The sequence below is a fragment of the Pseudarthrobacter naphthalenicus genome (genome assembly GCF_029076445.1).
GTDB classification, from domain to species: Bacteria; Actinomycetota; Actinomycetes; order Actinomycetales; family Micrococcaceae; genus Arthrobacter; species Arthrobacter naphthalenicus.
Genome location: NZ_JARESG010000006.1, coordinates 1 through 57671, shown reverse-complemented (window position 1 = coordinate 57671; position 57671 = coordinate 1). Strand labels below are relative to the sequence as shown.

50 protein-coding genes (1 of these 50 running past the window's edge) are annotated in these 57671 nt (G+C 66.6%); 35 read left to right on the top strand and 15 right to left on the bottom strand.

Annotation, left to right across the window (positions count from 1 at the left end; translation table 11 throughout):
• The 9 genes from PY310_RS07755 to PY310_RS07715 all read left to right on the top strand — a co-directional run.
• Positions 1-1480 carry the 3' portion of an ABC transporter substrate-binding protein gene (locus tag PY310_RS07755; RefSeq protein WP_275213799.1) on the top strand. The gene continues 143 nt to the left of window position 1, outside the view, so 1480 of the gene's 1623 nt are visible here — the last part of the coding sequence; its start codon lies off the left edge, out of view; it ends in the stop codon at positions 1478-1480.
• Positions 1481-1587: 107 nt separating this feature from the next.
• Entirely contained in the window at positions 1588-2544 is a 957-nt protein-coding gene (locus PY310_RS07750; protein WP_275213798.1) for an ABC transporter permease, read from the top strand.
• A gap of 3 nt (positions 2545-2547) precedes the next feature.
• Positions 2548-4689, top strand: a complete 2142-nt coding sequence (locus PY310_RS07745) for a dipeptide/oligopeptide/nickel ABC transporter permease/ATP-binding protein (RefSeq protein ID WP_275213797.1) — start codon at positions 2548-2550, stop codon at positions 4687-4689.
• The gene (locus PY310_RS07740; protein WP_275213796.1) at positions 4686-5492 is read left to right on the top strand and encodes an ATP-binding cassette domain-containing protein; all 807 of its coding nucleotides are present in this window, start codon (positions 4686-4688) and stop codon (positions 5490-5492) included. The genes PY310_RS07745 and PY310_RS07740 overlap by 4 nt, the downstream gene beginning before the upstream one ends.
• A 38-nt stretch (positions 5493-5530) precedes the next feature.
• Complete coding sequence (locus tag PY310_RS07735) at positions 5531-6448, top strand: dihydrodipicolinate synthase family protein (RefSeq protein ID WP_275213795.1); 918 nt, start codon at positions 5531-5533, stop codon at positions 6446-6448.
• 148 nt (positions 6449-6596) lie between these two features.
• Complete coding sequence (locus PY310_RS07730; RefSeq protein ID WP_275213794.1) at positions 6597-7544, top strand: ROK family protein; 948 nt, start codon at positions 6597-6599, stop codon at positions 7542-7544.
• A gap of 76 nt (positions 7545-7620) precedes the next feature.
• On the top strand, positions 7621-8304 hold the full coding sequence (locus PY310_RS07725; RefSeq protein ID WP_275213793.1) for an N-acetylmannosamine-6-phosphate 2-epimerase: 684 nt from the start codon (positions 7621-7623) through the stop codon (positions 8302-8304).
• Positions 8301-9587 (top strand): N-acetylglucosamine-6-phosphate deacetylase, encoded by a 1287-nt coding sequence (gene nagA / locus PY310_RS07720; protein ID WP_275213791.1) that lies wholly within the window; start codon positions 8301-8303, stop codon positions 9585-9587. The genes PY310_RS07725 and nagA overlap by 4 nt, the downstream gene beginning before the upstream one ends.
• Positions 9588-9709: 122 nt before the next feature.
• A complete protein-coding gene (locus PY310_RS07715) occupies positions 9710-10438 on the top strand; it encodes an IclR family transcriptional regulator (protein WP_275213790.1) in 729 nt (242 codons plus the stop codon).
• On the opposite strand, the gene PY310_RS07710 is transcribed toward PY310_RS07715, so the two are convergent.
• On the bottom strand, positions 10419-12350 hold the full coding sequence (locus PY310_RS07710; RefSeq protein ID WP_275213789.1) for an FAD-binding monooxygenase: 1932 nt from the start codon (positions 12348-12350) through the stop codon (positions 10419-10421). The genes PY310_RS07715 and PY310_RS07710 overlap by 20 nt on opposite strands.
• Positions 12351-12636: 286 nt before the next feature.
• On the opposite strand from PY310_RS07710, the gene PY310_RS07705 reads away from it, so the two are divergent.
• From PY310_RS07705 to PY310_RS07645, 13 genes are all read left to right on the top strand, one after another.
• Positions 12637-13872: a CaiB/BaiF CoA transferase family protein gene (locus PY310_RS07705; protein WP_275213788.1), complete on the top strand. Its 1236-nt coding sequence runs from the start codon at positions 12637-12639 to the stop codon at positions 13870-13872.
• On the top strand, positions 13873-14748 hold the full coding sequence (locus PY310_RS07700; protein ID WP_275213787.1) for a hydroxymethylglutaryl-CoA lyase: 876 nt from the start codon (positions 13873-13875) through the stop codon (positions 14746-14748).
• Positions 14749-14863: 115 nt separating this feature from the next.
• Positions 14864-16243 carry a 2-hydroxycarboxylate transporter family protein gene (locus tag PY310_RS07695; protein ID WP_275213786.1) on the top strand — a complete coding sequence of 460 codons (1380 nt, stop codon included), beginning with the start codon at positions 14864-14866 and terminating at the stop codon, positions 16241-16243.
• A 107-nt stretch (positions 16244-16350) separates the two neighbouring features.
• On the top strand, positions 16351-16887 hold the full coding sequence (locus tag PY310_RS07690; RefSeq protein WP_275213785.1) for a gamma carbonic anhydrase family protein: 537 nt from the start codon (positions 16351-16353) through the stop codon (positions 16885-16887).
• Positions 16888-16923: 36 nt separating this feature from the next.
• Positions 16924-18612: a thiamine pyrophosphate-binding protein gene (locus PY310_RS07685; protein WP_275213784.1), complete on the top strand. Its 1689-nt coding sequence runs from the start codon at positions 16924-16926 to the stop codon at positions 18610-18612.
• A 22-nt stretch (positions 18613-18634) separates the two neighbouring features.
• A complete protein-coding gene (locus PY310_RS07680; protein ID WP_275213782.1) occupies positions 18635-19288 on the top strand; it encodes an IclR family transcriptional regulator in 654 nt (217 codons plus the stop codon).
• 155 nt (positions 19289-19443) lie between these two features.
• The gene (locus tag PY310_RS07675; RefSeq protein WP_275213781.1) at positions 19444-20934 is read left to right on the top strand and encodes a fumarylacetoacetate hydrolase family protein; all 1491 of its coding nucleotides are present in this window, start codon (positions 19444-19446) and stop codon (positions 20932-20934) included.
• Positions 20927-21598 (top strand): GntR family transcriptional regulator, encoded by a 672-nt coding sequence (locus tag PY310_RS07670; RefSeq protein WP_275213780.1) that lies wholly within the window; start codon positions 20927-20929, stop codon positions 21596-21598. Before PY310_RS07675 ends, PY310_RS07670 begins: the two co-directional genes overlap by 8 nt.
• An 88-nt stretch (positions 21599-21686) precedes the next feature.
• Positions 21687-23201, top strand: a complete 1515-nt coding sequence (hpaE, locus tag PY310_RS07665) for a 5-carboxymethyl-2-hydroxymuconate semialdehyde dehydrogenase (protein WP_275213778.1) — start codon at positions 21687-21689, stop codon at positions 23199-23201.
• A gap of 112 nt (positions 23202-23313) precedes the next feature.
• Positions 23314-24399, top strand: coding sequence for a 3,4-dihydroxyphenylacetate 2,3-dioxygenase (gene hpaD / locus PY310_RS07660; RefSeq protein WP_275213776.1), 1086 nt, complete (start codon positions 23314-23316; stop codon positions 24397-24399).
• Between the two features lie 2 nt (positions 24400-24401).
• Positions 24402-25187, top strand: a complete 786-nt coding sequence (gene hpaH, locus PY310_RS07655; protein WP_275213775.1) for a 2-oxo-hept-4-ene-1,7-dioate hydratase — start codon at positions 24402-24404, stop codon at positions 25185-25187.
• Positions 25172-25990 carry an HpcH/HpaI aldolase family protein gene (locus PY310_RS07650; RefSeq protein ID WP_275213774.1) on the top strand — a complete coding sequence of 273 codons (819 nt, stop codon included), beginning with the start codon at positions 25172-25174 and terminating at the stop codon, positions 25988-25990. The genes hpaH and PY310_RS07650 overlap by 16 nt, the downstream gene beginning before the upstream one ends.
• Positions 25991-26012: 22 nt before the next feature.
• Positions 26013-27518, top strand: coding sequence for an NAD-dependent succinate-semialdehyde dehydrogenase (locus PY310_RS07645; protein ID WP_275213772.1), 1506 nt, complete (start codon positions 26013-26015; stop codon positions 27516-27518).
• 21 nt (positions 27519-27539) lie between these two features.
• Here PY310_RS07645 and PY310_RS07640 read toward each other — a convergent pair whose 3' ends face one another.
• The 3 genes from PY310_RS07640 to PY310_RS07630 all read right to left on the bottom strand — a co-directional run bounded on the left by PY310_RS07640 (position 27540) and on the right by PY310_RS07630 (position 30041).
• Positions 27540-28307 carry a glucosamine-6-phosphate deaminase gene (locus PY310_RS07640; protein ID WP_275213770.1) on the bottom strand — a complete coding sequence of 256 codons (768 nt, stop codon included), beginning with the start codon at positions 28305-28307 and terminating at the stop codon, positions 27540-27542.
• 86 nt (positions 28308-28393) lie between these two features.
• Complete coding sequence (locus PY310_RS07635; protein WP_275213769.1) at positions 28394-29125, bottom strand: FadR/GntR family transcriptional regulator; 732 nt, start codon at positions 29123-29125, stop codon at positions 28394-28396.
• A gap of 118 nt (positions 29126-29243) precedes the next feature.
• Positions 29244-30041 (bottom strand): alpha/beta hydrolase, encoded by a 798-nt coding sequence (locus tag PY310_RS07630; protein WP_275213768.1) that lies wholly within the window; start codon positions 30039-30041, stop codon positions 29244-29246.
• Between the two features lie 198 nt (positions 30042-30239).
• On the opposite strand from PY310_RS07630, the gene PY310_RS07625 reads away from it, so the two are divergent.
• The 4 genes from PY310_RS07625 to PY310_RS07610 all read left to right on the top strand — a co-directional run bounded on the left by PY310_RS07625 (position 30240) and on the right by PY310_RS07610 (position 33152).
• The gene (locus PY310_RS07625) at positions 30240-30974 is read left to right on the top strand and encodes a GAF and ANTAR domain-containing protein (RefSeq protein WP_275213767.1); all 735 of its coding nucleotides are present in this window, start codon (positions 30240-30242) and stop codon (positions 30972-30974) included.
• 245 nt (positions 30975-31219) lie between these two features.
• Positions 31220-31996 carry a GAF and ANTAR domain-containing protein gene (locus PY310_RS07620; protein WP_275213766.1) on the top strand — a complete coding sequence of 259 codons (777 nt, stop codon included), beginning with the start codon at positions 31220-31222 and terminating at the stop codon, positions 31994-31996.
• 141 nt (positions 31997-32137) lie between these two features.
• A complete protein-coding gene (locus tag PY310_RS07615; protein ID WP_275213765.1) occupies positions 32138-32878 on the top strand; it encodes a GAF and ANTAR domain-containing protein in 741 nt (246 codons plus the stop codon).
• A complete protein-coding gene (locus tag PY310_RS07610) occupies positions 32865-33152 on the top strand; it encodes a hypothetical protein (RefSeq protein ID WP_275213764.1) in 288 nt (95 codons plus the stop codon). Before PY310_RS07615 ends, PY310_RS07610 begins: the two co-directional genes overlap by 14 nt.
• Before the next feature lie 171 nt (positions 33153-33323).
• Here PY310_RS07610 and PY310_RS07605 read toward each other — a convergent pair whose 3' ends face one another.
• The 5 genes from PY310_RS07605 to PY310_RS07585 all read right to left on the bottom strand — a co-directional run bounded on the left by PY310_RS07605 (position 33324) and on the right by PY310_RS07585 (position 38938).
• Entirely contained in the window at positions 33324-34181 is an 858-nt protein-coding gene (locus PY310_RS07605; RefSeq protein WP_275213763.1) for an IclR family transcriptional regulator, read from the bottom strand.
• Positions 34182-34192: 11 nt separating this feature from the next.
• A complete protein-coding gene (locus tag PY310_RS07600; RefSeq protein ID WP_275213762.1) occupies positions 34193-35017 on the bottom strand; it encodes a creatininase in 825 nt (274 codons plus the stop codon).
• A gap of 149 nt (positions 35018-35166) precedes the next feature.
• The gene (locus PY310_RS07595) at positions 35167-36420 is read right to left on the bottom strand and encodes an aminopeptidase P family protein (protein ID WP_275213761.1); all 1254 of its coding nucleotides are present in this window, start codon (positions 36418-36420) and stop codon (positions 35167-35169) included.
• A gap of 52 nt (positions 36421-36472) precedes the next feature.
• Positions 36473-37876, bottom strand: a complete 1404-nt coding sequence (locus PY310_RS07590; RefSeq protein ID WP_275213760.1) for an MFS transporter — start codon at positions 37874-37876, stop codon at positions 36473-36475.
• A 390-nt stretch (positions 37877-38266) separates the two neighbouring features.
• Complete coding sequence (locus PY310_RS07585; protein ID WP_275213759.1) at positions 38267-38938, bottom strand: GntR family transcriptional regulator; 672 nt, start codon at positions 38936-38938, stop codon at positions 38267-38269.
• Positions 38939-39093: 155 nt separating this feature from the next.
• Between PY310_RS07585 and glyA the strand changes: the two genes are divergently transcribed.
• Genes glyA through purU form a run of 7 tightly spaced genes read left to right on the top strand, consistent with a single transcriptional unit; the run spans position 39094 to position 47948 of the window.
• Positions 39094-40449 (top strand): serine hydroxymethyltransferase, encoded by a 1356-nt coding sequence (gene glyA, locus PY310_RS07580; protein WP_275213758.1) that lies wholly within the window; start codon positions 39094-39096, stop codon positions 40447-40449.
• On the top strand, positions 40446-41666 hold the full coding sequence (locus PY310_RS07575; protein WP_275213757.1) for a sarcosine oxidase subunit beta family protein: 1221 nt from the start codon (positions 40446-40448) through the stop codon (positions 41664-41666). Before glyA ends, PY310_RS07575 begins: the two co-directional genes overlap by 4 nt.
• Before the next feature lie 30 nt (positions 41667-41696).
• Positions 41697-42104, top strand: a complete 408-nt coding sequence (locus PY310_RS07570; RefSeq protein WP_275213755.1) for a sarcosine oxidase subunit delta — start codon at positions 41697-41699, stop codon at positions 42102-42104.
• Positions 42101-45046 (top strand): 2Fe-2S iron-sulfur cluster-binding protein, encoded by a 2946-nt coding sequence (locus PY310_RS07565; protein ID WP_275213753.1) that lies wholly within the window; start codon positions 42101-42103, stop codon positions 45044-45046. Before PY310_RS07570 ends, PY310_RS07565 begins: the two co-directional genes overlap by 4 nt.
• Entirely contained in the window at positions 45039-45674 is a 636-nt protein-coding gene (locus PY310_RS07560; RefSeq protein WP_275213751.1) for a sarcosine oxidase subunit gamma, read from the top strand. The genes PY310_RS07565 and PY310_RS07560 overlap by 8 nt, the downstream gene beginning before the upstream one ends.
• Positions 45675-47048, top strand: coding sequence for an L-serine ammonia-lyase (locus tag PY310_RS07555; RefSeq protein ID WP_275213750.1), 1374 nt, complete (start codon positions 45675-45677; stop codon positions 47046-47048).
• Positions 47049-47051: 3 nt separating this feature from the next.
• Positions 47052-47948, top strand: a complete 897-nt coding sequence (purU, locus tag PY310_RS07550; RefSeq protein ID WP_275213749.1) for a formyltetrahydrofolate deformylase — start codon at positions 47052-47054, stop codon at positions 47946-47948.
• A 139-nt stretch (positions 47949-48087) separates the two neighbouring features.
• On the opposite strand, the gene PY310_RS07545 is transcribed toward purU, so the two are convergent.
• On the bottom strand, positions 48088-49044 hold the full coding sequence (locus tag PY310_RS07545) for a DUF559 domain-containing protein (protein WP_275213747.1): 957 nt from the start codon (positions 49042-49044) through the stop codon (positions 48088-48090).
• 186 nt (positions 49045-49230) lie between these two features.
• Positions 49231-50772, bottom strand: a complete 1542-nt coding sequence (locus PY310_RS07540; RefSeq protein WP_275213746.1) for a helix-turn-helix domain-containing protein — start codon at positions 50770-50772, stop codon at positions 49231-49233.
• Between the two features lie 107 nt (positions 50773-50879).
• Between PY310_RS07540 and PY310_RS07535 the strand changes: the two genes are divergently transcribed.
• Positions 50880-52409, top strand: coding sequence for a purine-cytosine permease family protein (locus tag PY310_RS07535; RefSeq protein WP_275213745.1), 1530 nt, complete (start codon positions 50880-50882; stop codon positions 52407-52409).
• A gap of 127 nt (positions 52410-52536) precedes the next feature.
• Here PY310_RS07535 and PY310_RS07530 read toward each other — a convergent pair whose 3' ends face one another.
• From PY310_RS07530 to PY310_RS07515, 4 genes are all read right to left on the bottom strand, one after another.
• Positions 52537-53511 carry a ribokinase gene (locus tag PY310_RS07530; protein ID WP_275213744.1) on the bottom strand — a complete coding sequence of 325 codons (975 nt, stop codon included), beginning with the start codon at positions 53509-53511 and terminating at the stop codon, positions 52537-52539.
• A complete protein-coding gene (gene uriT / locus PY310_RS07525; RefSeq protein ID WP_275213742.1) occupies positions 53508-54929 on the bottom strand; it encodes a uridine transporter UriT in 1422 nt (473 codons plus the stop codon). Before uriT ends, PY310_RS07530 begins: the two co-directional genes overlap by 4 nt.
• Positions 54930-55934, bottom strand: a complete 1005-nt coding sequence (gene uriH, locus PY310_RS07520) for a uridine-preferring nucleoside hydrolase UriH (protein ID WP_275213741.1) — start codon at positions 55932-55934, stop codon at positions 54930-54932.
• Between the two features lie 214 nt (positions 55935-56148).
• Positions 56149-56301 carry an LPXTG cell wall anchor domain-containing protein gene (locus PY310_RS07515; RefSeq protein WP_275213740.1) on the bottom strand — a complete coding sequence of 51 codons (153 nt, stop codon included), beginning with the start codon at positions 56299-56301 and terminating at the stop codon, positions 56149-56151.
• Between the two features lie 150 nt (positions 56302-56451).
• Between PY310_RS07515 and PY310_RS07510 the strand changes: the two genes are divergently transcribed.
• A complete protein-coding gene (locus PY310_RS07510; protein ID WP_414004312.1) occupies positions 56452-57435 on the top strand; it encodes a LacI family DNA-binding transcriptional regulator in 984 nt (327 codons plus the stop codon).
• Positions 57436-57671 lie beyond the last annotated feature (236 nt).

Genomic DNA, 57671 nt, shown 5'->3' with positions numbered 1-57671 from the left:
CAGCTCTGCGAGCGCCGGCACGGTCAACAAAGACCTCACCATCGAAGCCGGCATCTCCTACGCCCTCTCCACCGGCTTCGACCCGCTGAGCTCCTCCGGCGCCACGCCGATGGCCGCCAACCTGCACATCTTCGAAGGCCTCATCGAACTTCACCCGGCCACCCGCGAACCCTACAACGCCCTCGCCGCAGCCGACCCCAAGAAGGTCAACGACACCACCTACCAGGTGACCCTCCGCGACGGCGCCAAGTTCCACAACGGCGCCCCCGTCACCACCGAAGACGTGGCCTACTCCTTCACCCGCGTCATGGACCCGGCCAACAAGTCCCTGTTCTCCCAGTTCATTCCGTTCATCCACGACGTCAAGCCCGTCGACGCCAAGACGGTCGAGTTCACCCTCAAGTACGCGTTCCCCGGCTTCGGCCCCCGCATCTCCGTGGTCAAGGTCGTCCCCAAGGCCTTGGCCACGGACCTCAAAGCCTTCGACGCCGCCCCCGTGGGCACCGGCCCCTACAAGCTGGTCTCCGCCGTCAAGGACGACAAGATCGTCTTCGAAGCATTCGCCGACTACAACGGCCCCAAGCCGGCACTGGCCAAGGGCATGACCTGGCTCCTGCTCTCGGACGCCGCAGCCCGCGTCACCGCCGTCCAGTCCGGCCGTGTCCAGGCCATCGAGGACGTCCCCTACCTGGACATCGACGGCCTGAAGTCCAAGGTCAAGGTTGAGTCCGTGCAGTCCTTCGGCCTCATGTTCCTGATGTTCAACTGCAACAAGGCCCCGTTCAATAACAAGCTGGTCCGCCAGGCCCTGCATTACGGCCTGGACAGGGACGCCATCATCAAGAAGGCCCTGTTCGGCAACGCCAAGCCGGCCAGCTCCTACTTCCAGGAAGGCCACCCGGACTACGTCAAGGCCAAGAACGTCTACGGTTATGACGCCAAGAAGGCCGAGGACCTGCTCAAGGAAGCCGGCGTCAGCAGCCTCGAGTTCGAGCTGCTCACCACGGACACCGCCTGGGTCAAGGACGTTGCTCCGCTGATCCTCGAATCCTGGAACAAGATTCCGGGCGTGAAGGTCACCGTGAAGAGCATCCAGTCCGGCGCCCTCTACACCGACCGTGTCGGTGCCGGCGACTACTCCGTGGTTGCTGCCCCGGGCGACCCGTCAGTCTTCGGCAACGATGCGGACCTGCTCCTGAGCTGGTTCTACTCAGGCGCCACCTGGATGGAAAAGCGTGCCTACTGGACCGCCCCGGAGCGGGCAAAGCTGCAGGAACTCATGAACAAGGGCTCCCAGGCAGCCGGGGCGGATGCCAAGAAGATCACCGGCGAAATCGTGGACCTCGTCTCCGAGGAACTTCCGCTGTATCCGATCTTCCACCGCCAGCTGCCCTCCGCCTGGGACGATAAGAAGCTCAACGGCTTCAAGCCGCTGCCCACCACCGGAATGTCGTTCATCGACGTCGGACGCACCGCCTAAGCAGCCCTGCGTCGCGAGGCCTGTTCTGCGCCCCCATCCCCCGGAAACACGCAGAGCAGGCCTCGCACCATTGGATCTGCAGCAACTCAAACAAACCGGAGAACAAATTGGTCACGATATTGCGTCTGCTTGGCCGCAGACTCGCAGCACTGCCATTGATGATCCTGGGCATCACCCTGCTCGTCTTCCTTGTCCTGCAGGCCGCTCCCGGCGACCAGGCCAGCTCGGCCCTCGGCGACGGCGCCTCTGAAGAGGCGAAGGAGCAGTACCGCCAGGAAAACGGCCTGAACGATCCGCTGGTCATCCAGTACTTCGGCTTCCTCGGCAAGCTGCTGCGGTTCGACCTCGGCGTCACCACCCCGCCGGCCAAGTCGGTGGCCTCCATGATCGGCTCCGCGTTCCCCCTGACGCTGCAGCTGACCTTCCTCGGCGTCCTCATCGCCATTGTGGTGTCCCTGGCCTTCGGCATCCTCGGCGCCCTCTACCGCGACAAGTGGCAGGACCAGGTGGTCCGCGTCTTCTCGATCGCCGCGATCGCCACGCCGTCGTTCTGGCTGGGCATCCTGCTGATCCAGTGGTTCGCCCTGGGCGCCAACCCGATGTTCCCCTCGGGCGGCATCGCAACGCCCGAATCCGGCTTCGGCGGCTGGCTGAACTCCATGGCACTGCCGGCCCTCGCACTCGGCATCCCCGTTTCGGCCTCGCTGATCCGAGTGGTCCGCACCTCGATGGTGGAGGAACTGGACCGCGACTACGTCCGCACCGCCATCGGCAACGGCGTTCCCTACCGCGAGGTGGTCTCCAAGAACGTCCTGCGGAACGCCCTGGTCACGCCGGTGACCGTGCTGGGCCTGCGCGTGGGCTACCTGCTGGGCGGCGCCGTCGTCATTGAAATGATCTTCGCCCTGCCCGGCATGGGCCAGCTGATCCTCAACGGCATCACCAACCTGGACATCAACCTGGTCCAGGGCGTGGTGCTGACCATCTCGGTCACCTTCGTTCTGGTGAACATCGTGGTGGACCTCCTGTACTTGCTCATCAACCCCCGAATCAGGACGGTATAGCTCATGCGCAGCAAGCTCGCTGAACGGCTGAGTGCCCCGGGCGTCCGCTTCAAGGCCCTGCCCTGGGGCTCCCGCATCGCCCTCCTCTTCCTCATCATGATCGTCCTCGCAGCCGTCTTCGCGCCGGTCATCGCCCCGCACGATCCGCTGGAAACCTTCATCCCGGCCACCCCGCCCGGCGCCGAGCACTTCTTCGGCACCGACCGGCTGGGCCGCGACATCTTCTCCCGCCTGCTTTACGGTTCACAGTCCTCGCTGATGATCGGCCTCGGCGCCGTCATCCTGGCCATTCTGGCGGGTGCGCTGCTGGGCTCCTTTGCCGCCACCTCCAGCAAGGCCGTGAACGAACTGATCATGCGCCTGATGGACATCCTGATGGCGTTCCCGGGCATCGCCCTGGCCGCAGTGCTGCTGGCCGCGTTCGGCAACTCGGTTCCCACCATCATCATCGCGATCGCCATCATCTATACCCCGCAGCTGGCCCGCGTGGTCCGCGCCAACGTGCTCTCCCAGTACGGCGAGGACTACGTCCGTGCCGAGCGGGTGATCGGTGCCGGCCGCTTCTACATCCTGCTCAAGCACATCGTCCGCAACACCGCGGCGCCCGTGCTGGTGTTCGCCACCGTCATGGTGGCCGACGCCATCATCCTCGAAGCCTCGCTGTCCTTCCTCGGCGCCGGCGTCCAGGACCCCGCCCCCTCCTGGGGCAACGTGATCTCCTACGGCCGCAACCTGATCCTGTCCGGCGGCTGGTGGGCCACCACCTTCGCCGGTGTGACCATCCTGCTCACGGTGCTGTCCCTGAATATCCTCGCCGAGGGCCTCACCGACGCCATGGTGAACCCGAAGCTGCGCAAGGCACCTGCGGTAAGGGACGACGACGGCACGGCAGCCGCCGTTGCCGGCGCGGCGGTGGGTGCCGCCGTCGTCGTTGACACTGAGGTGGCGACGTCCGTGGCCCAGCCGTCCGTGGTGGAGCAGCATGAGCTCGACGGCGTCCGCGCCGCCCACGGCGACGTCCTCACCGAGGAGCACTACACCGAGGCCGGCATCCTCTCCGATCCGAAGCTGGCCGCGGCAAACCCGCACCTGCTGCTGGACAGGGAACTGGAACTCCTCGCAGCCATTGAGGGCCGCCGTACGGACCGCCTTCCGCAGGTCCCCGCGGATGCCCGCAACGTCCTGGAGGTCAGGAACCTGTCCATCCGGTTCCCTGGCCGGTTCGGCGAGACGGCGATCGTGGACAACGTCTCCTTCACCGTCCGCGAAGGCGAAACGATGGGCCTAGTGGGCGAATCCGGCTGCGGCAAGTCCATCACCTCCCTCGCGGTCATGGGCCTGCTGCCGAAGAGTGCGGTAGTTACCGGGTCCATTAAGTTCGACGGCAAGGAACTGCTGGACCCTGCCACCAAGCACAGCAGCGTCAAGGCCTACGAGGGCCTGCGCGGCGAGCAGATCGCCATGGTCTACCAGGACGCCCTGAGCTCCCTGAACCCGTCCATGAAGATCAAGGACCAGATGCTGCAGCTGACCCGGCGCGGCGGCCGCAAGACCCCCGCAGAGCTGCTGGAACTGGTCAAGCTCGATCCCGTCCGGACGCTCGCCAGCTACCCGCACGAGCTCTCCGGCGGCCAGCGCCAGCGCGTCCTGATCGCCATGGCACTGTCCCGCTCGCCCAAGATCGTGGTGGCTGATGAGCCCACCACCGCCCTGGACGTCACGGTCCAGAAGCAGGTGGTGGATCTGCTCAACGAACTGCGCGAACAGCTCGGCTTCGCCATGGTGTTCGTCAGCCACGACCTCGCCCTGGTGGCCTCCCTGGCGCACCGCATCACGGTGATGTACGCCGGCCAGGTGGTGGAATCCGCGCAGGCTTCGGAGCTGCTGCAGAACCCCAAGCACGAATACACGCGCGGCCTGCTGGGCGCTGTCCTCTCCATCGAGGCCGACGCCGTCCGGCTGCACCAGATTCCCGGCACCGTCCCGTCCCCGCGGGACTTCGCCCCGGGCGACCGTTTCGCGGCACGTTCGCTGCGGGCCGACGCCGACCCCAACCAGCAGCTGGTCCTCACCGCGGTGTCATCCGCCGGCGGCGGCGATGCCGACCACTACTGGGCAAGCCACCTGAAGGAGGACGCGAAGTGAGTGAATCCACCGGCAAGCCGGTCATCGAACTCAAGGACGTCAAGGTCTACCACCACGCCCGTGGCGGCAAGCTCTTCCGCCCCAACATCGTCAAAGCGGTGGACGGGGTGGACTTCACCATCAGCCGCGGCGAAACAGTGGGCATCGTGGGTGAGTCCGGCTGCGGCAAGTCCACCCTGGCCTCAGTGCTGGTGGGACTGCAGACGCCGACGTCGGGCGAGGTCCTGTTCCACGGCAAGCCCGCCATCAAGCGGAACGCCCACATGCGCAAGGAATTCGGCCGCTCCGTGTCCGTGGTCTTCCAGGACCCGGCCACGGCACTGAACCCGCGCATGACCGTCCAGGACATCCTCACGGACCCGCTGCAGATCCATGGCATCGGCACCGCGGCCACCCGCGCGGCCAAGGTCAAGGACCTGCTGGCGCTCGTCGGCCTGCCGCAGTCCGCGGCTGAGGTCACGCCGTCGCAGGTTTCCGGCGGCCAGCGCCAGCGTGTGGCGATCGCCCGCGCCCTGGCGCTGGATCCGGACATCATCGTGGCGGACGAGCCCACCTCGGCCCTGGACGTTTCCGTCCGCGCCCAGGTGCTGAACCTGCTCTCCGACCTGAAGACGCAGCTGAACCTCGGCATGGTGTTCATCTCGCACGATATCCAGACCGTCCGCTACGTCTCGGACCGGATCTGCGTCATGTACTTCGGCAAGATCGTCGAACAGGGCAGCGCTGCACAGGTCTTTGACAGCCCCACCAACGACTACACCAAGAAGCTGCTGGGCGCCGCGCCGAGCCTGCTCCACATCTGACTCTTCCCATTTATCAGTTCCAACCAACGGAGAATTCTGTGTCTACCCAGTTCCAGGGCGTCATCCCGCCCGTCGTCACCCCACGCCACGCTGACGGCAGCATCGACACCGCGTCGCTGAAGAACGTCACCAAGCACCTGCTCGACGGCGGGGTGTCCGGCCTGTTTGTGCTGGGTTCCTCTGGCGAGGTGCCGTACCTGACCAACGTCGAGCGTGAACTGGTGGTCAGCACCATCGCCGACGCGAACGCGGGCGCCGTGCCGCTGATCGTGGGCGCCAACGAACAGACCACCAACCGAGTGATCGAAGAGGCCAAGAAGGTCATTGACCTCGGCGCCGACGCCATCGTGGTCACCTCCATGTACTACGCCATCGGCAACGCCGCGGAAACCGAAACCCACTTCCGGGACATCCACGCCGCCGTCGAAACGCCGATCTTCGCGTACGACGTCCCCGTCCGCACCCACTTCAAGCTCCCCACCGACCTGCTGGTCCGCCTGGGCCGTGACGGCGTCATTGCCGGCGTCAAGGACTCCTCAGGCGACGACGTCTCCTTCCGCCAGCTGCTCCTGGCAGCCAAGGACGTCCCCAACTTCGACATTTTCACCGGCCACGAAGTTGTAGTGGACGGCGCCCTGCTCGGCGGCGCCCAGGGCGTTGTGCCGGGCCTCGGCAACGTGGACCCCGCCGGCTACCGCCGCCTGTTCGACGCCGCCGCCGCCGGGGACTGGGCCGGTGCCGCCCGCGAACAGGACCGCCTTGCCGACGTCTTCGAAATCGTCTACGCCCCCAACGGCCGCGTCTCCGGCGGCGCAGCGGGCCTCGGCGCGTTCAAGACCGCCCTCCAGGTCATGGGCATCATCGAATCCAACACCATGAGCGTGCCGATGCTGTCCCTGAACGACGCCGAAACTTCTGCGATCCGCGGCATCCTGGAACGCAACGGGCTCGTTTAGTTAGTCGTGGTTGGGTTGGGTGCGCTGGGCATGCTCCTTTTGCCGGTTGCTGCGCTCGTTCCTCGCGCTCTGACGCAACCTACACAAAAGAACCATGTCCAGCGCTGCCTCCCCACTTGGCTTATCGAAGTCCCCGGTTAGGAAGAACATGACGTACGCGGTTGGTGTTGATCTTGGTGGTACTAAGACTGCTGCCGGGGTTGTCTCGTCGGATGGGTCGGTCTTGTTTTCGGCGACTGTTCCGACGCTGAACCGTAGCGGTGGGGACGCGATCCTGGATGCGACTGCGGCGCTGGTTTCCTCACTGATTGGCCGGGCTCAAGCAGAGGGCCTGGCCGTCAGTGGGGTTGGCGTTGGGTCTGCCGGTGTCATTGATGCCGGGCGCGGGGTGGTGGTTTCGGCTACCGACGCGATCCTCGGGTGGGCCGGGACGGAGCTGACCGCCGGGCTGGCTCACCGGCTGGGGCTGGCTCCGGAGGCTGTGCGCGCCGTGAACGATGTCCATGCGCACGCTCTCGGTGAGGCTTGGGCGGGTGCCGCTGCCGGGACGGCCAGTTCGCTCCTGGTGGCCTTCGGCACCGGCGTCGGGGGCAGTTTTGTCCTCGGCGGACAGCCGGTCCTGGGGCACCGGTACGCCGGCGGGCACGTGGGGCATTTCGCCTCGCCGTATGCATTCCACGAGGGCACGGCCGTGCCGTGCGTCTGCGGCGGTGCCGGGCACGTTGAGGCGATCGCCTCCGGGCCCGCCATCCGCGAGACGTATCTGAGGTTGGGCGGCACAGCGCAGGCCGCCGACGCCCGGGCCGTCTTTGCCCTCGCCGGGACCAGCGACCCGGCCGCCATCAAAGCAGTGGGCATCGGGGCCGGCGCGGCCGGGCAGGCCGTGGGCGGGCTCGCCAACATCCTGGACCCTGAAGTGGTAGTGGTTTCGGGAGGCCTGTCCGACGCCGGCGCACCGTGGTGGCGCCCCATGGAACGTGCCCTCCGCCCTGAGCTCCTGCCCGCGCTGGCCGGGCTCCCTGTCCTCCCGGCTAAACTCGGCAACGCAGCCGCCATGGTGGGCGCAGCGCGGCTGGTCCTCGCTTCCCCCTCCTGACACCATCGCCCTCAGTACCCCGTCCGCCCACCCGCCAGCTCAGCCCGTTCCGCCGCCACTTCAAAGGAAACTGACCGTGATCCTGACCCCCGAAGCCCTTGAAGCCCTCCGCGGCCAGCTGATTGTGTCCTGCCAGGCGTACCCCGGCGAGCCCCTGCGTGATCCCCGCACCACAGCCCAGTTTGCCGCCTCGGCGGTGATCGGCGGTGCCGCCGCCGTCCGGGTCCAGGGCCTGGCCGACGTGCAGTTCACGCGGGCGGCGGTGGAGGTTCCGGTGATCGGGCTCTGGAAGGACGGGCACGACGGCGTCTTCATCACTCCCACGCTCCGCCACGCTTTGGCGGTGGCCGGCGGAGGCGCGCACGTTGTGGCGATCGACGGCACCCGCCGCCGGCGTCCCGACGGCCTGACGCTGACGCAGACCGTGGCCGGGATCCATCGCGAATCGCATGCGCTGGTCATGGCGGACTGCGGCTCGTTCGACGACGCCGCTGCCGCCGTCGAAGCAGGGGCGGACCTGATCGGCACCACGCTGTCCGGCTACACCGGCGAGCGGCCCAAAACGCACGGCCCTGACGTGGAGCTGATCGAACAGATCGCCGCCGCCGGCTTCGGCGTTCCCCTCATCGCCGAAGGCCGTCTGCATACCCCGGAGCAGGCCCGGCAGTGCCTCGACGCCGGTGCGTTCGCCGTGGTGGTCGGGACCGCGATCACCCACCCGGCCACCATTACCGGCTGGTTCGCCGAGGCCCTGAAATGAACCCGTTGCCGGAACAAAAACAGCCGGACCAGACACCGAGGGAAGCCACCCAGCCGAGTCCCGCCGGGTCCGGGAGCTACCTCCTGTCCGGGACCGTCCTGACCGACGGAAGGTCCCTGGACAACGCCGTCGTCGCCGTGACCGGGGGGCGCATCGCCTATGTGGGCCCCCGTGCCGGCCTGGACCAATCTTCGCTGCCGGGCCTGGAAGAACTGGACCTGCCGGCGGGCAGCACGATCCTGCCCGGCCTGATTGACCTGCACTGCCACGGCGGCGCCGGGGGCGACTTTCCCGGCGGCAGCGGCCAGGCCGCACGCGCCGCCGTCGAGTTCCTGCACCGCAGCGGCACCACCACGCTGCTGGCCAGCCTGGTGACCGCTTCCCGCGACAACCTGCTGCGGGGCATGGAAACACTGCGGCAGTTGGCCGATGAGGGGCTGATCGCCGGCATCCACTCAGAGGGCCCGTTCCTGTCCAGTGCGCGCTGCGGCGCGCAGGACCCGCGGTTCCTGCGCGAGCCGGACCTCCCACTGCTCGGCGAACTGATCGGGGCCGCCGGCGGCCACCTGCGGACCATGACCTACGCACCCGAGCTCCCCGGCGCAGATGCAATGGTGCGGCTGCTCGCCGAAAACGGTGTGACGCCGTCGCTGGGGCACACCGATGCGGATGCGCGCACGACGGCGGCCTCCCTCACCGCGGCTGCCGAACTGCTGCAGGCAGCCGGGCGGGGACCGGCGTCGCGCCCCACCGTCACGCACCTCTTCAACGGCATGCCGCCGCTGCATCACCGCAGCCCGGGTCCTGTGGCCGCGTGCCTTCGGCTGGCCGCGGCCGGCTCGGTGGCCGTGGAACTCATCGCGGACGGCGTTCACCTGGATCCTGAAACCGTGCGGATGGTGTTCGACCTGGTCGGTGCGGAAAACGTGGTCCTGGTGACCGATTCCATGGCGGCCACCGGGCTGCCCGACGGGCACTACGAGCTCGGTCCGGCATCTGTTTCGGTCAGCGGTGCCGTGGCCAGGCTCGGCGACGGCACTCTCGCCGGCGGGACGGCAACGCTGCTGGACGTGGTGCGCCGGACCATCGGCGCCGGGGTGGAAGCTGCCGCTGCGGTCCTGTCCGCGACTGCCGTTCCGGCGGCCATCATCGGCGAGCAGGAGCGTGTGGGGAGCCTCCGCGCGGGCCTGCGCGCCGACGTCGTGGTGGTGGACGGCAACTTTGAACGCGTCCTGGTCATGCGCGCGGGGCGGTTACTGGACAAGGGAGAGGCTCGCCGCTAACGCGCCGAACGGTGGCCGGTCCGCGGTCAGGCGTTCGATAATCGCAACCTGTGTTCTACTATGGGGCTGCCGGCTTTGAGGCCTGGGGCATCACCGGACAGAAACGACAGGGGTACGGCGGCATGGCAGACGCAGCACTTCCGGACGGCAAGGCCGCACCGGCCCATTCGCAGACCCTCTCCCGCGGGATCAGGATGCTCGAAATCCTCAGCGAGGAATCGGCGCCGCTCAGCATCGCGGAGATTGCTGCCCGCATGGGGGTCCACCGTTCCATCGCCTACAGAATCCTTCGCACCCTCGAAGACCACGGGCTCGTGGCCCGTGACGCCGCCGGCGGCGTTGTCCTGGGCACCGGCCTGGCCGCACTGGCCCGCGGCGTGGCCCGCGACCTGCAGACAGCGGCGCTGCCGGAACTGACAGCCCTCGCAAATGAACTGGGCACCACCGCTTTCCTGGTGGTGCTGGACCGCGGGGACTGCACCACCCTGACCAGCGTGGAACCGCGGCACAGCCGTGCCGCGGTGGTCCAGCGGCCCGGCACCCGCCACGCGCTGAACCTGGGGGCGCCGGGGCTGGCTATCCAGGCGATCCTGGACGACGCTCAGTGGGAGGCGGTTTCGCCGGATCAGCCCCGGCGTCCGGAAGTGGCGTCCGTCCGCGAGTCGGGATTTGCCGTCAGCCACCACGAAGTCCTGCCGGGGGTTACGTCCGTGGCCGTCCCGCTCAGCCCGGCCCAGGGGCTCCAGCCGGCCGCCATCGCCGTGGTTTATCCCAGCGCCCAGCTCCCTCCTGAGCAGGTGGGCAGCTCGGTCAAGGATGCCGCCCGGCGGATCAGCGAACAGCTCCGCTAGCCGCCGATGCCTCCAACCGGGGCGCCAGAAGGGGAGCGAAGAACGCCCCGAGCTCAGCCGTCGCGGTCAGGGGCAGGACATTTGCCACGTACTGGTCCGGCCGCACCACCACCACCACACCGCCGCGGTCCACGCCGCGCAGCTCGAAAATATCCGCCTGGGGATCGGTGGCGTACACCTTTTCGTAGTCAGTGAGCTTGAACGGTCCCACCAGGGGTTTGAACACGGCCGGCACCGCCCCGATGTCCAGGCTGGCATGCGCCTGCTGGTAGATCACCTTCACGTCGAACCAGGCGTCGGGATCCGCGTCCGACGGCGTCGCGGCCAGGGGTGATTCCGGCGAGTTCGCGATCCATTCGGCAAACCGGTCCGTGGCAGACGCTGGCTGCGTCCCTCCTGACGGAAGTGCCTGGTCCGCGAAGACGTAGATGCGCCAGCGGCCGTCAGCCGTGGCATGGTGGCCCAGGTGGACGGGGTTGGTGTCGCCAACCCGCACCACGGGAGCTGACTTGAAGCGCTTTCCCACGGGGAAGCCCGTTGCGAGGTGCTGGTGATCCGCGGGTGCAACCAGCATGGACGGCGCGTACTCGGTCATGAACCCGGCCGGAAACTCGGCCGTGCTGACATAGAAATTCTCGAGCTCCGTGGGGTCCGCGAACTCTTCGGGCTTCTTGGCCATCATGGTGGACCACTCTTTATCGAAGTCGATGAGGTTTTTCGCCACCACCTGGCGCTCTTCCGAATAGGTGGCGAGCAGGGACTCCGGGCTGCGGCCCTCGAGCACGTGGCCGAGTTTCCACGCAATGTTGAAGCCGTCCTGCATGGACACGTTCATGCCCTGGCCGGCCTTTGCGCTGTGTGTGTGGCAGGCATCCCCGGTGATGAACACCCGCGGGGTCCGCGTGCCGCGGTCCTCCGGAAGGACGTCGTCGAACCGGTCCGTGAGGCGGTGCCCCACCTCGTACACGCTGTGCCAGGCCACGTTCCGCACATCCAAGGTGTAGGGGTGCAGGATTTCGTTGGCCTTGGCGATGATTTCCCCGATGGTGGTGTTGCGCACCGCACCGTTGTTGTCCGGGTCCACTTCGCCCAGGTCAACGTACATGCGGAAGAGGTGACCGCCTTCGCGCGGAATATGCAGGATGCTGCCGCCCGAGCCGGACTGGATGGCGCACTTCGTGCGAATGTCCGGGAAGTCCGTGACGGCGAGGACATCCATCACGCCCCACGCGTGGTTGGCGGCGTCCCCGGCGAGGGTGCAGCCGATCGCCTGGCGCACTTTGCTGCGGGCGCCGTCGGCGCCGACCACGTACTTTGCCCGGACGGTGCGCTCTTTGCCTTCGTTCGGGCCGGAGGTGTGCAGCAGTGTGACGGTGACCGGGTATTCCCCCTCATCGGAGACCTCAAGATCCACGAACTCAAAACCATAATCCGGCTTCATGCGGGCGGGGGAATTGGCCATGAACTCGGCGAAGTAGTCCAGCACGCGGGCCTGGTTGACGATGAGGTGCGGAAATTCGCTGATCCCGGCAGGGTCATCCGGCGTGCGCGCTGCCCGGACGATCCGCGAGGGGTCCGTGGCGTCGGGCTTCCAGAATGCCATCTCGGTGATGCGGTAGGCCTCGGCGATGATCCGCTCCGCGAAGCCAAAGGCCTGGAACGTCTCCACACTGCGGGCCTGGATGCCATCGGCCTGGCCGATGGCCAGCCGTCCCGGGCGGCGCTCCACCATCCTGGTGGTGACGTTCGGAAACTGGGACAGCTGCGCGGCGGCGAGCATGCCCGCGGGCCCGGAGCCGACAATCAACACATCAACGTGGTCCGGAAGCTCCTCCGGACGGTCGATGCCGACCCCTGCTGCGGGCTTGACCCGCGGATCTCCGGATACGTAACCGTGGTGGTGGAACTGCATGGGCTTTCCTCACTTCACTGTGGGATTGTTGATCACCTAGCGGTGTTCTATATGAGAATTTGCATTTCTATATTAGAAAGCAGCGGCTTGGTCCACGACTGTACGGCATGTGTGACGCTGCATACAAGTGGCAGGCGCGGGAGTGCCGCTCGCACAGCCGGTCGCAAAAAAGACAAGCCCGACCCTGTTGCGCGCGTCACATGGCGGTGCTACTGTCTATCCGCCCAATGACAAGCATCTCCCACTAGATGGGAATTTGCGCACTCGAGACGCAGGCAGGAACCTCATGACGCAGGAACTTCAACTGGAGGGCAATTCCCTCCCCCTTCAAGGCATCCGGGTGCTGGAACTCGGCAGCTTCATCGCCGCCCCGTTCGCCGCGCGCCTCTTCGGCGACTTCGGTGCCGAGGTCATCAAGATCGAAAAGCCGCAAGGAGGCGACGAGCTGCGGGACTGGCGCAAAACCCGCGGCACCACCTCCATGCTGTTCCGCACCATCGGCCGTAACAAAAAATCGGTGGCGCTGGACCTCCGCTCCGACGCCGGGCGTGAAGCGGTCAAGAAGATCGCCGCACAGTGCGATGTGGTGATTGAAAACTTCCGGCCGGGCACCCTGGAGAAGTGGGGCCTGGGCCCGGATGTGCTGCAGGAACTCAACCCCGACGTGGTCATGGTGCGCATCTCCGGCTACGGGCAGACCGGTCCGTACAAAAACCGTGCCGGCTTTGGCAGCTCCGCGGAGTCCTTCGCCGGGCTGCGCTACATCACGGGTGAACCGGACCGTCCGGCCGGCCGCGCGGCTGCCAGCATGGGCGACACCGTCGCAGGCCTCTACGGGGTCATCGGCGCACTGATCCTGATGCTGCAGAAAGCCCGCGGGCTGCCGGCGGGCCCGTCGCAAGTGGTGGATGTGGCGCTCTACGAAGGCGTCTTCAGCCTCCTCGAATCCCTGGTCCCGGACTACGACGCGTACGGCATGGTCCGCAAGCGCACCGGCGGTGCCCTTCCCGGCGTTGTGCCCACCGGCTCGTATCTTTGCGGGGACGACCTTGAGGTGGTCATCGGCGGAAACTCCAACTCGGTGTTCGTGCGGCTCATGCGCGCCATCGGCCGCGAAGACCTCGCCGAGGACCAGACCCTGCTCGCCACCGAAGCGCGCGGCGCCAGGGAGGAAGAGCTCAACGGCGCCATTTCCGCCTGGACGGGAAGCATGCCGCTCACCGAGGTCCTGGACAAGCTGGACGACGCCGGCGTGCCAGCCGGCCCCGTCTATGACGCACCCAGCATCGCAGTGGACAAACACTACCTGGCACGGGACATGATCCAGACCCATGAGGTGGTCATCGAAAACGAGCCCGAGCTGATCCGCTTCCCGGGCGTTGTGCCCAAAATCCCCGGTCACGAAGGCCGCGTCAAATGGGTGGGCCCCGAGCTGGGCCAGCACACAGCGGAAGTACTCCAGGAGCTCGCCGGCATGACCGCGGACGAGGTCGCCGGGCTCGGACTGCAGGAGGTGCGGTAGATGAAAGTGGAAATCACCGACGTTTTCCTGCGCGACGGGCTGCAGGACGAACCGGTCATCGTGTCAACAGCACACAAACTTGAAATCGCGGAGGCCCTGGTCGCGGCGGGGCTTAATCGCATTGAAGCGGCGTCCTTCGTGAATCCAAAGCGCGTGCCGCAGATGGCCGACGCAGCCGAAGTCATTTCCTCACTCCCGGCGAGCGCCGGGGTCACGTACACGAGCCTGGCCCTGAACGGAAAAGGTATTGAACGGGCCGTGGAGTCCGGCGCCACCGACATTCAGGTGGTCACGTCCGCAAGCCAGGCCCACAGCAACGCGAACGCCGGCCAGGCCGTCGAGGATGCCCTCGCCAGCCTCGCCTCGACGGTGTCGAAGCACCCGGAGACGCGGTTTTTCGCCGGCATCTCCACCGCCTTCACGTGCCCGTTCGAAGGGAGCATCGACCCCGGTTACCTGCTGCGCGTAGTCCGCGCCTTCAAGGACATGGGCATCACGGACATCGGGCTCGCTGACACCCTGGGTACCACGCCAACGGAGCAGGTAATGGCAAGCATGCACCACGTGCGCAGCGCCGAACCGGACCTTGTGTACTACCTTCACCTGCACAACGCCCACGGCCAGGCCCTGGCAACCGCCAGCGCCGCCGTGGACACCGGCATCATCCGTTTCGACGCCGCACTCGGCGGATTCGGCGGCTGCCCGTTCGCGCCCGGCGCGCACGGCAACATCGCCACCGAAGAGCTCGTCCGGCACCTGCATCACACCGGGCACGAAACCGGCATCGACGAGAGCCGCCTTGCCGAGGCCGTCCGGCTGGCCCGGGACGTCATGGCGCACTCCCCCGCAGCCGGCCTGCTGGACCCTGCCCGCTAAAAGCCCTCCCCCAAAAAACAGAAGCACATCAAACAATTCCTACACACTTTCGGAGACGATGATGTCTACAAGTCCACGCACCACGGAATCCTCAACCCAACCAACGGATCCAGCCATGAACGAGACCTCCCCCGGCCCCGCCGGCGGAATCGAGCATCCGGTAACGCGCACTGCGGGACCACGGCCCGGGACGCACTACCCCGGCCGGCTGGGCTTCCGCATCGCCAGCGTCCCCGCTCCCCTCTATCTCGTCCTCGCCGGCCTGGTGGTCATCGCTGCCCTCACGGGCCACCTTCCGGACACCATGGTGGTGGGCTTTGCCACCACCATCCTGCTGGGCGGCCTGTTTATCTGGCTCGGCAACCTGTTCCCGGTTGTCCGCGACTTCGGCCTCCCCACCATCCTGTGCACCTTCGTCCCGGCCACCCTGGTGTTCCTTGGCGTGATGCCCGAAAACATGGTCACAGTGGTCAAGAACTTCGTCGACGGCCACGGCTTCCTGGACTTCTTCGTGGTGGGCATCATTGCCGGCTCCATCCTCGGCATGCCCCGGGCCCTGCTGCTGAAGGCAGGCCCGCGCTTCGCGGTCCCCGTCGTCGGCTGCCTCATCGCCACGTTTGTCCTGGTGGGGCTGCTCGCCTCGGTGACCGGGTTCGGCTTCATCGAGGGGATCCTCTTTATCGCCGCCCCCATCATGGCCGGCGGCCTGGGCGTCGGCGCCCTTCCCATGTCCAAGATGTACGCCTCGGCGACCGGCGGCGATTCCGCAGCCTTTATGGGCGACCTGATGTCCGCCGTCGTGATGGCCAACGTGGTGTGCATCCTCATCGCCGGCATCTACAACGGGCTCGGCAAGCGTAAAAAGCAACTCTTCGTCGGCTTCAACGGTCATGGCCAGTTGCTGCGGATCAGCGGCCGGTCCGACGAGCTCACCCTCCCTCCCAAGCGCGACACTTCCTCGTTCATCGCCCTCGGCAAGGGCCTGCTCATTGCCGGCAGCCTGTTCATTTTCGGCAACCTGGTGGCCGCCTTCATTCCCGGCCTGCACCCCTACGCCTGGACTATCCTCGCCGCGGCCGCCGTGAAAATCTTCAAACTGCTCCCGCAGGACGTGGAGGACTCCACAGCCGATTGGGGCGACCTGATCGGCGCCATCCTGGTGCCCGCCCTGCTGGTCGGCGTCAGCATCACCTACATCGACATGACCCAGGTCTTCGCCGCGCTCAGCAATCCGCTGTTCATCCTGCTCACCGTCTGCACCGTGGTGATTGCCACGCTTTCCTCGGGCGTCCTGGGCTGGCTGGTGAAGTTCAACTTCGTTGAGGCCTCCATCACGCCGGGCCTGGTCATGGCCGACACCGGCGGCAGCGGTGACGTGTCCGTCCTGAGCGCCGCGAACCGCATGCACCTCATGCCCTTCGCGGCGCTGACCAACCGCCTCGGCGGTGCGCTGGTCCTCTTCGTCACGTCGCTGATCGTCCCGTTCCTCGTCTAGCGGCCTGTCAGCCAGCAACGTCTTCTCACACAGCAACACGGAATCACGACGGCGGTGCCCCGCACGTTCTGCGGGGCACCGCCCTTCCACCTCATCTAAGGGAACCCATGACTGCACACATCCTGGCCGTCGACGGCCGCAACCCCGCACTCTCCGAAGACGCCTGGATAGCTCCCACCGCCGTCGTCGTCGGATCTGCGGCCATTGGTGCCGGTACCGGAATCTTTTACGGCGCCGTTGTCCGGGCGGATATGGAGGACATCAGCATCGGTGCGGGCAGCAACATCCAGGACGGCGCTGTTGTTCACGCCGACCCCGGCTACCCGGCCCGGATCGGCAGCAACGTCAGCGTGGGACACGGCGCCGTCCTGCACGGCTGCACCGTTGGTGACGGGTCGCTGATCGGCATGAATGCCACAGTTCTCAACGGAGCCGTAATCGGGGCCGGTTCCCTGATCGCCGCCAACGCGCTGGTCCTTGAGGGCACCGAGGTTCCGCCGGGATCCCTGGTGGCAGGCGTCCCCGGAAAGGTGCGCCGCCCGCTCACAGCCGAGGAAATTGACCACTGCCGCCGGAACGCGGCCACCTACACCGAGCTCACGCGGAAGCACCGGCACGCAGAGCCCCTCGTCCCGTCCGTCTGAGACGCCGGGCCCGAATTCAGCAGGATGAGAGAAACCATGACCAGCACCAGCACCGAAGTTCCAGCCACCGGCAACGCCACCAAACTCCCGGACGAGGGCAATGTGGCGGCGATCGTCGCCGACGTGGTGGCCGAGCGCGCAGGCCATCTGTTCGGGCTGATGGGCAACGGCAATGTCCACCTCATCAGCAGGCTCACGCGCCGCGGTTTTCCGTTCACCTCGGCCCGGCACGAAGCCGCCACCGTGTCCATGGCGGACGCCTACCACCGGGCAACAGGAGGCGTTGCCGCCGCCACCACCACCTACGGCGCCGGCTTCGCCAACGCCTATACAACCCTCGCCGAGGCCCGGATGGCCCGCATCCCGCTGGTTTTGGTGGCGGGTGATGCACCCACCACCGGGCTCCGTCCTTTCGACATCGACCAGGCCAAGGCTGCTAAGGCGGCGGGTGTGGTTACCCTGGTGGCCCGCCCGGGCAACGCCGCCGCCATTACGCACCGCGCATTCGATCTCGCACTGCAGACCGTCCAGCCCGTGGTCCTGGCCATTCCCTACGACCTTGCCACTGCGCCGCCTTCGGTTCCCGAGCCGCTCGAACCGCTGCCTGCCAAACCGGCGTGGCCTGCCGATCCGGACGATCTGGACCGGGTCGCGGGCCTGCTCGCCGGCGCGGAACGGCCGCTGATTCTGGCGGGGCGCGGTGCCCTGTTGGCCCGGGCCACTGAACCGCTGCGCGGTGTGGGGGACCGGCTCGGCGCACTGTTCATGACCTCAGTCATGGCAGCAAACGCCTTTGACAGCCCCTGGGACCTGGGCATCGCCGGTGGCTTCACCCGCAGCCACCGCCTCGACGTTGCCCGCCAGGCCGATGTGGTGCTGGTGGTGGGAGCCAGCCTGAACACCTTCCAGACACGCTACGGAACCCTGTTCCCGCCAAGCACCAGGATCATCCGGGTGGACAACGAGCCGGACCCGGGTCTGGGCGCAGCGGAGTACATCCGGGCCGACATCCGCCCCTTTATCGAGGGGCTGTTGAAACGCATCCCCGCGGCCGCCCCCACCTGGCGGGACCGGGTCCCGGAGGTGTCCCAGGCGGAGTTCCGCTCCTCGCACCCCAGCGAAGACGCGGCAGAGTTCGGTCCGGACGGCCGCCTGAATCCCCGGGCCGTCGTCGCCGCCCTGGACCGGATCCTCCCGGCAGAACGCTCGGTGGTGATGGACGGCGGGCATTTCATCGGCTGGGCGCCGATGTACCTTTCGGTGCCGGACCCGCACGCCATGATCTTTGTGGGTACGGCGTTCCAGTCCATTGGCATGGGCTTTGGCTCCGCCGCCGGCGTCTCGGTGGCTCGCCCGGAACGCACCACCGTCCTGGTCAGCGGTGACGGCGGCGGCCTGATGGGCCTGGCCGATTTGGAAACCTTCCTCCGGGCCACGCGCAGGGGCGTCGTGGTGGTCCTCAACGACTCCGCCTACGGGGCCGAACTTCACCAGTACGCTGCCAAGGGGCTCCATGACCAGGCCATGCTGATTGACGAAGTGGACTTTGCCGCCGTCGGGCGCGCCTTGGGGGCGGAAGGCTCCAAAGCTCACACCCTGGCCGACCTGGGCCGGTTGCAGGAGTGGCTCGCCACTCACGAGGAAGGCGTTTATGTCCTGGACGTTGCCATATCCCAAAAAGTGGTGGCCGAATACATGGCTGAGTCCGTGGCCGCCAAGGGCTGAGCGGACGCCATAAGCTGGCCATATGCCCTCTCCTGAGACCAACGGAAGCAACCGCACGCTCGAACGTGCCGCCGCCATCCTTGATGCCGTGGGCCGGTCCGCCTTGTCAGCCAGTGAGCTGTCGCGGCGGACCGGCCTGTCGCTGTCGACGGCGCACCGGCTTGCACTGCAGCTCGCGGACTATGACTTCCTGCGCCGCACGGACAGCGGAGCGTTTCGGATGGGTGACCGGTTCGTCCGGTCAGCCCTCGAGAATGCCGGCATATCTGTCCTCAATGACCTCCGGGACCAAACCGGCGAGACAGCGCAGCTGTGGGTGCGGCGGGGGGATGAACGCGTCTGCCTCTACAGCGCCGACAGCCGGCACGAGCTCCGCGCCACCCTGCCCGCAGGCTCCAGGCTGCTCCTGCCGCAAGGCTCCAGCGGCCGCCTCCTCGCCGCGGAAGAGGACACCCTTGCCGAGTTGTCCCTGACCGGCTGGATTGAATCGGTTGGTTCCCGCACTCCCGGCCTTGGCTCTGTCAGCGCTCCCGTGCGCACCGGGGAAGGAATGGTCGCCGCGGTCTGCCTGGCAATGCCCCTCGCCCGGGTATCGGAATCGCCGGGAAAAGATCACGGGGACCTGGTGGTCACGGCTGCGCGGCGAATCGCCGAGGCAGTGGAACTGCGCATCTAGGCGTTACACCCTTAGGCAGTGTGCATCCAGGCCTCTCAGGCCGGTTCTGCCGGATGAAACTCACCCTCAAACTACTTCCCATTTGGGGGTTGACAGGCCTCACTCGTTGGGGAATAGTCATCGTATACGATTTCGTACTTGATGAGGAGACGGTTTTGGAGCAGGTCAACGGGGACATCCTCGCAGCGGCACGCAAGGTGATCGCAGTGCACATCAACTACCCCAGCCGGGCCGCCCAGCGGGGCCGCACGCCGGCCCAGCCGTCCTACTTCCTCAAGCCCTCGTCATCGCTGTCCCTCAGCGGCAGCGCGGTGGAACGCCCCGCAGGGTGCGAACTGCTCGGCTACGAGGGCGAGATTGCCCTGGTCATCGGCAAGGCCGCACGGCGGGTCAGCATCGAGGACGCCTGGAGCCACGTTGCCGCCGTGACCGCCAGCAACGATCTGGGCGTCTACGACTTGCGCTACGCGGACAAGGGCTCCAACCTCCGGTCCAAGGGCGGCGACGGCTTCACCCCGGTAGGCCCCGCCCTCATCCCCGCAGACGCCGTGGACCCCGCCACCCTGCGCATCCGCACCTGGCACAACGGGGAGCTCGTCCAGGATGACACCACGGGGGACCTGCTTTTCCCGTTCCCCCGGCTGGTGGCGGACCTGTCCCAGCTGCTCACGCTCGAGGAGGGGGACATCATCCTCACCGGCACGCCGGCCGGCGCTTCTGTGGCTAAGCCCGGCGACGTCCTCGAAGTCGAGGTCGGCACCGCGGACGGGCGCCTCACCACCGGCCGGCTGGTCACCTCCGTGGCGGAAGGCACGACGCCGTTCGCTGAGTTTGGTGCCGCACCCATGGTTGATGACCTGCAGCGCGAGGAGGCGTACGGTTCCCGCGAGGCGGCGGGTTTGGCACCCTCCGAAGCGGCCGCCGTCGTGCCTGCCCTCTCCCCCGAACTGAAGGCCAAGCTGGAGAGCGTGGCCACCGCCACCCTGTCCTCCCAGCTGCGCAAACGCGGCCTCAACAACGTCAGCATCGACGGGCTGCAGGCCACCCGCCCCGACCGGCGCGTGGTGGGCCTGGCCCGGACCCTCCGGTACGTCCCCAACCGCGAGGACCTCTTCAAGACCCACGGCGGCGGCTTCAACGCCCAGAAGCGCGCCATCGATTCCGTCAACGAAGGCGAAATCCTGGTGATGGAGGCCCGCGGTGAGAAGGGCACCGGGACAGTGGGCGACATCCTCGCTCTCCGGGCCCAGGTCCGCGGCGCCGCGGCGATCATCACCGACGGCGGCGTCCGCGACTACACCGCGGTGGCCGGCCTGGAGATGCCCACGTACTTTGCCAACCCGCACCCTGCCGTGCTGGGCCGCCGCCACATTCCGTGGGACACGGACATCACCATCGCGTGCGGCGGCGCCACGGTCCAGCCGGGTGACATCATCGTGGCCGATTCCGACGGCATCCTGGTGATCCCGCCGGCCCTCGCCGAGGAACTGGTGGAGGACTGCATCCAGCAGGAAAAGGAGGAAGCGTTCATCTTCCAGATGGTCCAGGAAGGCAACAGCGTTGACGGCCTCTACCCCATGAACGCCGAGTGGCAGAACCGGTACGCGGAGTGGGAACGAACGGGAAGAGGGCCAGCCAATGACTGAGACCGCACTAACCGCCGCCGGCAGCAAGTCCCAGCAGGCCTACGAAGCGGTCAAGGCACGCATTGTGGGAGGCACCTACACTCCCGGTTACCGGCTGGTCCTGGCGGTCATCGCCAAAGACCTGGGCGTGAGTGTGGTGCCGGTCCGCGAGGCCATCCGCCGGCTCGAGGCCGAGGGGCTGGTGAAGTTCGAGCGGAACGTTGGCGCCACGGTGGCGGGGATCGACCCCACCGAGTACCTCTACACCATGCAGACGCTGAGCATCGTCGAAGGCGCCGCCACCGCGCTGTCAGCTCCGCTGATCGGCCCGGCCGATGTGGCCCGTGCCCGTGCGGTGAACGCGGAGATGCGCGAATGCCTGGAACACTTCGATCCGGTTCGCTTCACACAGCTCAACCAGGACTTCCACAGCGTCCTGTTCGAGCACTGCCCCAACCCGCACATCCTGGGCCTCGTCCACAGCGGCTGGAACCGGCTCGCCTCCCTGCGGTCCTCAACCTTCCGCTTCGTCCCGGGCAGGGCCCACAATTCCGTGGATGAGCACGAGTCGCTGCTCCGACTCATCGAATCCGGCGCCGACGCGGACGCCATTGAAAAAGCAGCACGGCTCCACCGCAGCGCCACCCTCGATGCCTACCTCGCGCAGGCCCAACCCCTCCAATAAAGCAACGCGGGGTCACTTAACGCCCGATAAACGGCCCCCATTGGGCGAGAAGTGACCCCGCGTTGGACTAGTAGCTAAGGAAACAACAATGACGTTCACTGCCGCAGAAGCCAGCACGCATTACGTGCCGCAGGACCTGCCCTCCCATATCCAGCACTACATCAACGGCCAGTTCGTGGACTCGGTGTCCGGCAAGACCTTCGACGTCCTGGACCCGGTGTCCAACACCAACTACGCCACCGCAGCGGCCGGCCAGAAAGAGGACATCGACCTCGCCGTCGCCGCCGCCCGTGACGCCTTCAAGAACGGCCCGTGGCCCAGGATGAAGCCGCGCGAACGCGCCCGGATCCTGAACAGGATCGCCGACGCCGTCGAGGCCCAGGAAGCCCGCCTGGCCGAACTCGAAACCTTCGATACCGGCCTGCCGATTACCCAGGCCAAGGGCCAGGCCCTCCGCGCAGCCGAGAACTTCCGCTTTTTCGCGGACCTGATCGTGGCCCAGTTCGACGACGCCATGAAGGTCCCGGGCTCCCAGATCAACTACGTGAACCGCAAGCCGATCGGCGTCGCCGGCCTGATTACCCCGTGGAACACCCCGTTTATGCTCGAATCCTGGAAGCTCGCCCCGGCCCTGGCCACCGGCAACACCGTGGTCCTCAAGCCCGCCGAGTTCACCCCGCTCTCCGCCTCCCTGTGGGCCGCCATCTTCAAGGACGCCGGCCTGCCTGACGGTGTGTTCAACCTGGTCAACGGCCTGGGCGAGGAAGCCGGCGATGCCCTGGTCAAGCACCCGGACGTGCCGCTGATCTCCTTCACCGGCGAGACCACCACCGGCCAGACGATCTTCCGCAACGCCGCCGCCAACCTCAAGGGCCTGTCCATGGAACTCGGCGGCAAGTCCCCGTGCGTGGTGTTCGCCGACGCCGACCTGGACGCCGCGATCGATTCGGCGCTGTTCGGGGTCTTCTCCCTGAACGGCGAGCGCTGCACCGCCGGCTCACGCATCCTGGTGGAACGGGCCATCTACGACGAATTCTGCGAAAAGTACGCCGCCCGGGCCAAGAACATCGTGGTGGGCGATCCGCACGATCCCAAGACCCAGGTGGGCGCCCTGGTCCACCCGGAGCACTACGAAAAGGTGGCCTCCTACGTGGAGATCGGCAAGTCCGAAGGCCGGCTCCTCGCCGGCGGCGGCCGCCCCGACCACCTGCCCGAGGGCAACTACATCGCGCCCACGGTGTTCGCCGACGTCGCCCCGGACGCGCGGATCTTCCAGGAGGAGATCTTCGGCCCGGTGGTTGCAATCACCCCGTTCGAGAACGACGACGAAGCCCTCGCCCTGGCGAACAACACCAAGTACGGCCTGGCCGCCTACATCTGGACCCAGAACCTGACCCGGGCGCACAACTTCTCCCAGAACGTCGAGGCCGGCATGGTGTGGCTCAACAGCCACAACGTCCGGGACCTCCGCACCCCGTTCGGCGGCGTCAAGGCCTCGGGCCTCGGCCACGAGGGCGGCTACCGCTCCATCGACTTCTACACCGACCAGCAGGCCGTGCACATCACCCTCGGCACCGTCCACACCCCCAAGTTCGGCGCCTAACCACCACTTGCAGCCCAACTGGGTAGCAGCATTTGTCGTTATGAGCCCCCAAAACGACATCTACTGCTACCTAGTTGGGGCCCCGCAACCCTTTCAAAGAAGAGAGCATCCCATGACCGACTTCATCCCCACCCCCACCGTCCCTGCCCCGGACATTGTCCGCTGCGCCTACATGGAAATCGTGGTCACCGACCTCGCCAGGTCCCGCGAGTTCTACGTGGACCTGCTGGGCCTGCACGTCACCGAGGAAGACGAGAACAACATCTACCTCCGCTCCCTCGAGGAGTTCATCCACCACAACCTGGTCCTCCGCAAGGGCCCCATCGCCGCCGTTGCCGCGTTCGCGTACCGGGTGAAGTCCCCCGCCGAAGTGGACGCCGCCGAGGCGTACTACCGCGAGCTGGGCTGCCGGGTTGAGCGCCGCAAGGAAGGCTTCACCAAGGGCATCGGCGATTCCGTCCGCGTGGAGGACCCGCTGGGCTTCCCCTACGAGTTCTTCTACGACGTGGAGCACGTGGAGCGCCTCACCCAGCGCTACGACCTCTACTCCGCCGGTGAACTGGTCCGCCTGGACCACTTCAACCAGGTCACCCCGGACGTCCCCCGCGGCCGCAAGTACCTTGAAGACCTCGGCTTCCGCGTCTCCGAGGACATCAAGGATTCCGACGGCGTCACGTATGCCGCGTGGATGCACCGCAAGCAAACCGTCCATGACACCGCCCTGACTGGTGGCAACGGCCCGCGCATGCACCACGTCGCGTTCGCCACGCACGAGAAGCACAACATCATCCAGATCTGCGACAAAATGGGCGCCTTGCGCATCAGCGACCGGATCGAACGCGGCCCCGGCCGCCACGGCGTGTCCAACGCCTTCTACCTCTACATCCTGGACCCGGACGGCCACCGGATCGAGATCTACACGCAGGATTACTACACCGGCGACCCGGACAACCCCACCATCACCTGGGACGTCCACGACAACCAGCGCCGCGACTGGTGGGGTAACCCGGTGGTCCCGTCCTGGTACACCGAGGCGTCCCTGGTCCTGGACCTGGACGGCAACCCGCAGCCCGTCGTCGTCCGTGAGGAAAAGTCCGAGATGGCCGTCACGGTCGGCGCCGACGGCTTCTCCTACACCCGCAAGGACGGGTCCCCCGAAGGGGACCGGACGGGCTTCAAACTCGGGGCGCAGCTCTAGCCATGCTGGATGCGAAGACGATCGAGGCCATCGCGGACGAGCTGGTGGAGGCCGGCCGGTCACGGACGCCCGTCTCCCGGCTGACGGCACGCTACCCGGAGATGACGGTGGAGGATTCCTATGCTGTGCAGCAGTTGTGGCGCCGCCGGAATGAGGAAGCAGGACGGACGCTGGTGGGCCGGAAGATCGGCCTCACGTCCCGGGCGATGCAGGCCGCCACCGGCATCACCGAGCCGGACTATGGCGCCATCTTTGATGACATGGTGCTGGACACGGGCTGTTCGGTGGAGTGGGACAAATACACGCATCCCCGGGTGGAGGTGGAACTGGCGTTTGTCCTGAAGGACGCCCTGAAGGGCCCCGGCTGCACCATCTTCGATGTACTCAACGCCACCGATTACGTGGTGCCGGCCCTGGAGATCCTCGATTCCCGGATCGAAATGGAGGGCCGCACCATCGTGGACACCATCTCGGACAACGCCGCGATGGGCGCCATGGTGATCGGCGGCCGTCCGGTCAGGCCCGACGCCGTGGACCTCCGCTGGGTCTCCGCCATCCTGTACAAGAACCAGACCGTGGAGGAGACCGGCGTGGCCGCGGGGGTCCTGGACCACCCGGCCAACGGCGTCCACTGGCTGGCCAACAAGATCGCCGCCCACGGTGACAGCATGAAGGCCGGGGACATCATCCTCGCCGGCTCCTTTACCCGGCCCATGTGGGTCAACAAGGGCGATACCGTCCACGCCGACTACGGACCACTGGGAGTTGTCACATGCCGCTTCGACTAGAAGACACTTTCCGGGACGCCCTCCGCGGACAGGCGGGCGAGGGGGGCCGTCCGCTGGCCGGCATGTGGGTGTGTTCCGGCAGCCCGCTGATCGCCGAACTCTGTGCCGGGTCCGGCCTGGACTGGCTGCTGGTGGACGCCGAACACAGCCCCAACGGGCTTGAATCCATCCTTGCCCAGCTCCAGGCCGTCAACGGCTACCCGGTCCACACCCTGGTCCGGCCGCCGGTGAACGACACCGTGCTGATCAAGCAGTACCTGGACCTCGGCGTGCAGAACCTGCTGATCCCCATGGTCAACTCGGCGGCGGACGCGGAGGCGGCGGTGGCGGCCACCCGCTACCCGCCGCAGGGAGTCCGGGGCGTGGGGTCCGCGCTGGCCCGCGCCGCCCGCTGGAGCCGGGTCCCGGACTACCTGGCCCGGGCCGGAGAAACCATCAGCGTCACGGTCCAGATCGAGTCGACCGCCGCGGTGGACTCGGTCGCGGAGATCCTGAAGGTGGACGGTGTGGACGCCATCTTCGTGGGCCCGTCCGACCTCGCCGCGTCCATGGGCCTGCTGGGACAGCAGGAACACCCCGAGGTGCGTGCCGCCGTCGAACACTGCCTCGCGGCTGCGAAGGCGGCCGGGAAACCCGCCGGCGTCAACGCCTTCAGCCCTGCGACCGCGGATCACTACCTTGCCAGCGGCGCCAACTTCATTCTGGTGGGCGCGGACGTGGCCCTCCTGGCCCGCGGCTCCGAGGCTCTCGCAGCCCGGTACATCCAACGGTCCGACGTCGACTCTCCCGCCACCAGCTACTGACCATTTTCCGAAGGACTTTTTGATGACACTTTCTGCGCTCTCCCCTGCCGTTTCGCCGGAGCGTACGGCCTCGCTCCTGGCTTCCGTCCCTACCGGCCTGCTGATCGGCGGGCAGTGGGTGGACGCGTCCGACGGCGGCACGTTCGATGTGCATGATCCCGCCACCGGGGAGGTGCTTGCCACCCTCGCCTCGGCAACCAGCCAGGACGCGGTCGCCGCGCTCGACGCCGCGGATGCCGTCCAGGCGTCCTGGGCGCGGACGGCGCCGCGGGAACGGGCGGAGATCCTGCGGCGGGCCTTTGACCTGGCGACCGAACGCGCCGGGGATTTCGCGCTGCTGATGACCCTGGAAATGGGCAAACCCCTGGCCGAAGCCCGCGGCGAGGTGACCTACGGTGCCGAGTTCCTGCGCTGGTTCGCCGAAGAAACCGTCCGGGACTACGGCCGCTACCTCACCACTCCCGAGGGCAAAAACAAGATCCTCGTCCAGCACAAACCCGTCGGCCCGTGCCTGCTCATCACGCCGTGGAACTTCCCGCTGGCCATGGCCACCCGCAAAGTGGCCCCCGCCATCGCCGCCGGCTGCACCATGGTCCTCAAACCCGCCAAACTCACCCCGCTCACCGCCCAGTACTTCGCCCAGACCATGCTCGACGCCGGCCTGCCCGCCGGCGTCCTGAACGTCGTCGCCTCCTCGTCAGCGTCCGGGATCTCGGGGCCGTTGCTGGCAGACTCCCGGTTGCGGAAGGTCTCCTTCACCGGCTCCACCCCGGTGGGCAAACGCCTCATGGCCGACGCCGCGCAGAACGTCCTCCGGACCTCCATGGAACTCGGCGGCAACGCCCCCTTCATCGTCTTCGAGGACGCCGACCTGGACGCCGCCGTCGAAGGGGCCATGGCGGCCAAGATGCGGAACATGGGCGAAGCCTGCACCGCCGCCAACCGGTTCCTCGTCCAGGAATCCGTGGCCCAGGAATTCACCGCCAAGTTCGCCGCCGCCATGGGCGCCCTGACCACCGGCCGCGGCACCGACCCCGCAACCCAGGTGGGACCGCTGATCGACGCCGGCGCCCGCGACGACGTGCACGCGCTGGTGACCGCCGCCGTCGACGCCGGCGCCACCGCCCTCACCGGCGGCTCCCCCGTGGACGGGCCCGGCTACTTCTACCCGCCCACCGTCCTGGCCAACGTGCCCAACGACGCCGCGATCCTCCGTCAGGAAATCTTCGGCCCCGTCGCCCCCATCACCACCTTCACCACCGAAGCGGACGCCATCCGGCTCGCCAACGCCAGCGAATACGGCCTCGCGTCCTACCTCTACAGCCGGGACTTCAACCGCCTCCTGCGGGTGGCCGAACAGATCGAATTCGGCATGGTCGGCTTCAACGCCGGCGTCATCTCCAACGCTGCCGCGCCCTTCGGCGGCGTCAAGCAGTCAGGCCTGGGCCGGGAAGGCGGTTCCGAAGGCATCGCCGAATACACCACCACCCAATACATCGGCATCGCCGATCCCTACGCCGGGCATTAGGACGGGTATTGGGACGGGCTCTTAGACGCCGGCGGCCGCTTCCGCCACCCGCACGGCCACCTGGCCGCTGCCCGGCGCCAGCTGTGAGGCGGCTGCCTCGTCGGCCACCACCGTCACGTGCGGGTGCCGCTGCAGGACTGACGCCGGGCAGCCGGCGGAGACGGGACCGTTCAGCGCGGCGGCCAGGATGGCTGCCTTGTCCGCACCATTGACCACCAGCAAAAGGTGCCGGGCCTCCATAATGGTGCCCAGGCCCTGGGTGATGCAGCGGAGCGGGACTTCCGCGGGAGTGCTGAAGTAGCGGGCGTTGGCCGCCCGGGTGCGCTCGGTGAGGACCTCCACGCGGGTCCGGGAGTCCAGGGCGGAGCCCGGCTCGTTGAAGGCCAGGTGCCCGTTGTGGCCGATGCCCAAAATCTGCACGTCGATCCCGCCGGCGGCGGCAATGGCGGCTTCATAGTCGGCAGCCGCCCGGCCGGGGTCCGCAGCGCTGCCGTCCGGCACGGCCACCCTGGCGGGGTCCAGGTGCAGCCGTTCAGTCACCTCACGCCGGATAACTTCCGCGTAGCTTTCCGGGTGGCCGATGGGCAGGCCCACGTATTCGTCCAGGGCGAAGCCGCTGACCCCTGACATGTCCACTGAATGGCCCGCGAGCGCCTTGTAGATAGGCAGCGGCGAGCCGCCGGTGGCCAGGCCCAGGACGGCGCCGGGTTTGCTGCGGATGACCGCGGCGAGGATCCCGGCGGCAACGGAACCGGTGGCGGCGGCGGTGGGTACTACGAAGATTTCCACGTCAAAGGCACTCTCTACGAAAAGCGGGCAGGGCTAAGTCCGCCCGCGGGTGCGGGCGCCGGGCAGGGCGTGTGGATGCGGCCGCGCTAGCTGGCCGCGACTTCCTTGAGTTTCAGGCGGATGCCGTCAAAGTGGCGCTGCAGGCGTTCGGAGGCCAGCGCTTTGTCCTTGTCGGCCACGGCCTGGTAGATGTCCCAGTGGACCCGGGTCTGCTCTTCGAGGTTGACCGGGCCGGTACCGAGAGCCAGGTGGATCTTGCGGTACACCTGCCAGAACACGTCCATCAGGTTGATCAGCAGCTCATTGTTAAGGGGCGCGTAAAGGCGGCGGTGGAACTCGGCGTCGTGCACGTACAGGTGCTCGCCGTTCTTGGCGGCCGCTTCCATCGCTTCCATCGTGGTGCGCAGATCCGCGAGGTGCTGGTCCGTGAGGAGGTCGATGGCGGAGCCGATCAGCCCGGATTCGAGGGCCTGCCGCACGTCGATCAGTTCCATGGCTTCTTCGCCCTTGTGGCGCAGCGACAGCCGGCCGCGGAAGGTCAGGCCGGAGACCAGGGCGCTGAAGTTGTTGGGGGCGACGAACATCCCGAAGCCGTGCCGGATCTCTATGACACCGAGCGCCTGCAGTACCTTCAGGGATTCGCGGACGGTGTTGCGGCCCACCCCGAGCTCGGCCGAGAGTTCACTTTCGGTGGGCAGGGCGTCCCCCACGTCCAGGCCACGCTCCAGGATGAGGTCCATGATCCGCGTCTGCAGGGCATGCGACCGGAGCTGCGCACTGAAACGGGCGGGTGAAACTTCCTGGGATGCGGTAGCCACGTGATCTCCTCCTTGCGCCGGCAGGCGACTTGTCTTACTCCTAGGGTACAGGAGATGGGATGTCCAATGTCTAGAGTGTCGTACCTAATTTCCGGAATCCGTACCCCAGGCCCCGAATCTAACCCAGGAGCGACCGAACCAGCTCGCGGCACGTGCGGTATGCGGCGGTTTTCGGGTCGATGAGGTCGTAATGGTCGCCGGGAACCGTCACCAACCGGACCGGCATGTGTGCTGACGTGCCCGCCTCGACGTAGGACTCGGACTGGCTCAAGGGAACGGTATCGTCGGCGGCCCCGTGAACCGCGATTACCGGCACCGCCAGCGGGAGGGTGGTCATGGGGTCCGCGTACCGGAGGCGGAGCGGATGGTCCGACGACGGTCCCCCCAGCAGGTTGCTCACCGCACCATTACTGAGGTTCAGCCGCTCCGCCTCGGCGAGGTTGAGGAGGCCGGACTGGCTGACCACACCCGTAAGGTGCACCGCGCCCTGCGGCGACGGCATCTGCCCGTGCACCTCCGGCAAGCCGCACTCGGCGAGTTTGTCCCGGCCGGCCGCCCAGACGGCAAGGTGGCCGCCGGCCGAATGCCCCAACGCCACCACGCGGTCCAGGCTCAGGCCATGCCCGGCCGCAACATCGCGCAGCTTGTCGAGTCCCGCCAGCACGTCCAGGAAGGTATGGGGCCAGCCTCCCCCGTTTCCGGCACGCCGGTATTCGAGGTTCCAGGCGGTCATGCCGTGGGCGGCCAGGTCCGTTGCGATCGGTTCCCCTAGTTCGGCGCCGTACTGCGGGCGCCAGTAGCCCCCATGAATAACCACCACTATCCCCTGGTGCGCACCGCCGTCGGGCACGTCCGGCAGGAAGAGCTCACCCCACTGGCTGGGGTCGCCACCGTACTGGTATTTGTGCCGCTTCACCCCATCCCCCACTTCTGTTGTGCCCTACTAATAGTTGACCCGGCCAGCCCGCGGCGCCCTGCAAAGAGCGTAATGTCGATAGTAGAAGATTTCGGGTGGCACAACGGTCCGGGGTTGACTATTCGGGCCGTGCGCGCAGAGAGCGCCCAGCCGCCAGCCGGGTCAGTGACCTCCGGCGATGCATGGAATCGAGGCCGCATGGCCGAGAACAACGCCCTCCCCACCGCCGAACAATTGCAGGACCTGCTGCTGGAGAGCCCCGGCTTCACCGAATTCCTTCTGGAACTTGCCGCCATTTCCGCGTCCCTGCTCGGCGGGGATGCGCCCATGCTGTGCGCCATTACGGTGGAACGCCAGAGCGGCCCGGCAACGGTGGCCAGCAGCTCCGCTGAAGCGCGCAGCCTCGATGAGCGCCAGTACGCTTACGACGACGGTCCGTGCCTGACCGCCCTGCGGCACCAGCGCACGGTCCACATCCCCGATCTTGAGGCGGACGAGAGCTGGGAGTGGTACGCAAAAGCCATTTCGAGCGAGGGAATCCAGACGATTCTGGCTGTCCCCATTCCCGCCGACAACGGCTCCCGGGCGGCGTTGAACTGCTATTCAACCAAAGCCCACGCATTCTCGGCGGAGACGGTCGCGGCAGTGGAAGATCACGCCAAGTCCCTTTCCAGGATCCTCCGCCTGGCCATGCGGGTGCATTCTCCTGAGCCCTATCCGGAACACCTCAGGTCCGCGCTCCGCTCCCGGGCGATCGTGGACTCAGCCGTTTCACTCATCATGGTGCACAACCGCTGTAGCCATGAGGCTGCGCTTGAGCTTTTGCAGTTGGCCTCCCGCAGCACCAACCGGCGGATGCATGACATCGCCCAGGACATCCTGCGCAACGCATCCGGGATTCCGGTGATTACCGGAGAGACCGATGATCAGTGACAGGGCTTCTTCCGAGCAGTCTGCCTTCGAACCGGACCCGCGCAAGTTTGCGGCGGCTCAGTTCCAGCGTGCAAACCTGACGGTCCCCGAGCTGTGGACCTACTATTGCGGAATCGGCGGCACTGCAGATGAAGTGGTGCTGGACGCCTATCTGAATGAAATGGTGGAGCTTCTCCCCTGCAGGTGGATCTGCTCCATACCGCCATCAAAGAGATCACGGCGGACTGAAGAGGAAGGGAGTGCCCATGTCCGAGGGAATCGATACGCGGAAGTTCCATTACGACGGCGGCCGGGAAGAGAGCGTGGAAGATTTTGTCCTCCAGCTCCAGGACGTCATCCTGCAAAGTTCCGACGTCCGTGACTTCCTCACGGATATGGCCGCCATCATGGTCTCGCGGCTGTCACAGAGCGGGAACCACATCTCGTGCGGGATCACCGTAATCCGGAACAAACGGCCCACCACGGTGGCAAGCAGCGATTCGCGGGCCCGGGCCCTGGATGAACTGCAGAACAGCTTCGGCGACGGGCCCTGCCTCACGGCCCTCCGGAACGGGACCGTGATCTACGTCCCGGATCTGGACTCGGAACCACGCTGGCCCAAATACAACGGTGCCGCACGCGCCGTGGAGATCAGATCCATCCTCGCCGTACCCATGCATCTCCAGGCACCCGCGCAGGCCGTGGTGAACCTGTACGCGCCCGTCCCGGACGGCTTCTCGCATGACGGGATTGACCAGGCCGAGAGCCTCACCGGCACAGCCGCGAAAGCCCTCGATATTGCACTGAACATGGCGCAGTTGCGTACTGCTCGTGATGACCTCTCCGCGGCCCTGAAATCCCGCACCGTTATCGACACGGCGATCGGCGTCATCATTGCCCAGAACAGGTGCCGGCGGGATGAGGCATTCGACATCCTGGTGAAGACGTCCAGCCACCGGAACATCAAGCTGAGGGAGGTGGCCGCCAGCATCGTCTCGTCGGTTTCCGGCGAACAGGAATTCCCTACCCCGTATGACGAATAGCCCGCTGTACGCGAATCGTGCCGCGCGGGGCTCTCGGCCCGGCGGACGCGTTAGGCTTTACCTGAAAGCGCTGAGCGGCCCGAAACAGGGTTATCCGGCCCTCCGATGGCCGGTCACGCTGAATGGCCGGAGGCAGAAAGTATGATCAAGAAATATCCCCTGGATGAACTTTCCACCGTCCTCGGCAGGATTATGGGGCTCCTCCTCACGGAAGAGAAGGTGGACCGCGCCGTGCAGCTGCTCTCGCGGGCTGTCCGGGACTCCATTCCGGGGACGCTGGGAGCCGGAGTTTCCATTCTTGACCCCAATGCCCGGCCTGTCAGTTCAGGGTCCACGGATGCCGTGGTTCAACGCGCTGATACCCTTCAATACGAACTGGTCCAGGGCCCCTGCCTCACCGCCTGGGCCACCGAGCAAAGCGTCCTGATCCGCGACGTGGCCAAGGATGGCCGGTGGCCGGGCTGGTGCTCAGCCGTGGCTGGCCTTCCCATCCGCTCAGTGGTCAGCACGCCACTCCTTACCGACGGCGAGGCCCTCGGCGCCATGAAAATCTACGCCGCAACCCCCAACGCCTTCGATGAGGCCACCACCACCCTCATGGAGCTGTTTGCCGCGCCCGCGGCAACATTGCTCGCGCACATCCAGACTACCGAAACCCCCGCACGCATCAGTGAAAGCCTCCAGGCAGCCCTCTACAGCAGGGACCTGATCAACCGGGCCTGCGGAGTCCTCATGGAGCGCCATACCCTCAGCGAGGACGAGGCCCTGCAACAGCTGATGAAGCAGGCGCGCACCTCGCGCACCACGCTCAGCGAAGTCAGCGCCGCCCTTTTGGCTGTCAGCACTGACCGGCCTAGAGGCACCAGTGATGGGCTTCGATAGCAGCGAACCCGAGCAGCGCCGCCGGCTCCAGGCAGCGCTCACTGCAGCACAAGTTACCACCGGCGACCTGTGGCTGTACTACTTCGGCATCGGCGGGACCGTGGGCGAGTACGAGGTGGAAGCCTACATGCAGGGACTGCTCTCCCTCCCACAGCTCCAGCGGGACCTGCTGGCCATGGCCGCGAACGAACTTACCGCCGGCAACGAAGGCCCCCGCGCACCCTACTCGGACGAAATCGACGCCGACGATCCCCCCAGCTCCGAACAGGCCTGACGCTCTCTCACTTAATGTGGGTTTTTACCCGACGCTCTCTCACTTAATGCGGCTTAAACCGGATCGCTCTCTCAGTTTCTTGAAGAAAGTGAGAGAGCGATCCGGTTTTTCCTGCATTAAGTGAGAGAGCGTTCCTGGGGGCGGGGTGGGGGCGGGGTGGTTTCCGGCGGGTCAGCCGGCGCTGGTTGCGCTGCCGGCCCCGGGCGCTTTGCCGCCCAGCCGCGCGGTGACCTTGTTGGCTGCCGCCATGCATGATTGGCCGAGGTTTTGGAGCCGCTCCTGGGAGACGCGGAACCGCGGGGCGGGGATGAGGACTGCTGCAACAACGTCGCCGCGGTGATCGTAGACGGGCGCGGCCACGCCCACTTCATCCAGTGAACTCTCCCCGTAGTTGACGGCCCAGCCACGCCGGGAGTCTTCTTTCAGGCGGACCAGGTAACCGTCGAGGCTGGTCTCATCCACCCCCGCGTAAGTGATGGCGCCGCTTCGGATGAGTGAACGCACGCGCTCCTCCGGTTCGGTGGCGAGGAACACCTGGACCGAGGCGCTCAAGGCATCGTTGTAACGGGCCCCCAGCGGGGTGGTGTGTTTGATCTGGTGCCGGCTCGCGATCTGCTCCACGCAGATGGACTGATTGCCCTCCCACATCATCAGGGCACTCGTTTCGCCCGTCAGTTCGGTGAGTTCGCGGAGGACCGGATAGGCGACGCGGCGCTCCTCCAGTTCAGCCAGCAGCGGTCCGGCGACGGCGATCAGCCCCAACCCGAGCCGGAAGCGGCGCGTGTCCTCGTCCCGCTCCACAAGGTTTTCCTGTTCAAAAGTCGCCAGGATCCGGGACACCGTGCTCTTGTGCAGGCCTACCCTGTTCGCAATTTCCGTGACACCCAGCAACGGCTCGTCCGCGGTGAAGGAGCGAAGCACGGCGATGGCGTTAACAATGACTGAGGCGCCCTTGGTGTCTGCCTTGCCGTTGGCCTCGGCCGGGTTGGTGCCGTTGCCGTTGGTGTCGAGGGAATCTGCTTTGCTCATGGTGCTCACTATCATTGCGCATAGTGAGCGGATAGCGGCGGCGCTGCAGGCATAACGCCTTCGCGGTTCAGCTCGCGGGCAAGGTCAACGGCCAGGTCTTCGACCACCTGCCGGTACAGCAGTTCGCCCTTGGCCGCACTGGAACCGGCGGCCGAGGAGAGACAGCCGGTGGCCGGCGTGCGCTCAGGAACCACCGGGAGCCTGTCGAAGCGTGGCAGGACGGCGGCTGGACCATCTACAAGGCGGTCCATGCCCACCCGGGCCGGCTCAAGGTGAAGCATCAGGGAGGTTTCCAGTACGCCGCCGTGCTCGATGTCCCAGCCCGGGAATCCGTCCGGGTAGACCTCCGTCAGGGTGTCCTGGCTGACGAAGTCCCAGTAGGAGAGCAGCAGCACGCTCTGCTTCGCGCCGGGCTTGATCCCCAGGTCTTCCAGGGCCAGGTCAATTCCTTCGTAGAGGAACTGGTAGTTCTCGAAGTGGCCGTTGACGAAGACCACGTGCCGGACGCCCTGGTTAAGGAAGGACTTGACCAGGTTGCGCGCCACCCCGATCAGGGTTGCGCCGTCCAGGCTGGTGGTCCCCGAGAGATGGTTGCCGCCCCCGGATTTCTGCTGCGACTTGTAGCCATAGGCGATGGGCTGGGCAACCAGGGCCCCCAGGCGCCGTGCAACACCATCCGCGAAGCGCGATGACAGCAGGGTGTCAGTTCCCAGCGGCAGGTGCGGGCCGTGCTGTTCCAGGGAACCGACAGGTATCAGGACGATCGCTTCCCCGGAGGACAGGACTTCGCGGTAGGCGAAGGCGTCCAGGTCTTCCAGAAATACTGACTTGTCCATGCTCGTGGTGCTCCTTGTGGGGGTGGTACAGGGTGGGGGTGGTACAGGGTGGGGGTGGTACAGGGTGGGGGTGGTACAGGGTGGGGGTGGTGGTGCCGGGAAAGCGGCGCCGTGTCAACCACGGCGCCGCTTTCCCGGCTCTCAGGTTGTCAGGCTCCGATGATGTTGTATTCGGGGCCGAACGGGAACTTGGTGATGTTCTCCGCACCATCTTCGCCCACCACGAGGATGTCGTGCTCGCGGTAGCCGCCGGCGCCCGGCTGGCCGTCCAGGACGGTGATCATCGGTTCCATGGAAACCACCATGCCCGGTTCCAGCACCGTGTCAATGTCCTCGCGGAGTTCCAGCCCGGCCTCCCGGCCGTAGTAGTGGCTCAGGACGCCGAAGGAGTGGCCGTAGCCGAACGTGCGGTTGGCCAGGAGGCCGTAGCCGACGTAGATCTCGTTGAGCTCGGCGGCGATGTCCTTGCAGACTGCGCCGGGCTTGATCAGTTCCAGGCCGCGCTTGTGGACCTCGACGTTGATGTTCCACAGTTCCAGCGAGCGGGCATCCGGTTCGCCGTAGAACAGGGTGCGTTCCAGTGCCGTGTAATAGCCCGAGGTCATGGGGAAGCAGTTCAGGGACAGGATGTCGTGTTCCTGGATCTTGCGGGTGGTTGCCCAGTTGTGGGCGCCGTCGGTGTTGATGCCGGACTGGAACCAGACCCAGGTGTCGCGGATTTCGGAGTCGGGGAAGGTGCGGGCGATCTCGTGCACCATCGCTTCGGTGCCGATCAGGGCCACCTCGTATTCGGTGATGCCGGCCGTGATGGCGTTGCGGATCGCTTCGCCGCCGAGGTCGCCGATGCGGGCGCCGTGCTTGATGACCTCGATTTCCTCGGCGGACTTGATCATGCGCTGGCGCATGGCCGCCTGGGCCACGTCCACCAGGGTGGCGCCGGAGAAGGCGGCCTGGATCTTGTTGCGGTTGTCCAGCGGCAGCGAGTCATCCTCGACGCCGAGGCGGCGCGGGTTGATGCCGCGGGTGCGCAGGACTTCCTGGATGGCGAAGATGTAGTTGTCCCGGCGCCAGTCCGTGTAAATGATGTTGTCGCCGTAGCTGCGGCGCCAGGGCATCCCGGCGTCGATATTGGCGGTGACGGTGACGTTGTCATCCTTGGTGACCACCATGGCGTAGGAGCGGCCGAAGGTGGTGAACAGGAAGTCGGAGTAGTACTTGATGGAGTGGTAGCTGGTGAGGACGACGGCGTCGAGCTCCTTCTCCGCCATGATGCGGCGCAGTCCCGCGAGACGGCGCTCAAACTCCGTGTCTGAGAACGTGAGGCTGACCTTTTTGCCGTTCTTCAGGACCTTGGTGCGCTCCAGTTCGGCGATGGACGAGGCGTTTTCGGTGGTGATGGTCATGGTGGTGCCTTTCTGTGGTGCAGTTACGTAAAGAGGGAAGAAGAAAGTCTGTTTATTCGTGGCGCAGCGGTTCGTTGCCGGTTTCCCGGGAAAGCGCGACGGCGATCAGCGAGATGAGTGCCGCGCCAACCAGGTACCAGGCCGGGGCCAGTTCGTTGGCGGTAGCGGCGATCAGGAGGGTGGCCATGAAGGGAGCCGTGCCGCCGAAGAGGGCGTTGGAGAGGTTGAAGCTGACCGCGAAGCCGCTGTAGCGGACCCGGGTGGGGAACATCTCGGCCAGGAAGCTGGGAAGCGTTCCGTCATTGAGCGTAAGCATGGCGCCCAGCAGGACCTGGACCAGGACGATGACCAGGAAGTTGCCGGTTCCCAGCAGCGCGAAGGCCGGCACGGTCAGCACAATAAAGGTGATGGATGCGCTGATCAGCACCTTCTTGCGTCCGTAGCGGTCCGAGAGCATCCCGGTCAGGAAGATGAACCCGATGTAGGTCAGCAGCGCGATGGTGGTGGCGAGGAAGGACTCGGTTGCGCCGAGGCCAAGCTCCGAGGACAAATAGGTGGGCATGTAGCTGAGGATCACGTAGAACCCGACGGCGTTGAGCAGCACGGCTCCGACGGCCTGCAGCAGTTGCCGCCAGTGGTTCCGGAAGAGGCTGGACACGGGTGCCTTGACCGCCTGGTCTTCCTTGGCGAGCTCGCGGAACACCGGGGTGTCCTCGAGCTTGGTGCGGATGTAGCGGCCGATCAGTCCCATCGGTGCGGCCAGCAGGAAGGGCAGGCGCCAGCCCCAGCTGTGCATGGCATCGGTTGTGAGCAGGACCGTCAGCAGTCCGGCCAGCAGGGAACCCAGGAGCAGGCCGGCCGCGGTGCTGGCCGGGACAACCGCAGCGTACAGGCCGCGCTTGTTGGCCGGAGCGTACTCGACGAGGAAGGCCGAGGCTCCTGCGTACTCACCGGAGGCTGAGAAGCCCTGGACTACCCGGATGATCAGCAGCAGGACAGGGGCCCAGATGCCGATCGTGTCGTAGCCCGGGATGAGTGCGATGCAGAACGTCGCTCCGGACATGATCAGGATGGACAGCGAAAGTGCTGTCCGCCGGCCCACCTTGTCACCGATGTGGCCCCAGACGAACCCGCCGAGCGGGCGGACCAGGAACGAGATGGCGAACAGGGCGAAGGTGAGTAGGAGTCCGGTTTGGGGGTTGGATTCGGGGAAAAAGACGGTGGCGATTGTGACGGCTAGGTAGCCGTAAACGGCGTAGTCAAACCATTCAACGAAGTTGCCGATGAAGCTGGCCGCGATGACCCTGCGGCGGGTTTCCTTGCTGACGGCGCTGTCAGCGGGGTCATAGTCCTGGCCGCTGAGGGTGCTGCGGCCAGTTGTGGAGGTGGCGCGGGATTCGCCGGGCTCCGGGTTAACACCGCGGCCACGGGCCGGGGAGGAAGTTTCGTTACTCATGGATCCACCAAAATGGTTGGGGGTTGCATTCAGCGCAACGCTGTTGCAACAGAGTATGACGTGATCGGGCACACAGTCAACGCCTTTTCGCAAACATTTTCCTTGTGACTTTTACTGGGCCGCAGAACGAAGAGCTGGCAACCGGAACGTCTGTTCGTTGCGTGTGGCGAATTTGCGTTGCCGCTTACGCGTTCCGGCCGGGGCTCGGCCCCGAGTCCGGCGCCCCCGGTTCAAGCACAGCGGCCCAAGCAGCGAAAAACGACAATGGCGGCCCCCACGCCGTGCGTGGGGGCCGCCATGGGAGCAGCAGGAGCGCGCTAAGGCATCCGGCCCGCGGGGCACAACCCGGGGCAGCCGGGGGCAGCCGGGGGCAGCCGGGGGCCACCCGGGCTACAGGACCTTGCGGATGGTTTCCTCGAAGTTCGTCACGTGGTGGAGGGCAAGCTCGCCTGCCTTGTCCGCGTCGCCGTCGGCCACGGCCCTGAGCAGGTCCACATGCTCGGTGATGTGACCGCTGACTGAGGGCAGTTTGTCCAGCACCAGGCACCAGATGCGCGTTGCAAGGTTGTCGTAACGGATCAGGGTGTCTTCCAGGTGCGGATTCGCGGCGGCTTTGTAGATCAGCCGGTGCACGGTGAGGTCATACCGCATCAGATCGCGCGACTCCGCCGGGTTCGGCTCGAGCCCCGCAATGGTGTCGGCAACGCTCAGCAGCTCGCGTCGCATGGCGGCATTGGCGCGGATGGCAGCACTGCGGGCAGCCAGCGGCTCGAGCAGCTCGCGGACCTCGGAGACATCGGCCAGCTCCGTGAAGTCCACACTCGTGGCAAAGGTCCCGCGGCGCGGGTAGGAAACAACCAGGTGATCCACCTCAAGCCGCTTGATGGCCTCCCGCACAGGGGTTCGCCCGAAGCCGAGCTCGGCAGCCAGCTGCCCGTCATTGATGGGCTCCCCCGGGCGGATTTCAAGCATGATCAGCTTGTCGCGCAGCTGCCGATACGCGGCCTCAGCCTGGGACAGTACCTCATCCGCTGCCTGGGGCAGGGCAACAACTTCATTCACGGTGCCGCTCCGTTTCTCTGATACCCGCCGAACCCGAAGTGTCAGCTTCACGCCGTTTTCGGTCCAGCTATTGACTCTGCTGTGATCCTAATCATACCATTGACCTCACACTGATATATCAGTCACAACAACAGTGGTATTTCAAAGGAGCATCCGTGGTTCAGCAGTTGAACGAGCGACTTTCCGCAGTCGATCCCGAGGTCCAGCAGGCCATCAATAATGAGCTGGTCCGCCAGCAGACGACCCTGGAAATGATCGCCTCGGAGAATTTCGCCCCGTCCGCCGTCATGGAGGCGCAGGGCTCGGTCCTGACCAACAAGTACGCCGAGGGCTACCCCGGCAAGCGCTATTACGGCGGCTGCGAGCACGTGGACGTCATCGAGCAGCTCGCCATCGACCGGGTCAAGGCACTGTTCGGCGCCGAGTTCGCCAACGTGCAGCCGCACTCGGGAGCTCAGGCCAACGCGGCAGCCATGTTTGCGCTGCTCAACCCGGGCGACACCATCATGGGCCTCAGCCTGGCCCACGGCGGCCACCTTACGCACGGCATGAAGATTAACTTCTCCGGCAAGCTCTATAACGTGGTCCCGTACGAGGTCCGCGAAGACACCCACACCATTGACATGGCCGACGTTGAAGCACTGGCCCTGGAACACCGCCCGAAGCTCATCGTGGCCGGCTGGTCCGCGTACTCCCGGCAGCTGGACTTCGCCGAGTTCCGCCGGATCGCCGATCTGGTGGGCGCCTACCTGATGGTGGACATGGCGCACTTCGCCGGCCTGGTGGCCGCCGGTCTGCACCCGAACCCCGTGCCGTACGCCGACGTCGTCACCACCACCACCCACAAGACCCTCGGCGGCCCCCGCGGCGGCGTCATCCTCGCCAAGGAGCAGTACGCCAAGAAGATCAACTCTGCAGTTTTCCCCGGCCAGCAGGGCGGTCCGCTGGAGCACGTCATCGCCGCCAAGGCGGTGGCCTTCAAGCTCGCAGCAGCCCCGGAGTTCAAGGAACGCCAGGAACGCGTCCTGCAGGGCTCCAAGCTCCTGGCCGAACGCCTCCTCCGCGACGACGTTGCCGCGGCCGGAATCTCCGTGGTCAACGGCGGCACCGACGTGCACCTGGTCCTGGTTGACCTCCGCAATTCCGAGCTGGACGGCCAGCAGGCCGAAGACGCCCTGCACCGCATCGGCATCACCGTCAACCGCAACGCCGTCCCCTTCGACCCCCGCCCGCCCATGGTGTCCTCCGGGCTCCGCATCGGCACCCCGGCCCTGGCCACCCGCGGTTTCGGCGCCGGGGAGTTCACGGAAGTAGCAGACATCATCGCGACGGCGCTGATCGCCGCTGCGGGCACCGGCGCCGCCGGGACAACGCCCCTGAGCGACAGCACCGCCGTCGAACTCCGCGCCCGGGTGACCGCCCTGGCAGACAAGTTTCCCCTTTACCCCCACCTCGGCGCCGACACCGACGTCGCCGCCTTCGAAGCAGACCTGATTGGAGCAGCCCAGTGAGCACGCACCAGCTTCCCGAGCACCCGGATTTCCTTTGGCGCAACCCGGAACCCAAGTCCTCCTACGACGCCGTCATTGTCGGCGGCGGCGGGCACGGCCTGGCAACGGCCTACTTCCTGGCGAAGAACCACGGCATGACCAACATCGCCGTCCTGGAAAAAGGCTGGCTGGCCGGCGGCAACATGGCCCGGAACACCACCATCATCCGTTCCAACTACCTCTGGGACGAGAGCGCGGCCATTTACGAGCACGCCCTCAAGCTCTGGGAGATCCTGCCCGAGGAACTCGAATACGACTTCCTCTTCAGCCAGCGCGGCGTGATGAACCTCGCCCACACCCTCGGGGACGTCCGCGAAAGCATGCGCCGCGTGGGAGCGAACAAGCTCAACGGCGTGGACGCGGAATGGCTGGACCCCAAGCAGGTCAAGGAACTCTGCCCCATCCTGAACATCAGCGACAACATCCGCTACCCCGTCATGGGCGCCACCTACCAGCCCCGCGCCGGCATCGCCAAGCACGACCACGTGGCCTGGGCCTTCGCCCGCAAGTGCGACGAAATGGGCGTGGACATCATCCAGAACTGTGAAGTCACCGGCTTCATCAAAGACGGCAACCGCGTTACCGGCGTCAAGACCAACCGCGGCAACATCAACACCGAAAAGGTTGGCCTCGCGGCCGCCGGGCACAGCTCGGTCCTGGCCGAGATGGCCGGCTTCCGCCTCCCCATCCAGTCCCACCCGCTCCAGGCCCTGGTTTCGGAACTGCACGAACCGGTCCACCCCACGGTGGTCATGTCCAACCACGTGCACGTCTACGTCTCCCAGGCCCACAAGGGTGAACTGGTGATGGGCGCCGGCGTGGACTCCTACAACGGCTACGGCCAGCGGGGATCCTTCCACGTGATCGAGCACCAGATGGCCGCCGCCGTCGAACTTTTCCCGATCTTCGCCAGGGCACACGTCCTGCGCACCTGGGGCGGCATTGTGGACACCACGCTGGACGCCTCCCCCATCCTGGGCACCACCCCGGTGGAGAACATGTTCGTGAACTGCGGCTGGGGCACCGGCGGCTTCAAGGCCACCCCGGGTGCCGGCTTCGCCTTCGCACACACCATCGCCACCGGAACCCCGCACAAGCTGAACCAGCCCTTCTCGCTGGAACGCTTCGAAACCGGCGCCCTGATCGACGAACACGGCGCTGCCGCCGTGGCCCACTAGCGATCCCTGCACTTTAGAAAGAAGACGCACATGCTGCTCATCTCCTGCCCCAACTGCGGCTCCCGCGACGAGACCGAGTTCCATTACGGCGGCCAGGCCCACGTGCCCTACCCGGAGAACCCGAACGAACTGACCGACCGCGAATGGGCCGAGTACCTGTTTTACCGCGACAACACCAAGGGCACCTTCGCCGAGCGCTGGCTGCACAGCACCGGCTGCCGCCAGTGGTTCAACATGCTCCGCGACACCGTCACCTACGACATCCAGGCCATCTACCCCATGGGCACGCCCCGGCCGGACAAAGCGGGCACTCCAACCGCGGACACGGGAACTGCCAGCACCGCCGCTGACAGCACCACCACCGGAACCGCGGCACCCAGCACCTCCTCCACTCCCAGCCTTTCCCGCACCACCGCCCCGGAAGGAGCAACCAAGTGACTTCCCAGAACGCCCGTCTCGCTGCCGGCGGACGCATCGACCGCACCATCTCCTGGCGCTTCACCATGGACGGCGAAGAGTTCACCGGCCACCCCGGCGACACCCTCGCGTCCGCACTGATCGCCAACGGCCGCGTCACCGCCGGCGGCTCCCTTTACGAGGACCGCGCCCGCGGCATCATGTCCGCCGGCGTGGAGGAATCCAACGCCCTGGTCAGGGTTGAACCCCTGTTCCCCGGGCACGTGGCTGAATCCATGCTTCCCGCCACCACCGTGACCCTGGTGGACGGCCTGAAGGCCCAGTGGCTCAGCGGCCTGGGCAAGCTGGACCCGGCCGACGACAAGGCTGAATACGACAAGAAGTACGTCCACACCGACGTCCTGGTGGTGGGCGGCGGCCCCGCCGGCCTCGCAGCAGCCCGTGAAGCTGTGCGCACCGGCGCCCGCGTGATGCTCCTCGATGACCAGCCGGAACTGGGCGGCTCGCTGCTGTCCGGCTCCACGGCGCCTGAACTCGCCGAAACCATCGAAGGCAAGCCGGCCCTGGAATGGGTGGCCGACGTCGAGGCCGAACTCATCTCCGGCGCGGAATCCACCGTCCTGAACCGCACCACCGCGTTTGGCGCCTACGACGCCAACTACGTGATCGCCGTCCAGAACCGGACCGACCATCTCTCCTCACCGGCCGCACCCGGGGTGTCCCGGCAGCGTATTTGGCACATCCGTGCCAGCCAGGTGATCCTCGCCCCCGGCGCCCACGAGCGTCCGCTGGTGTTCGAGAACAACGACCGCCCGGGCATCATGCTCGCCTCGGCCGCCCGCAGCTACCTCAACCGGTACGCCGCAGCAGCCGGACAGCGCGTGGTCATCAGCACCACCAATGACAGCGCCTACGCCCTCGCCGCGGACCTCCGCGCCGCCGGCGTCAAGCTCGCCGCAGTGGTGGACGCCCGCCCCGCCCTGACCCCGGTGGCAGCCGCCGCCGTCGAAGCCGGCACCCGCGTGCTGATCGGCAGTGCGGTCGCCAACACCTCCTCCTCCGCGGCGGACGGCCGCCTGGACGGGGTCACCGTGCGCAGCATTAACGACGACGGCGAACTCACCTCGGGCGTCGAGCAGATCGCCTGCGACCTCCTGGCCGTGTCCGGCGGCTGGAGCCCGCTGGTGCACCTGCACTCACAGCGCCAGGGCAAGCTGCGCTGGGACGACGAACTGGCCGCCTTTGTGCCGAGCACCGTGGTCCCGAACCAGCAGAGCATCGGCTCCGGCCGCGGCTCGTTCGCCACCGAAGACTGCGTGGCCGAGGGCATCTCCGCCGGCGCAACCGCAGCCATCGCCGCGGGCTTCGCGTCCGCCGTCGAGCCCTCCCCGCTCGGCGAGCCGAAGGCCTCCGCCCCCACCCGCCAGCTGTGGCTGGTACCCGGTGAGCAGGGCACGCCCGATGACTGGCACCACCACTTTGTGGACTTCCAGCGCGACCAGTCGGTGGCTGACGTGCTGCGCTCCACCGGGGCCGGCATGCGCTCGGTGGAACACATCAAGCGCTACACCTCCATCAGCACCGCCAACGACCAGGGCAAGACCTCCGGCGTCAACGCGATCGGCGTCATCGCCGCAGCGCTGCGCACGGCCGGTGAAGCGTCCCGGGGCATCGGCGACATCGGCACCACCACCTACCGCGCACCCTTCACCCCGGTGGCTTTCGCGGCACTGGCCGGCCGCCAGCGCGGTGAACTGTTCGATCCCGCCCGCAAAACCTCCATCCACCCGTGGCACGAAGCCAAGGGCGCCCTGTTCGAGGACGTCGGGCAGTGGAAGCGGCCCTGGTACTACCCGCAGGCCGGCGAGGACATGGACACCGCGGTACTTCGCGAATGCGCCGCCGTCCGCGACTCTGTGGGCTTCATGGACGCCACCACCCTGGGCAAGATCGAAATCCGCGGCAAGGACGCGGGCGAGTTCCTGAACCGCGTCTACACCAACGCGTTCAAGAAGCTCGCCCCCGGCTCGGCACGCTACGGCGTGATGTGCGGCCCGGACGGCATGATCTTCGACGACGGCGTGACCCTGCGCCTGGACGATGACCGCTACTTCATGACCACCACCACCGGCGGCGCCGCCAAGGTGCTGGACTGGCTGGAGGAATGGCTGCAGACCGAATGGCCCGAACTGGACGTGCACTGCACCTCGGTGACCGAACAGTGGTCCACCATTGCCGTCGTCGGGCCCAAATCCCGCGCCGTCCTGGCCAAGGTGGCCCCGGAACTCGCGGCAAACGGCGGGCTGGAAGCGGAAGCCTTCCCGTTCATGACCTTCCGCGAAACCACCCTCGCCTCCGGCGTGCAGGCCCGGGTCTGCCGGATCTCCTTCTCCGGTGAACTGGCCTACGAAATCAACGTGCCGTCCTGGTACGGGCTGAACACCTGGGAGGCTGTGGCAGCTGCCGGGGCCGAGTTCAACATCACCCCCTACGGCACCGAAACCATGCACGTGCTCCGTGCCGAGAAGGGCTACCCGATCGTCGGCCAGGACACCGACGGCACCGTCACCCCGCAGGACGCCGGGATGGAATGGATCGTCTCCAAGGCCAAGGACTTCATCGGCAAGCGCTCCTACAACCGCGCCGACGGGCAGCGCGAGGACCGTAAGCACCTGGTCAGCGTCCTGCCGGTGGACAAGGGCTTCAAGCTCCCGGAAGGCAGCCAGCTGGTGGAAAAGGGCCGCTCCACGGACCCCGCCTCCGGACCGGTCCCGATGGAAGGCTTCGTCACCTCCAGCTACCACAGCGCCGCCCTGGGCCGGACCTTTGCCCTGGCATTGATCAAGAACGGCCGCAACCGGATCGGCGAAACCCTTGTGGCTGCAGCAGGCGACCAGCTGGTGGACGTTGTGGTCGCAGAAACCGTACTTTTTGACTCCGAAGGGACCCGCAAAGATGGCTAATTCAGCAGCACTCGAAGGCATCAATGGACTCCGCGACATCCGCCGCAGCCCCGCCTCCCACCTGGCACAGGCCCTGGAGGCCGGGTCCGTCCAGGGCAAGGTTGTCCTGGCGGAAGGCCCCTTCCAGACCATGGCCGGTGTCCGGGTAAATCCCCGCTCGGAGGAAGGCGCGCGGATCGGCGCCGTCATCGGCGGACTGCCTGCCCGCTGCGGCGAGGTAGGTGGCGCCGACGGCCTCAGCGTCCTCTGGCTGGGCCCCTCCGAGTTCCTGGTGATTGCACCGGAACAGGCCCACGACTCCCTGGGCGGCAACCTCATCGGCTCCCTCACGGAAGCCCTGGGCGACGCCCCCGGCCAGGTGGTGGACCTGTCCGCCAACCGCACCACGTTCGAACTGTCCGGGCCCCGCGCCCGGGCCGTCCTGGAAAAGGGCTGCGCCCTGGACCTGCACCCGCGCAGCTTCGCCCCGGGAACGGCCCTGAACACCGAGGTGGGCAACATCCCGGTGGTCCTGGAGAAGACCGGGGAGGACAGCTTCCGGCTCTTCCCCCGCGCCTCCTTCGCGGATTTCCTGGGCCGCTGGCTGCTGGATGCGATGCGGGAGTACGCCTCCCCCGAGGTTCCGTAAATGGCGCTCAGCGTCCTGGACCTGTTTTCTGTTGGCATCGGGCCCTCCTCGTCACACACGGTGGGCCCGATGCGGGCAGCGAAGCAGTTCGCCGACGGGCTCAAGGGCGGCGGGCTCCTGAGCTCCACCACCCGGGTCCAGGCCGAACTGTTCGGTTCGCTCGGCGCCACCGGCCGGGGCCACGGCTCCGACAAAGCGGTGGTGCTGGGCCTGCAGGGCCTGGACCCTGAAACCGTGGACACCTTCACGGCCGATGACCAGGTGGCCGCTGCCGCACTCAACGCCGAACTCATGGTGGGCGGTGATCACCGTGTTGACTTCAACTGGGACGAGGACGTGGTGCTGCACCGCCGCAAGTCGCTGCCCGCCCACCCCAACGGCATGACCTTCCGGGCCCTGGACCACACCGGCGCCGTCCTCAACGAACGGAGCTTTTACTCGATCGGTGGCGGATTTGTGGTGGACGGCGACGCGGACGCCGGCGACCGGGTAGTGGCCGACTCCACCGTCCTCCCCTACCCGTTCACCACCGCAGACGAACTCCTGGCGATCTGCAAGCGCGAAGGCATGTCCATCTCGGACGTCATGCTGGCCAACGAGCTGGTCTGGCGCAGCGAAGCGGAACTCCGGGAGAAACTGCTGGCACTCTGGGCTGTGATGCGCGAATGCGTGGACAACGGCTGCGCCGCGGAAGGGATCCTTCCCGGCGGGCTTAACGTGAAGCGCCGCGCGCCGTCGTTATTCCAGACCCTGACCGCGGACACCGGCGTCACCGATCCGTTGCGGGCCATGGAGTGGGTGAACCTGTTCGCCCTCGCCGTCAACGAGGAAAACGCCGCCGGCGGGCGCATCGTCACGGCGCCCACCAACGGCGCGGCGGGCATTGTCCCCGCCGTCCTGCACTACTACGTCAAGTTTGTGCCCGGAGCCGACGACGACGGTGTGGTCCGCTTCCTGCTGGCCGCGGCCGCCGTCGGGATCCTGTTCAAGATCAACGCCTCCATCTCCGGCGCGGAGGTGGGGTGCCAGGGCGAGGTGGGTTCGGCCTGTTCAATGGCCGCGGCCGGGCTCTGCGAAGTGCTCGGCGGTACCCCCGAACAGGTGGAAAACGCCGCCGAAGTGGGGATCGAACACAACCTCGGCCTGACCTGCGACCCCGTGGGCGGGCTGGTGCAGATCCCCTGCATCGAACGGAACGCCATCGCCAGCGTGAAGGCCATCAACGCCGCGCGGCTGTCCCTGCACGGGGACGGCAGCCACAAAGTATCCCTCGACAAAGCCATCAAAACCATGCGCGAGACAGGAGCGGACATGAAAACCAAGTACAAGGAGACCTCCCGCGGAGGTCTCGCCGTCAACGTGATCGAGTGCTGAGCCATGACTGCCGTACAGACTGAATCCTCCGTTCCCTTGGAGGCGACCACGGTGGAGCACGTCCTCACCCTCGACTGCGCGGAGACCCCCGGGATCGTCCACGCCGTGTCCGGGTTCCTGCTGGAGCACGGCTGCGACATCCTGGACAGCAAGCAGTTCGGCGAGCGCGACGCGCGGCACTTCTTTATGCGCGTGCATTTTGTGTCCGACGGCGATGCCTCCACCGCGGACACGCTGCGGGCCGGTTTCGGTCCGGTGGCCGAGCGGTTCGGGATGCGCTGGCGCCTGGAGCCGCAGGGCGCCAAGCGCCGTGTGCTGATCATGGTGTCCAAGTTCGGGCACTGCCTCAACGACCTGCTGTTCCGTGCCAGGACCGGTGAACTGCCGGTGGACATCGCAGCCGTGGTGTCCAACCACACCGATCACCAGGCGCTGGTGGAATGGCACGGCATCCCGTTCTTCCACGTTCCGGTCACCGCTGCCACCAAGCCTTTGGCGGAGGCCCGGCTGCTGGAACTCGTGGATGAGTACGATGTGGAGCTGGTGATCCTGGCCCGCTACATGCAGGTCCTCAGCGACGACCTCACCCGGCGGCTGGACGGGCGGGCCATCAACATCCACCACTCGTTCCTGCCCAGCTTCAAGGGCGCCAAGCCGTACCACCAGGCGTATGCGCGCGGAGTCAAGACCGTGGGCGCCACCGCGCACTACGTCAACGCCGAGCTCGACGAGGGCCCGATCATTTCCCAGCAGACCGTGGATGTGGACCACACCTACGGCCCCGAAGACCTGGTGGCGGCCGGGCGGGACACCGAATGCAAGGCCCTGTCCAACGCGGTCCGCTGGCACTGCGAGGGCCGGGTCATCCTGCAGGGCAACCGGACGGTGGTGCTGCGCTAGCCCCCGTCCGCCCCCCGCCCTGCCCCTCCCGGACGCTCTCTCACTTAATGTGGGTTTTCGGGCGATCCTCTCTCACTTAATGTGGGTTTTGGCGTGACGCTCTCTCACCGTGGTGAGGGAGCGTCACGGCGTTAACCGCTCACCCGCCGGCGAAACCAGCCGCCTGAGGATGGTCGAGCCAGCCGTTGCGTAGCCCCTTTTTGATCTTCACGAGTGCTCGCCGGAAATCGTCGGCAAGATCGCTCTTATCGAAGACCATGACCGTCCAGCCGGCGGATTCAAAGGCCTTATCCCGCCTCCTGTCACTGAAGATCTGCGCGTCACCAAGGTGATGACCGCCGTCGTACTGGATAGCGATCCGGCGGTGACGGTAGCCAAGATCGGCCGACGGCGATCGCTCGTCTCCCGCGCGCAGACGCACCTGGAGTTCGGGCTCGGGCAGCCCCGCGTCGGTCATCGCCAGGCGAAGCAGCGTCTCCGGGCCGGAATCGGCCCCAACCCGCATCAGCTCAAGGGCCTCGCGAGCCCGGACGATGCCTTGGAGGTTCGGGTGGCGGCCCACCAGGATGCGAAGCCTGGCCAGCGTGTCGTAGGGCTGCGTCCTTCCCTCGAAATCCACCCGCGGGATGCGGATCAGTTCATCGCCCATGCTCACCAGGTCATGGAGCGGCAGGGTACGGGCCAAGTCGAGCCATGTCCGGGACCGCGTGCTCAGGCGGATGCCGTCCACTATTTCGAGCTCGTCTTCCAAGGTCAGCACCGTATGGCCCAGCACGCCCTTCCGGCGGACCGCCGGCAGTGAACGCGGCTTGCTCAGGTGCAGCTCTGTGGAGTCGGTAAGCCAGGGAGGCAGCAATTGGCACCGTAGACGGGCCGCGGTGACATGCGAGATCCAGGCTCCCGGCGACGCTGCCGACAACGCCCTGGCCGCACCCTCCAGTTCAAAGTCCCAGTCCGCGGGCCGGTAAAGCCCGCGGCCCACGTTGACCATGTCCTTCCGTCGGAGCCGGTTCAGGGAGACCCCCGCACTCACGGCCGAGTCGAAAGTGAACGGAGCCGCCGCCAGCGGCCGGGGCAGGAAATCTTGCTTTCGCATGCTGGCATTGTGCCCCGTAACGGCATGAGGCTGCAGAAGTTATCCACAGGTGTGCCCAGGAACCCGGGCAGGTGCGAGAGGGTCCACCGCTAACCCACATTAAGTGCGAGAGGGTTGGCCAAAAACCCACATTAAGTGCGAGAGGGTCCTGGGGGTGGGCCGGGCGGGGGCGGGGTGGGCCCGGAGCTACAGCCCGGCGAGGCGGGTGGCCAGGTGCAGTGCTGCGAGCCGGCCGGTGCTGCGTGGGTCGCCGCCGCAGAGTGAGAAAATCCGCTGCAGCCGCTGGTGCATCGACTGCCGTTCCAGGTGCAGCTCCCGTGCCGCCTGCGCCGTGTTGCAGCCTGAGTCCAGCCACACGCGCAGGGTCTCCACCAAGGTCGAATGCCGCTGCTCGTCGTGCTCCAGGAGGGCCCCGAGCTGCTGGCGGACAAAATCCGTCCGCTGCAGCTCGTCCAGCGAATGGGAGGCGAGCCGTTCCAGCGCGAAGGCCTCGGCGTCGAGCACCGGACCAATACCGCGCCGGGCGGCCGGGTGCAGCGCGTCACCCACCCCCACATCCAGGGTCAGTCTCGCCTCTGTCAGCGACCACGGCGCGGCTGAGATCCCGGACGCCACCGGACCCACCGCGCTGATGCTCCCCTCCGGCAGTTCGAGCGTCCGAAGGCCGGCCAGGATCTCGTTCCGGTCCTCCTGGGTCCTGCCGGTCCGCAGTACGGCGAGGGCCAACAGCTGCTCATTGTCCGCATAGCTCGCACTATGCCGCCCGGCCCGGTCCAGCAGTTGTTCCACGGCCGTGCGGAGCTGCCGCGAACCCGGGGACCGGATCACGATGGCCACCAGCTGCGCGGCCGGGGGGATCCCGGCGGCCGGCGCAAGCTGCTGGAGCCGCCAGTTGTTGGTACCGGAATCGACGGCCCGGATCAGCGCGGCGCCCGCCATTTCCTTCAGGCCGGGCGGCATGCGCTGCAGCAGGGCCAGGGCCAGGATGTCCACCGAACGGTTCCCGGCAATCCTTGCGAGGTTCACATCTCCTCCCGCTTGGGTAAGCAGGCTCAGGCGCGCGGAAGGTATGCCGCGCACGGAAACGTCAATATGGGTGGTGCGGGCACGGTCCTCCTCGGCGTCAACAGCCGCTCCAGGATCGGCGGCCGCTGCGAAACCGGCGGGCAGGGCGCTTGCCAGCGGGGCGCCGGCGTTGGATGTCAGGACCACTTCCGCGCCGGTGGCGTCCGCGAGGACGGCCAGGATCCGGTCAAGGCTGCCGCCGTGGGCCAGCTCCACCGCCATGGCATGGCTTGCCTGGTCGGCCAGCTGCAGGTGGGCAGCTGATTCGCTCACCAGCAGGGAGTTTATGGCCTCCATCACGCCGACGAACGGCACCACTTTGCGGAGCTCAATCAGGGGAAGCCCGGCCGATTCGGCTGCCCCCACCATGGACGACGGAATGGACGGCAAAGCGGTGCCCGTCTCGATGGCCAGCGCGGCCACGCCGCGTTCGGCCAGCTCCCAGATGTAGCCGATCCGCCGTTTGTCGGTTGCTGTCACCAGGGCCTGGCCGCCGGTGAGCAGCAGTTCCCCGCCGCCAAGTAACGGGGCGATGTCCAAAACCTCACTCGAGTGGATCCAGCGCAGCTGCGTCTGGGCCGCAACGCCCGCTGCGGCGCGGATGACAGGGTCCGCAGGGGTTAGGGTGGAATGTTTCAAAACATCCTCAAGTCGTATGGGCATGACACTCCGTCGCATGGATGGCTGATCTTTATGACACATTGTATGTGGTGCTTGTGGCCTGAGCCACATAATCTGGGATCATCCCTTTTACTCATGGAGGCTCCCCCATGCAAGACAACCTCTCAACGAAGCAGTCTGAGTCGGCAATGATGCCGGCTGAGGACTGCGAAGCCTGGCTCCAGCCCATTCCCGAGTCCCAGCGCACGCACAAAGTTTCCGGTCAGTTCTGGATCTGGGCCGGCGCCAACCTTGCTCCGATCAACTGGGTGCTTGGCGCCCTCGGCATCCACCTCGGCCTCGGCTTCGCCGACACCGTCACCGTTCTGGTTTTGGGGAACCTGATCGGCATGCTGCTGTTCGGCTGCTTCGTCCTGCTCGGCCAGAAGACCGGCGCCACCGGCATGGTCCTGGCCCGCGCCGCCTTCGGCCGCCGCGGCAACTACCTCCCGGCAGCCATCCAGGCCCTCCTGGTGATCGGCTGGTGCGCGGTCAACACCTGGATCATCCTGGACCTGGTCATGGCCCTGTTCGGCACCCTCGGCTGGGTTGATCCCACGGCCCACAACTACGTATGGAAGATCGGTGTGGCCACCGCCATCATGGCCGCACAGGTGGCCATCGCCTGGTTCGGCTACAAGGCCATCGCAGCGTTCGAAAAGTGGACCGTCCCGCCCACCATCATCATCCTGGCCGTGATGTCCGCCGTTGCCTGGTTCGGCATGAAGATCGACTGGGGCTACGCCGGCCCGGCCGGTCAGATCCTGCAGGGTTCAGAGCGCATCGCGGCCATGAGCGCCGTGATGACCGCCATCGGGATCGGCTGGGGCATCACCTGGTTCACCTACGCCGCCGACTACTCCCGGTTTGTCAGCACCGAAGTGCCCAAGAAGAAGGTCTACCTGGCATCCGTCCTGGGCCAGTTCATCCCCGTCGTATGGCTCGGCGTCCTCGGTGCCAGCCTCGCCACCAACAGCGGCGAGATCGACCCCGGCAAGCTCATCGTCCAAAACTTCGGCGTCATGGCGCTGCCCGTACTGCTGATGGTGCTGCACGGACCCATCGCCACGAACATCCTGAACATCTACACCTTCTCGGTCGCAACCCAGGCGCTGGATATCACCATCAGCCGCCGCAAGCTCAACCTGTTCGTCGGCGTCTTCTCCCTCGCCGCCGTGGTGTTCTTCATCTTCCAGGAAGACTTCGCCGCCGTCCTCGATGCCTGGCTGATCGGGCTCGTGGCCTGGGTGGCCGCCTGGGGCGGAGTCATGCTGGTGCACTACTTCTGGCTCGACAAGCGCTACCCGGGCAACCCGGAACGGCTCTTCGACGCAGTGGGCACCAAGCGGCTCCCGGTCGTGAACTGGGCCGGCATTGTGTCCCTCCTGGTGGGCATCTTCGCAACGTGGCTGTTCATGTACGGGCTCGTTCCCGCCATGCAGGGCCCCATCGCAGTGGCCCTGGGCGGCTGGGACCTCTCCTGGCTCGCAGGCGGCCTGGCCAGCGCCGTCAGCTACGCCGTCCTTGGCCCGAGGTTCCACCGCGCACACCTGGACTCGGCTTTGCCGGCCGCCACGGTTGCCCAAGCCACCGCGGACCTGCGGTTCGCCACGCAGCCCACGGCGCCCGCGGCTCACTAAGACCCCTGCTCACTAAGCACGCAGCCAACTAACAGGACCACCAACACCAAGAAGCGCCCGACGGCGGCAGGAGACTGCCGCCGTCGGGCGCTTCTTTGGTGCGTGGCTGGTGCCGGGGTGGGCGGCCTCAGACGGCGCCCGCGGTGAGCACCCGTTTGACGTCGTCCTCGTCAGGGTAGGCGGCCTGGGTGCCCTTCTTGGTGGTGGCCAACGCGGCGGCGATGGAGGCGAACGCGGCGGCGTCAGCCAGGGACGCGCCCGCCGCCAGGCGCGCGGCCACGGCACCCGTGAAGGCGTCGCCCGCGCCGGTGGTGTCCACGGCATTGACCCTGATCGGCGCGATCTGGACAAGCTGCTCCCCCGTGCCGGCCAGGGAATCGAGCACCACGGAGCCATTGGCCCCGAGCGTGACCAGGACCTGCTGGAGCCCCCGCCCGGCAAAGCGCAGCCGGACCGCTTCCCAGTCGCCCGCGTCGCCGTCGCTGCCGGGAATCTCGGCCGAGCCCAGGAACTGCGAGGCCTCATGGGCGTTGACCAGCAGGACGTCGGTGAGGTCGGCCAGCTGCTGCGGAATCTCCGCATAAGGCGAGAGGTTCAGCACCACTGTTGCGCCGGCGTCGTGCCCTGCCTGCGCGGCAGCCAGCACCGTCTCCATGCCCACTTCCAGGCAGAGGCAGACCACGGCGGCGCCCCTGATGGCATCCGCGGCCGCGGCGACGTCCGCGGGCGCCAAGGTGCCGTTGGCCCCGGCCGAGATGATGATGTTGTTTTCGCCGGCGGCATCCACCGCGATGACGGCAACGCCGGTCTCAGCGGCGGCGGTCCGGACGTGCCGCACGTCCACTCCCGCGCCGGAGGCCGAGGAGAGCAGCATCCGGCCGTTGGAATCGTCGCCCACGGCACCCACGAGGCGGACCCGGGCACCCAGCCGGCTGGCAGCGACTGCCTGGTTGGCGCTCTTGCCGCCGGGGTTCACCGCGAAACCGTTGCCGTGCACGGTCTCGCCGGGCAGCGGCAGCCGCTCGCAGTAGATGGTGAGGTCCGCGTTCAGGGAGCCGACGACGACGATCCCGCCGTTCGTCCCTTCGGGTGCGGGGCTCATTCGGTCACCTCAGCCTCAACCGGCTTGGGAATCAGCAGCGAGGCGCCGAAGGCGGCAATGGTGATGACCAGCCCGGTGACCACCACGCTGAGGTAGGACGCCTTCGCATCGCCAAGTGCCGACGTCGCCACCAGCACTGCGGGCAGCACCAGGAAGCTCAGGCCGGCGCCGAGGTTGAAGGCACCCGCGTTCATGCCGGGGAGGAAACCCGGGTTTCCGGCGGGTGAGAGGACAACTCCGAGGCCGTTCAGCATGATGTTGACCGTACCGGCGTACATGATGCCCAGCAAGACCGTGCCGGCGATCATCAGGGGCAGGCTGCTCAGGCCGAGGAACGCGATGACGGCCAGGGCCACGATGCTGCCGAGCATGCCGATCCGCAGGACCTTGGTGTAGCCGAGGACGGGAGCGAGGCGGCCGCTGACGGGGCCGATCAGCCAGCCGAGCAGGGCGTACGGGGTGAGGATAAGGAGCGACATTTCGGTGGGGCCGATGCCAAAGCCGGGCGCTGCTGCCTGGACATAGGCGGGGACGATCCCGTTGATGACGGCGAAGATGCCGGTCATGGTCAGGGTGGTGGTCAGCAGCGGCGCCCAGGTGGAGCGCTGGCGCAGGTGGACGATTTCCACCATGGGCTGCTTGGCGCGCTTTTCGGTCCGCCAGAACAGGTAGAACGCGGCGCCGGCCACCACCACCAGGCCAACGGAGAGCAGCAGCGTGCCGGGTTCGAAGGCGGAGACCAGTTTGGCGCCTTCGTTGAGGGCAGTGAGCAGGGCGCCCACGGCCACCACGATGAAGAACACGCCAAGCCAGTCCATGGTGGTGCCGGCCGCGGGTTTGCTTTCGGTGGCAAGGAACGCGATCAAGGCCGTGGCGACGACGGCCAGGACCACCATGAGCCAGAAGATGCTGCGGAAGCCGTAGTGCTCGGCAAAGTAGCCGCCCACAAAGGAGTCCACGCCGGCCACGCCGCCGTTGACTGCGGTGATCAGGCCCATCAGGGTGCCGTATTTCTTGGGGCTGCTGACGGCGGAGCGGAGCATGATCAGGCAGAGCGGCACGGTGGGGCCGCTGACGCCCTGGATGATGCGGCCCACAAAGAGCCAGGTGACGTCCGGGGCCAGCGCGGCGATGACCGAGCCGACGGCCATAAGGACCATCATGCCCACGAGGATCCTCTTGCGCCCGATGATGTCGCTCAGGCGCGGCAGGAAGAGGGAGAAGAGGGCGGCGGCGGTGAAGAACCAGGTCTGGGACAGCCCGATGGTGGCCTGGTCAGTGTTGAGTTCCTCGCCCATGGTGACCAGCGCGGGGCTGAGCATGGAGGCGTTGAGCTGGAAGGCGACACACGCGGCGAGCAGGGCCACCATGAGTGCGGTTACGTTGGCGCCCTTGGTGGTTGTGAGTGTGGCGCTCATTTACTTGGTCCCTGCCGCTGCTTCGAGGGCGGGTTCGAGGGCTGGTTCGCCGATGCGCACAAGCGCGTCGGTGACCAGGTCCCAGAACCTCTTGTGGTCCAGGTCAACGGCCACGGAGGTGTGGCAGTCCGCGGGTGCGGGGGCGCGGAAATCGGCCACGGTCATGCCGAGGGTAAGTTTGCCCTGCAGTTCGATGTCCACGGGAACTTTGCGGGTGCTGACGATGCTGGGATCGATCACGTAGGCCACGGCACAGGGATCGTGGACCGGCGGGTAGTCGAAGCCCTGGGCGTCCTTGTAGGTCTTGGTGAAGAACTCCATCAGTTCCAGCACGAATTTGGCCGGTCCGGTGCCCACGGCGGCGATGTTTTCCACCACCTCGGGGGTGGCCAGGGCCTGATGCGTGAGGTCCAGGCCCACCATCACCACGGGCCACTTCTCGTTGAAGACGATGTGCGCGGCTTCGGGATCGATGATGATGTTGAATTCGGCCACGGCGCTCCAGTTGCCCACGTGGTAGCCGCCGCCCATCAGGACCACTTCCTTCACGCGTTCCACGATGCGCGGTTCCTTGCGGGCAGCCAGGGCGATGTTGGTGAGGCCGCCGGTGGGGACCAGGGTGATGGTGCCGGGTTCGTGGGCCATCACGGTGTCGATGATGAGGTCGACGGCGTGGCGCGGGTCCAGTGCGATGGCCGACTCGGGCTGGGCGGGGCCGTCCATGCCCGACTCGCCGTGGATGTCCGGCGCGTTTTCGATGGTGCGGACCAGGGGGCGGGCGCAGCCGGCGGCGAAGGGAACACCGGTGATGCCCGCGATGGTTCCGACGGACAGGGCGTTTTTGGTGACCTTTTCGAGGGTCTGGTTGCCCACTACGGTGGTGACGGCCAGCAGTTCGATGTTCGGGTTGCCGTGTGCAAGAAGCAGTGCGACGGCGTCATCATGGCCGGGGTCGCAGTCGAGGATGATCTTCCTGGGGGCGGGTTTCGTCAGTTCGGGTTCCACGTTAAATTCTCCACGTCATTGGGGGCCTGCAAGAGCAGCGGGCGCGCGCTTATCAGAGCGATCATGACACCCCCGCAGGCACCACGTCAAACGCTTAACGTTTAGGCACGTCAAGCGCTTGATCCCAAGAGCGGCCCGGGCAAGCGGAGCACACAAAAAGCGGCGGCCGGTTCTGCTGGAGAAGCGGCCGCCGCCGAATGCGTCTGACCTGGGGTCAGGCGTTGGTTTTCCGCTTCAGCCAGCCCCAGACCGCGGTGGCGACGAAAAGCACCAGGCCGATGATGGCCAGCCAGAGCAGTCCCTTCACCACGAAGCCGAGGATCGAGAGCACAAGCCAGATGATAAGTAGTGTGATTATGATTCCCATACCGGAATCTTATGCCACTGGTCTCGGGAGCCGGCGCGGGCGGTGGGGCCGCGTGCGTGCGTTGACTGCGCCCCGGCCCACTACGATCGAAGAATGGACTCCGCGGAACAGCAGCAGCACCCCCTGCGTTCGCGGCGTATCACCGCAGCCATGGTCGCTGCCCGCGCCGGCGTTTCGACGGCGACCGTGTCCCTGGTGGCCAACGGCAAGACAGCCGGCCGCGTTTCCGGGGAGAACATTCGCCGGGTACGGGAGGCGATTTCCGAACTCGGCTACGTGGTGGACAGCGTGGGCAGTTCATTGGCCAAAGGCGTCAGCTCGATCGTGATCCTGGTGGCCCCTGACATCTCCAACCCGTTCTTCGCCAAGGTAATCGCCGGTGTGCGCGAATCCCTTGGCACTGACTACCAATTACTGCTGTCCGTTACCGAGGCCGGTGAATTCCCGCACGCGGACGACGTTCGGAAGCTGATGGCACTGCGGCCGGCAGGGTTGCTGGTTGATGCTCCGAACGCCGGGTTCCTGGATGATCTTGCTGTTGGCGGGCCGCTGGTGCTGCTGGATGCTCCCGGAATGGAGTCCTATGCGCCGTCGGTGAACCTGGATGTAGCCCACGGAGCCCGGGAACTGGCGGCGCACCTGGCAACTGCGGGGCACCGGAAAGTTGCCTATGTGGACAGCGTCACCGGGACGGCGACGTTCGCCCTTCGCCGCGAAGCCTTCCTCGCCGAGGCTGAGAACCGCGGGATTACGGCGGATCCCAGCCACATCATCAGCACCACTATCGACGTCGGCGCGGCAGCGGCTGCCTTCGCCGCGGCGTGGCCGCAGTGGCAGCGCGAGGGGGTCACCGCCGTCGTCTGCGGTACCGACACGCACGCCTACGGCGTCCTGCAGGAGGCACGCGTGGCCGGTCTCCGCATCCCGGACCAGCTGGCCATCGCGGGATTCGATGACCTGCCGTACTCCGCCACCAGCAACCCCAGCCTGACCAGCGTGCACCTGCCCGCCACCCCGCTGGGCCTGAAGGCCGGTGAACAGCTGCGCCGCCTGATGGAAGGCCACGAGCTGAAGCAGCCGCAGCTGACCTTGGAAAGCTCCCTGGTGGTCCGCAACTCCACCTCCCCGGCCTGACCCACCGCCCTGCCCCACCCCCTCCCCCGGACGCTCTCGCACTTAATGTGGGTTTTTGCGTGACGCTCGCTCACTCTTTTGAAGAAAGTGAGAGAGCGTTTCCGGATTTCCCCTCTGCGTCAGGCTGGTTGTGAGTCAGTCAGTGATTGAAGAGGAATGGGAGCAGCTATGACTGTTGGCCCGCGAGGTATTAGCCGCGATGAGATTCGGGAGTTGGTGCATCAGTATTACGTGCA

Excerpts from the sequence above, each read along its gene's own strand:
- PY310_RS07745 (WP_275213797.1), top strand. The coding sequence starts at position 2,548 with ATGCGCAGCAAGCTCGCTGAACGGCTGAGTGCCCCGGGCGTCCGCTTC.
- PY310_RS07730 (WP_275213794.1), top strand. The coding sequence starts at position 6,597 with ATGACGTACGCGGTTGGTGTTGATCTTGGTGGTACTAAGACTGCTGCC.
- nagA (WP_275213791.1), top strand. The coding sequence starts at position 8,301 with ATGAACCCGTTGCCGGAACAAAAACAGCCGGACCAGACACCGAGGGAA.
- PY310_RS07715 (WP_275213790.1), top strand. The coding sequence starts at position 9,710 with ATGGCAGACGCAGCACTTCCGGACGGCAAGGCCGCACCGGCCCATTCG.
- PY310_RS07710 (WP_275213789.1), bottom strand. The coding sequence starts at position 12,350 with ATGCAGTTCCACCACCACGGTTACGTATCCGGAGATCCGCGGGTCAAG.
- PY310_RS07705 (WP_275213788.1), top strand. The coding sequence starts at position 12,637 with ATGACGCAGGAACTTCAACTGGAGGGCAATTCCCTCCCCCTTCAAGGC.
- PY310_RS07700 (WP_275213787.1), top strand. The coding sequence starts at position 13,873 with ATGAAAGTGGAAATCACCGACGTTTTCCTGCGCGACGGGCTGCAGGAC.
- PY310_RS07695 (WP_275213786.1), top strand. The coding sequence starts at position 14,864 with ATGAACGAGACCTCCCCCGGCCCCGCCGGCGGAATCGAGCATCCGGTA.
- PY310_RS07690 (WP_275213785.1), top strand. The coding sequence starts at position 16,351 with ATGACTGCACACATCCTGGCCGTCGACGGCCGCAACCCCGCACTCTCC.
- PY310_RS07685 (WP_275213784.1), top strand. The coding sequence starts at position 16,924 with ATGACCAGCACCAGCACCGAAGTTCCAGCCACCGGCAACGCCACCAAA.
- PY310_RS07680 (WP_275213782.1), top strand. The coding sequence starts at position 18,635 with ATGCCCTCTCCTGAGACCAACGGAAGCAACCGCACGCTCGAACGTGCC.
- PY310_RS07670 (WP_275213780.1), top strand. The coding sequence starts at position 20,927 with ATGACTGAGACCGCACTAACCGCCGCCGGCAGCAAGTCCCAGCAGGCC.
- hpaE (WP_275213778.1), top strand. The coding sequence starts at position 21,687 with ATGACGTTCACTGCCGCAGAAGCCAGCACGCATTACGTGCCGCAGGAC.
- hpaD (WP_275213776.1), top strand. The coding sequence starts at position 23,314 with ATGACCGACTTCATCCCCACCCCCACCGTCCCTGCCCCGGACATTGTC.
- hpaH (WP_275213775.1), top strand. The coding sequence starts at position 24,402 with ATGCTGGATGCGAAGACGATCGAGGCCATCGCGGACGAGCTGGTGGAG.
- PY310_RS07650 (WP_275213774.1), top strand. The coding sequence starts at position 25,172 with ATGCCGCTTCGACTAGAAGACACTTTCCGGGACGCCCTCCGCGGACAG.
- PY310_RS07645 (WP_275213772.1), top strand. The coding sequence starts at position 26,013 with ATGACACTTTCTGCGCTCTCCCCTGCCGTTTCGCCGGAGCGTACGGCC.
- PY310_RS07625 (WP_275213767.1), top strand. The coding sequence starts at position 30,240 with ATGGCCGAGAACAACGCCCTCCCCACCGCCGAACAATTGCAGGACCTG.
- PY310_RS07620 (WP_275213766.1), top strand. The coding sequence starts at position 31,220 with ATGTCCGAGGGAATCGATACGCGGAAGTTCCATTACGACGGCGGCCGG.
- PY310_RS07615 (WP_275213765.1), top strand. The coding sequence starts at position 32,138 with ATGATCAAGAAATATCCCCTGGATGAACTTTCCACCGTCCTCGGCAGG.
- PY310_RS07610 (WP_275213764.1), top strand. The coding sequence starts at position 32,865 with ATGGGCTTCGATAGCAGCGAACCCGAGCAGCGCCGCCGGCTCCAGGCA.
- PY310_RS07605 (WP_275213763.1), bottom strand. The coding sequence starts at position 34,181 with ATGAGCAAAGCAGATTCCCTCGACACCAACGGCAACGGCACCAACCCG.
- PY310_RS07600 (WP_275213762.1), bottom strand. The coding sequence starts at position 35,017 with ATGGACAAGTCAGTATTTCTGGAAGACCTGGACGCCTTCGCCTACCGC.
- PY310_RS07595 (WP_275213761.1), bottom strand. The coding sequence starts at position 36,420 with ATGACCATCACCACCGAAAACGCCTCGTCCATCGCCGAACTGGAGCGC.
- PY310_RS07590 (WP_275213760.1), bottom strand. The coding sequence starts at position 37,876 with ATGAGTAACGAAACTTCCTCCCCGGCCCGTGGCCGCGGTGTTAACCCG.
- PY310_RS07570 (WP_275213755.1), top strand. The coding sequence starts at position 41,697 with ATGCTGCTCATCTCCTGCCCCAACTGCGGCTCCCGCGACGAGACCGAG.
- PY310_RS07560 (WP_275213751.1), top strand. The coding sequence starts at position 45,039 with ATGGCTAATTCAGCAGCACTCGAAGGCATCAATGGACTCCGCGACATC.
- PY310_RS07555 (WP_275213750.1), top strand. The coding sequence starts at position 45,675 with ATGGCGCTCAGCGTCCTGGACCTGTTTTCTGTTGGCATCGGGCCCTCC.
- purU (WP_275213749.1), top strand. The coding sequence starts at position 47,052 with ATGACTGCCGTACAGACTGAATCCTCCGTTCCCTTGGAGGCGACCACG.
- PY310_RS07545 (WP_275213747.1), bottom strand. The coding sequence starts at position 49,044 with ATGCGAAAGCAAGATTTCCTGCCCCGGCCGCTGGCGGCGGCTCCGTTC.
- PY310_RS07540 (WP_275213746.1), bottom strand. The coding sequence starts at position 50,772 with ATGCCCATACGACTTGAGGATGTTTTGAAACATTCCACCCTAACCCCT.
- PY310_RS07535 (WP_275213745.1), top strand. The coding sequence starts at position 50,880 with ATGCAAGACAACCTCTCAACGAAGCAGTCTGAGTCGGCAATGATGCCG.
- PY310_RS07530 (WP_275213744.1), bottom strand. The coding sequence starts at position 53,511 with ATGAGCCCCGCACCCGAAGGGACGAACGGCGGGATCGTCGTCGTCGGC.
- uriT (WP_275213742.1), bottom strand. The coding sequence starts at position 54,929 with ATGAGCGCCACACTCACAACCACCAAGGGCGCCAACGTAACCGCACTC.
- PY310_RS07515 (WP_275213740.1), bottom strand. The coding sequence starts at position 56,301 with ATGGGAATCATAATCACACTACTTATCATCTGGCTTGTGCTCTCGATC.
- PY310_RS07510 (WP_414004312.1), top strand. The coding sequence starts at position 56,452 with ATGGTCGCTGCCCGCGCCGGCGTTTCGACGGCGACCGTGTCCCTGGTG.